The 49,451-nt window shown below is 40.3% G+C and carries 35 protein-coding genes, 2 rRNA genes and 2 pseudogenes; 21 read left to right on the plus strand and 18 right to left on the minus strand.

From position 1 onward, the window contains the following. Positions 1–82: DUF4277 domain-containing protein (locus tag AAC155_RS19910; protein ID WP_223121420.1), on the minus strand; the 82-nt coding region annotated here is incomplete at its 3' end. Between the two features lie 292 nt (positions 83–374). Between AAC155_RS19910 and AAC155_RS19915 the strand changes: the two genes are divergently transcribed. Then, positions 375–506 (plus strand): hypothetical protein, encoded by a 132-nt coding sequence (locus AAC155_RS19915; RefSeq protein ID WP_262405182.1) that lies wholly within the window; start codon positions 375–377, stop codon positions 504–506. A 604-nt stretch (positions 507–1,110) separates the two neighbouring features. Here the strand turns inward: AAC155_RS19915 and AAC155_RS19920 are convergent. The 3 genes and pseudogenes from AAC155_RS19920 to AAC155_RS19930 form a co-directional block, all read right to left on the minus strand. Continuing rightward, a pseudogene (locus AAC155_RS19920) lies at positions 1,111–1,273 on the minus strand (transposase); the annotation flags it as partial. A 127-nt stretch (positions 1,274–1,400) separates the two neighbouring features. Next, positions 1,401–3,431 carry a hypothetical protein gene (locus AAC155_RS19925; RefSeq protein WP_113043856.1) on the minus strand — a complete coding sequence of 677 codons (2,031 nt, stop codon included), beginning with the start codon at positions 3,429–3,431 and terminating at the stop codon, positions 1,401–1,403. Positions 3,432–3,433: 2 nt separating this feature from the next. Continuing rightward, positions 3,434–7,921, minus strand: coding sequence for a hypothetical protein (locus AAC155_RS19930; RefSeq protein WP_113043857.1), 4,488 nt, complete (start codon positions 7,919–7,921; stop codon positions 3,434–3,436). Positions 7,922–8,391: 470 nt separating this feature from the next. Here AAC155_RS19930 and AAC155_RS19935 point away from each other — a divergent pair, with 470 nt between their 5' ends. Both AAC155_RS19935 and AAC155_RS19940 read left to right on the plus strand, forming a co-directional pair. Further along, on the plus strand, positions 8,392–9,759 hold the full coding sequence (locus AAC155_RS19935) for a pyridoxal-phosphate dependent enzyme (RefSeq protein ID WP_113043858.1): 1,368 nt from the start codon (positions 8,392–8,394) through the stop codon (positions 9,757–9,759). Between the two features lie 17 nt (positions 9,760–9,776). Continuing rightward, complete coding sequence (locus AAC155_RS19940; RefSeq protein WP_113043859.1) at positions 9,777–10,931, plus strand: trans-sulfuration enzyme family protein; 1,155 nt, start codon at positions 9,777–9,779, stop codon at positions 10,929–10,931. Between the two features lie 91 nt (positions 10,932–11,022). On the opposite strand, the gene deoD is transcribed toward AAC155_RS19940, so the two are convergent. From deoD to AAC155_RS19960, 4 genes are all read right to left on the minus strand, one after another. Further along, the gene (gene deoD, locus AAC155_RS19945) at positions 11,023–11,739 is read right to left on the minus strand and encodes a purine-nucleoside phosphorylase (protein WP_113043860.1); all 717 of its coding nucleotides are present in this window, start codon (positions 11,737–11,739) and stop codon (positions 11,023–11,025) included. A 78-nt stretch (positions 11,740–11,817) separates the two neighbouring features. Continuing rightward, positions 11,818–13,041, minus strand: a complete 1,224-nt coding sequence (deoB, locus tag AAC155_RS19950; RefSeq protein ID WP_113043861.1) for a phosphopentomutase — start codon at positions 13,039–13,041, stop codon at positions 11,818–11,820. A gap of 199 nt (positions 13,042–13,240) precedes the next feature. Beyond that, complete coding sequence (deoC, locus tag AAC155_RS19955) at positions 13,241–14,020, minus strand: deoxyribose-phosphate aldolase (RefSeq protein ID WP_113043862.1); 780 nt, start codon at positions 14,018–14,020, stop codon at positions 13,241–13,243. 326 nt (positions 14,021–14,346) lie between these two features. Beyond that, positions 14,347–15,612 (minus strand): NupC/NupG family nucleoside CNT transporter, encoded by a 1,266-nt coding sequence (locus tag AAC155_RS19960; protein WP_191214955.1) that lies wholly within the window; start codon positions 15,610–15,612, stop codon positions 14,347–14,349. Positions 15,613–15,950: 338 nt separating this feature from the next. Here AAC155_RS19960 and AAC155_RS19965 point away from each other — a divergent pair, with 338 nt between their 5' ends. Continuing rightward, positions 15,951–16,646, plus strand: a complete 696-nt coding sequence (locus AAC155_RS19965) for a phosphohydrolase (protein ID WP_109791941.1) — start codon at positions 15,951–15,953, stop codon at positions 16,644–16,646. 204 nt (positions 16,647–16,850) lie between these two features. On the opposite strand, the gene AAC155_RS19970 is transcribed toward AAC155_RS19965, so the two are convergent. Further along, positions 16,851–17,624, minus strand: coding sequence for a TatD family hydrolase (locus AAC155_RS19970; RefSeq protein ID WP_113043864.1), 774 nt, complete (start codon positions 17,622–17,624; stop codon positions 16,851–16,853). An 11-nt stretch (positions 17,625–17,635) separates the two neighbouring features. Continuing rightward, positions 17,636–17,773 carry a hypothetical protein gene (locus tag AAC155_RS19975; RefSeq protein ID WP_158536608.1) on the minus strand — a complete coding sequence of 46 codons (138 nt, stop codon included), beginning with the start codon at positions 17,771–17,773 and terminating at the stop codon, positions 17,636–17,638. Between the two features lie 250 nt (positions 17,774–18,023). On the opposite strand from AAC155_RS19975, the pseudogene AAC155_RS19980 reads away from it, so the two are divergent. Next, positions 18,024–18,314, plus strand: a pseudogene (locus AAC155_RS19980) (hypothetical protein); the annotation flags it as partial. A gap of 220 nt (positions 18,315–18,534) precedes the next feature. Further along, positions 18,535–22,989 carry an insecticidal toxin complex protein TcaC gene (gene tcaC, locus AAC155_RS19985; protein WP_113043865.1) on the plus strand — a complete coding sequence of 1,485 codons (4,455 nt, stop codon included), beginning with the start codon at positions 18,535–18,537 and terminating at the stop codon, positions 22,987–22,989. Here the strand turns inward: tcaC and AAC155_RS19990 are convergent. Next, a complete protein-coding gene (locus tag AAC155_RS19990) occupies positions 22,949–23,335 on the minus strand; it encodes a hypothetical protein (RefSeq protein ID WP_146748128.1) in 387 nt (128 codons plus the stop codon). The genes tcaC and AAC155_RS19990 overlap by 41 nt on opposite strands. After that, entirely contained in the window at positions 23,283–24,875 is a 1,593-nt protein-coding gene (locus AAC155_RS19995) for a toxin (protein ID WP_113043866.1), read from the minus strand. Before AAC155_RS19995 ends, AAC155_RS19990 begins: the two co-directional genes overlap by 53 nt. A gap of 719 nt (positions 24,876–25,594) precedes the next feature. On the opposite strand from AAC155_RS19995, the gene AAC155_RS20000 reads away from it, so the two are divergent. Then, entirely contained in the window at positions 25,595–25,813 is a 219-nt protein-coding gene (locus AAC155_RS20000) for a hypothetical protein (RefSeq protein ID WP_113043867.1), read from the plus strand. 140 nt (positions 25,814–25,953) lie between these two features. Here the strand turns inward: AAC155_RS20000 and AAC155_RS20005 are convergent, their stop codons facing one another. Then, on the minus strand, positions 25,954–26,622 hold the full coding sequence (locus AAC155_RS20005) for an epoxyqueuosine reductase QueH (RefSeq protein ID WP_113043868.1): 669 nt from the start codon (positions 26,620–26,622) through the stop codon (positions 25,954–25,956). Between the two features lie 411 nt (positions 26,623–27,033). Here AAC155_RS20005 and AAC155_RS20010 point away from each other — a divergent pair, with 411 nt between their 5' ends. The 14 genes from AAC155_RS20010 to AAC155_RS20075 all read left to right on the plus strand — a co-directional run bounded on the left by AAC155_RS20010 (position 27,034) and on the right by AAC155_RS20075 (position 45,133). Next, complete coding sequence (locus AAC155_RS20010) at positions 27,034–28,227, plus strand: benzoate/H(+) symporter BenE family transporter (protein ID WP_113043869.1); 1,194 nt, start codon at positions 27,034–27,036, stop codon at positions 28,225–28,227. Positions 28,228–28,379: 152 nt separating this feature from the next. Next, a complete protein-coding gene (locus AAC155_RS20015) occupies positions 28,380–29,381 on the plus strand; it encodes a hypothetical protein (protein WP_113043882.1) in 1,002 nt (333 codons plus the stop codon). Further along, positions 29,381–30,526, plus strand: a complete 1,146-nt coding sequence (locus AAC155_RS20020) for a BamA/TamA family outer membrane protein (RefSeq protein WP_113043870.1) — start codon at positions 29,381–29,383, stop codon at positions 30,524–30,526. Before AAC155_RS20015 ends, AAC155_RS20020 begins: the two co-directional genes overlap by 1 nt. After that, on the plus strand, positions 30,523–31,644 hold the full coding sequence (locus AAC155_RS20025) for a DUF4056 domain-containing protein (protein ID WP_113043871.1): 1,122 nt from the start codon (positions 30,523–30,525) through the stop codon (positions 31,642–31,644). The genes AAC155_RS20020 and AAC155_RS20025 overlap by 4 nt, the downstream gene beginning before the upstream one ends. 953 nt (positions 31,645–32,597) lie before the next feature. Beyond that, positions 32,598–33,179, plus strand: a complete 582-nt coding sequence (locus tag AAC155_RS20030) for a fimbrial protein (RefSeq protein ID WP_113043872.1) — start codon at positions 32,598–32,600, stop codon at positions 33,177–33,179. Then, the gene (locus tag AAC155_RS20035) at positions 33,179–33,370 is read left to right on the plus strand and encodes a hypothetical protein (protein WP_229015780.1); all 192 of its coding nucleotides are present in this window, start codon (positions 33,179–33,181) and stop codon (positions 33,368–33,370) included. Before AAC155_RS20030 ends, AAC155_RS20035 begins: the two co-directional genes overlap by 1 nt. A gap of 126 nt (positions 33,371–33,496) precedes the next feature. Then, the gene (locus AAC155_RS20040; protein WP_113043873.1) at positions 33,497–34,195 is read left to right on the plus strand and encodes a fimbrial biogenesis chaperone; all 699 of its coding nucleotides are present in this window, start codon (positions 33,497–33,499) and stop codon (positions 34,193–34,195) included. Positions 34,196–34,220: 25 nt separating this feature from the next. Further along, positions 34,221–36,695 (plus strand): fimbria/pilus outer membrane usher protein, encoded by a 2,475-nt coding sequence (locus AAC155_RS20045; protein WP_113043874.1) that lies wholly within the window; start codon positions 34,221–34,223, stop codon positions 36,693–36,695. An 11-nt stretch (positions 36,696–36,706) separates the two neighbouring features. Then, positions 36,707–37,813, plus strand: coding sequence for a fimbrial protein (locus AAC155_RS20050; protein ID WP_229015779.1), 1,107 nt, complete (start codon positions 36,707–36,709; stop codon positions 37,811–37,813). Positions 37,814–39,084: 1,271 nt separating this feature from the next. Beyond that, positions 39,085–39,873 (plus strand): protein bax, encoded by a 789-nt coding sequence (locus AAC155_RS20055; protein WP_113043875.1) that lies wholly within the window; start codon positions 39,085–39,087, stop codon positions 39,871–39,873. A 377-nt stretch (positions 39,874–40,250) separates the two neighbouring features. Beyond that, positions 40,251–41,672: an MBOAT family O-acyltransferase gene (locus tag AAC155_RS20060; protein WP_113043876.1), complete on the plus strand. Its 1,422-nt coding sequence runs from the start codon at positions 40,251–40,253 to the stop codon at positions 41,670–41,672. After that, entirely contained in the window at positions 41,659–42,795 is a 1,137-nt protein-coding gene (locus AAC155_RS20065) for an SGNH/GDSL hydrolase family protein (protein ID WP_113043877.1), read from the plus strand. Before AAC155_RS20060 ends, AAC155_RS20065 begins: the two co-directional genes overlap by 14 nt. Continuing rightward, the gene (locus AAC155_RS20070; protein ID WP_113043878.1) at positions 42,782–44,002 is read left to right on the plus strand and encodes an SGNH/GDSL hydrolase family protein; all 1,221 of its coding nucleotides are present in this window, start codon (positions 42,782–42,784) and stop codon (positions 44,000–44,002) included. Before AAC155_RS20065 ends, AAC155_RS20070 begins: the two co-directional genes overlap by 14 nt. A 210-nt stretch (positions 44,003–44,212) precedes the next feature. Continuing rightward, positions 44,213–45,133 (plus strand): GNAT family N-acetyltransferase, encoded by a 921-nt coding sequence (locus AAC155_RS20075; RefSeq protein WP_113043879.1) that lies wholly within the window; start codon positions 44,213–44,215, stop codon positions 45,131–45,133. 110 nt (positions 45,134–45,243) lie between these two features. Here the strand turns inward: AAC155_RS20075 and gntU are convergent, their stop codons facing one another. From gntU to AAC155_RS20100, 5 genes are all read right to left on the minus strand, one after another. Further along, positions 45,244–46,581, minus strand: a complete 1,338-nt coding sequence (gene gntU / locus AAC155_RS20080; RefSeq protein WP_113043880.1) for a gluconate transporter — start codon at positions 46,579–46,581, stop codon at positions 45,244–45,246. Beyond that, positions 46,581–47,120 carry a gluconokinase gene (gene gntK / locus AAC155_RS20085; RefSeq protein WP_113043881.1) on the minus strand — a complete coding sequence of 180 codons (540 nt, stop codon included), beginning with the start codon at positions 47,118–47,120 and terminating at the stop codon, positions 46,581–46,583. The genes gntU and gntK overlap by 1 nt, the downstream gene beginning before the upstream one ends. A 167-nt stretch (positions 47,121–47,287) precedes the next feature. Continuing rightward, a complete protein-coding gene (gene gntR, locus AAC155_RS20090; protein WP_112879097.1) occupies positions 47,288–48,283 on the minus strand; it encodes a gluconate operon transcriptional repressor GntR in 996 nt (331 codons plus the stop codon). Between the two features lie 763 nt (positions 48,284–49,046). Then, positions 49,047–49,162 (minus strand): 5S ribosomal RNA (gene rrf / locus AAC155_RS20095). 121 nt (positions 49,163–49,283) lie between these two features. Then, positions 49,284–49,451: ribosomal RNA gene (locus AAC155_RS20100) — 23S ribosomal RNA — on the minus strand; the annotation flags it as partial.

Below are 49,451 nucleotides of genomic sequence, written 5' to 3' on the forward strand. Positions count from 1 at the left end.
GGGGTAAACCGGCTTCATGACAAAAAGCGGCGATAAGGCCAAGATGATCGAGACGTTTAATGGCAGGTATGGGTGTGGACATATTCGCTTTCCGGCAAATAAAAGTAATAGATCAAAATTGGCGATTACCGTCAACCCCACCGATGTCATCAATACAAAAAACCTGTGTAAGATCACATTATTTTTAAATCAGAAATACGGTGCGGAATGACGGTTTGAGCACTGCCCAGGTTCGCTCTTTATGGCAAAGAATAGCAAATAAAATAGCCCTATTGGGATAAGCAGTAAGTGGCTTTTATACCCTATAGATTTCAAGATGCATCGCGACGGCAAGGGAGCGAATCCCCGGGAGCATAGATAACTATGAGACCGGGGTGAGTGAGTGCAGCCAACAAAGAGGCAACTTGAAAGATGACGGGTATATAAATCAGCCAGTAAATAGCCTGACTATATTAAAGATATCTCTTGATGTTTTCTCGGATAAACCCTCCTTTTCCATGGCTTAAATCCTGCCAAATTAACCGTTTTATCTCTTTTTTATTGCATTATTTTTATAGCTTACGTCTTAAAATGACGGTGAGAAAACATCTCACTTTCAGTTCATTAAAAAACTTTCCCTATCGTGCTGATTTCTTTTCAACTTTCCGTTAATGGTTAATAGGTTTCGATTAAATATCATTAACTATTCTGCTAAAAAGTGGTATTTATTATGTTAAATCAACCTGTTATATAAAAATTTAATCTCTCTGTATTCGTGCTTTTAAATGGTTATGGCAGTAAATAGGCCATCTTTAATCACTCTATACCTTTTAAAAATCTGGCATTAATGGAGTATCTGTTTTTCCCCCTTAGCTGACTAATCACCGATAAAAAGGATTTTACGACCGCTAGAAAAGATTTAATGAATGATATTTACGTTTTATAGCCTATATTTATCCTCCCCATTTTCATTAAATTGGCATTCAGTTTTCTCGTTTTTCCTGTATTTTATTTTTCAGGTTTAAAACTAGATTAGCTAATGGTATTAAAATCAAAACCCATTCTTTTAATCATTTTCAAAATCCCGTTAATCCTGTTAAATGTTTTGAATCAGTTCAGGAATATGTAAAAACTAAGGTTTTTCACCTTTAAGTCCTCAATGACGATCATTGCGTGGTTTTTGCTGGTGGTTTTCGCTGATAGTCATCGTGACTTTATGAAGGTAATCTTTGCGGATATTGGCGATACGGGCATGTATGCGCTGGATTTTGCGTTTCTACTTTTGCCAGTTATTCCCCTCCCGCTTTATGTCAGCGGGAGTACCCTTTCGAAGGAAGAGATGGCACCGTGACTTTTAGCATGGCCTCGGTGCCGCCGGTATAATCCTTCCGCTTTTTCAGAGAAAACCTTTTAATTTTCACCTAGTTTTCAATGTATATCTTAGCTATTTTCTCAAATAAAGAGCTTTTACTAACTTCCCTTAACCTTAATATATCGCTGGTAAAAGAACGTAGGAAAATAGATGTAATATTTTGTTCCATCGCATTTATCTGTTTACCCTCTTTATCCATAGTCAGAATATTATAAATTAAGTTCTCTTTTGCAATCGTTTGATGAGGTGAATTGCATGGTGATACAAAATACAATAAGTCATCTCCCCTCGGTTGAAGATAAATATGTTCATACTGACTATTCTGTTTAGGCGCTAAGTAATAGGGCAAAACTGTTTCAATCGGATTACATACCCTATTCACTAAATTTTCATCTTCCAAGGCATATTCAATATTATCTATTTTCTGATTACCGATGATTCTAGGAATTCTATCCGAGTGATATCGACTAAGACATACTTTTTCAACATTATCAAACAAATAAAAAGAATCATTATAAAGTTTTGATATTTTTTTCATAAACTTGCATTTTTCCCCAAGAGCATCTGCATTATTCACCAGTGAATGCTCATTGATGAAAAGCGTTTTATTATGAATATCAACATCAACTATTGAAGCAAGTATTTCCTTATTTTTCTTATATTCTTCTGGAATCCTAATATACACAAGAGTTATCTTTAAATCAGGAAGATCAATATTTTCAATTTTTTTCTCTTTGAAAATTCTCTCTTTTAACCAAAGTTCACTTTTGATCTTTTGAATTTTTATAATTATTTTATTACTTAATCTTTCCAAGCCGGTCTTCTTATCGTTTTCCACAATATCATTATCTAAATTTATACCCTGAATAACTGTTTCACCTTGCTCTTCAAACCTATAGTGTTTTAATTCCGAATAGTAATCCAATTCAGCATCTTCTATTCCCTTTTCTCCAATATGCTTAAATGCATCCCATGTCGTGTTTTTAATTTCACCCTTGACCAATATACTGGTTTTAGCTCCATCATCCAATGAATTGAGAACTAAATAGTTTTTATTTTTATCCAATGCATTAAAATCTTTAGCAGAAGAATAAGTTAATTCTTTTAGTTCAAATACTTCCTTAATCTCTTTTTCCAAAAACATTTTGGATTTACTATCAGCAGAATGCTTTGGCATTCTGGCATCTATTAATACCAGAGGATGTAATAAATTTTTATTAACCGTGATAAAGTCATGAAGGACATAATCAGCTCTAAAGTATCTTTCATTAAAAGAGATCTCAGCATGATTTAATAGTTCTTTTATTTTTTGTATAATCAAGTTTTGAACATAATTTTTACTATTTCGATATCCTTTCATGAATCGCATAAATTTTTTCTCAGAGTGTTCATTGGTATTGATATTATCTGTGACCTGAAAATTATTTTCTTTAGTTCTAAATAACAATTGAATTTCTTCTGTATTGTATGAATCCACTTTTTTTTCAATTCTAAAAACCTTTCTATGTAAATTTACGACTAATTCTTTTTGATAAAAGAAATGAAAATGTGGATAAAAAGTATCAATTATATTACCTCGTTGTTCTGCTGATAAATAAATTCGTGAATTATAAAATTCAGGTTCTATTTCATAATTCTCTGCAAGTTCTTTCAGAAAAATTCTTTTAATATGCAATCCCACAATCGCAGAAAAAACATTGCATAAAAATTTGCTATTTTCTTCAAGTTTATCAATAAACCCTTTTATGTCATATTCCTGGTCGGAAAGATAAAAAAAGTGAACTGCTTTATTACTCCAAAAACTATCGTAAAACACTTTTTCTGATGGATTTAAATTTAGTTTTTTCCTTATGATTTTTTGTATTTCCTTATCTACTTTAGTATAGAAATCTTTGTCTCTTTCTCCTACTTCTTTAACAAAACTCTTTTGACCGTGAGTAATATATAATCCACTACCATCATCTACTTCAAATAGCTTTTCTATATTAACAGAAATACTCCCGTCAATGTCTAAAATATTAGTTTTAGCTACAGGAGAAACGCCAGAACAATCTTTAGCAATATCAGCTAACTTTATCATTATCAACCACCTTGCAATAAGTTTAAAATTTGTTTATTAATACGAACTTCTTTAACTAACTCACTTCCTGAACCTATACGAAAATCCTGATCATAATCTTGCTTTTTGTTTTCATACCCAAAGTATTCTTTAAATAAGTTAAGATAATAAATTTTACTATCTGAAGATATTTCTTGTTCAAGATTTAATGGGTTATTTTCTATACGAGTATTTAAGTATACGAACTTAACCGATTCATATTTATTATCAATATAACTTAAAATAGTTTCAGCTTTTCTTTGCGCATTATTATGCGTTTTTAAAGATTGATATCTTTTATCTAAAGTAGATGACCAATTTTTTGTATCAACACAAATTAAATGCTTATCCACCTCAATATAAAAATCAAACAACTCATAAGCTTTTTTTCCTATTTTTCCACTCAATAATTTAGGATCTATTGGCTGACAATGATGTAATCTAGCCAAAAGTAAGGTAAATAAATACTCACCAATATTCCCTTTGAGCAATGGAATAAAAAAGGGATGTGGAATGCAATCTTTAAACACATTCTTGCTTAGAATTGTAATTTCTTTTAAAAGATGTGTGACATGTTCATCTTTTCTACCACCAACTCGATTACCAATACCTGAAAATATCCATTCCTTAGGATGATATATTGAATAGCCATGTTCAATATCAGTTAACGTTACTATCCCATCTTCAAGATTTTTAATACTTAACTTTAACTGTGGAGCGGTAGATATATCAATATATAATGCATCAACCGCATCCATCATTGCTTGGTATTTTTGAACATGAGGATTTGATTTCAATTTTTTTACACAGTTTGATGGCGATATCAAACTTTCAATAGATCGAAGCTGTTCATTAAATATAATCGCTTCAACATTATCTTTCCTTGCAACTGAGAGAACCTCTGGAACAAAATCTTCAAAAAATTCTTTAAGTAAAGCCGAATTTCGAGCTATTTCTTTCTCAAATGATTTTCTCTCTTCACACGATTTAAAACTACATATCACTCTTTCTTTTTCGCATAGCCGCATAAAATTATGATTTAATAGAGACATACTCTCCAATATCGGACGATTTTTTTTAATTCGAGTAAATTGATTAAACAGAACTATTCCATCCTCTACAGCACTATCTGGAATAAATATCTCTGTGTTCATCTTCGTATCTTTACGCTCAACGCGCCCAATAGCTTGCATTAAATCTTTTAGTTTAGAAATCATATGCTCACGCATTAAAAACTGGTAATCTTCACCACTAGATAAATTGATATCAAAATCTTTTAGAAATTTTTCTTCATCTGAATCAGAACATTGTTTCATTAACAGCAGATAGTTTTGCAACGAGTGAAGTGTCCTATCATTTGTTTTTTCATCTTTAATGATCGCACTCCAGAATGGTACACTCGTTAATACTAAACGTTCAAAATCTTCCTCAAATAAATCCCCACCTTCTTCTGGATAAGTAAGAAAATAATTTAACCCTGTACCAGCACTTTTATAAGAGGAGAGTAATACAACTTTGGTATTTTCATCCTTTATATGGGTGAAGTCTCTAATATTACACTCTTTACGTAATTCCGCATCAAATAAAATTACACGGATCTTAGGTTTATTTGCAAAAGGTAAATACTCAAATATTTTCCATGAATTATGCACTTTTTTGATATTCTTAATTTTTACTTCTGAGCTGGAAAAATATTTTTTCAATTTGCGCTGAAAGCGGTTACTCAATGCCAAACTCATCGTATGCTTGCCTTGATAAGCAGCAAGGAGCATAGAACAAAGCTGACGTTCGAACTCTATCTTTTGATAGTTATTTAAACTCTTTTTAAAGTTTTTATCCAAACCGTAAAGCTCGTCCCTAAGAAAATTAAATTTTATTTTAAAACTCTCATCAAAATCCTTGCAAAAATCAAATAAAGGAAGATCTGAATTAAATACAGCAAAGTCGATAGTTCTCAGTTCTGCGCGTTTATCCCGCAGAGAAGCCAATAACGCAATATCAGTACCACTTCGCTCAATAATTTGAATATCTAAATTATTTGGTTTACCAGAGCAAAATCGCCGTAAGAAATTACGATTATATTGCCCTGAATAGGTTTCAGCAAAACCTGTCGTCGCACTGAGACAAATTACACTATTTCTTGTGTTATAGAGACTACGGAGCAAAGCCACTTCAGGCTGCTCTTTAATAAGATCAAGAGTAAAATTTATATACGTGAGATTACTTAATGCCTCGTCTTGAAACTCTAACTCTTTCATCCGCTCTATAGTAAATACGGTTTTAGACTGAAAATATGTATAAAAGTGAGAAATCAACATTTCTTCCGACGCAGGATGATCAAACATTTGTTTCAGTTCATTCCTGATTTTTCCTGCTTTCTGTATAAACTTATACATCAAAAAGTTTTGACTACTATCCCCCGCCTGCCTAAGTGATTTAGCAAATTGTGAACGACTAGAAATCTTAGCAGCAGCAGCTAATACTACCATTGCAAGTTGATAAGTATCATGAAGAGAAGGATTTTTATCTCGACTATCCGTAGAATAATATAATTGACAACCACCTCCTCTATGCACAAATTCAATTTTCACCTTCTTTAATGATTCTTCATTAAAAAAACGTTTGGGAGAAAAACTAAATACATTCCTTGTAATATTAATGACTTGCTCAATATCATCACTCTTAATTTGAACAAAATCGATATTGCCAGAAAAAAGCTTAAGTAAAGACTCCAAGTTTTGTTCAATAGTACCTTCTAAAGATAGTTCGCAATTCTTTTTCAAATATTCCTTGATATCATGAATAAATTCATTTTTCTCAGAGAAAAAAGGTAAATATGGTATCTTAGCAACATCAATATCTTTCACTTGTTGTAATAGACGGTAAGTTACCGCAAAAACATGAACAAGTTGTACTTTATCATCAATTAAATTCACACTACGCGACTTTGAAAAAACTCGGTAAGCCTCATGTTCTTCATCAATCACTAATGTAAAACTGATATTGTGTTTCCTAAAATAGTTTTTGTCGTCGATCTTGAAAAACTCTGTCTTTAAATATTCAATTTGTTCTGCAACAGGGGATTCTAAAAAAGCACTTAATATACTGTCTGTGAGTTTCTTTTTTCCACCAATTAAGTAATCAAAAGGAATCGATTTTACAATATATTTACCTACCTTATTTATCCGTGGCATTTTAATCGGTCTGTCAAATTTGCTAGTCGTTGCCAGCAGAATACAAGGCGAAACCATCGCTGCCGCCATAGGTATACAATGAAAGATAATTTCTTTACGCAACTGATCAATCTTGTTCTCTGCTCCCATAATAGCAGGCAGATTAACTGCCGACTCTTGTTGATTTAAAGCAGCCTCTGATAACTCATCAAGCACCCTCGTTAAATTAGATTTATACTTTTTCAGCTGAGCTTCATAATCCTGAATAAGATCATAGTCATCACCCTGCCGTTTTTGTATGAAAATTTGCTTTTCAATACTATCTATCATTCTAACAATAACAGCTAAATTATTGGCTTTCGATGCTAGCGGTGATTTTTTCGCTCTTTTTTCCCATGTTAAATAACGTTCTCTATTCTCTATAATCTTTCCATTACAATCTTCAACCCAATTTATAAAGCTCAAATCTCTCAGATCTTCTTGGCTGTAAAGGCCAAGAAACTCAATGCCTTTTTTCTTCGCCTTTTTAATCAGTTTCTTGTCAAAATCAATTTGTGATTTCTGGGGAGTAACAAATAAAAAATTGGTAAAATCACTGTTTTTCACATTAATCGCAACCGATTCAATGTAACGGCTAAGTACTCCATAACTCTTACCAAAACCCGTTCCGTCATTTGAAAATACCAGTGTTGGGTGATTATTTTGATATACGTTATAGAGCTCAGATAATTGAGCTCTCAGTACATTAATGTCATCTTTAAGATGCTGTGGCGCTCTCTTATTCGCTAAGTAATTAGCAAGGCCGGGTTGTTCTGACATATGAGTTATGCCACACGGCTGATATTTTCCATCTAAGAGAATAATCAATTTTTGGCGATATAATTCTTGTATAATGTTTCTTTTTGATCGATTTAATTGCAGAGAAAAGTGAGTAACAACATCATCTACCAACCATCCCGACTCAAGAAGTTGATTAGCTTCTAAAAATGCCTCTTTATCTTTCTTTGTTAGCGTTTTATAAGATACACATAATGTAAAATCGTCTTTAGAAGCTGTTTTGTCCTTCATCGGCAAAGCGACTTTGCGTGCCTTATCTCTACTTCTTTGGTATAGGAATCCCATTTTTGCAAGCTCAAACATAATGGCCGTAGCTGTCGCTTCATCATGTTTAAGATCTTGTCTAATCTCCTCCAAGATTTGAGCATGTTCATCAACAACATTATCTAACTTCTTAAATAACTCCAATTTCTTATAAGCGATATCAAAAAGTTTTTCTTTTAAGGTTTCAGACCACCTCATTCATAAAATCTCTTCTATTTTATTTTTTCACGATCAAACTCTACACAAAATGCATATGATTTTCCAGAGTAAAAAAATCTCATATCTTAATGACAGTAAACAGGAAGATGTTATTTTAAAATCACAACGGAGACTCCAAGAAACAAGATGAAAATAGCCATCATCTTGTTCATGGAATATTTTTGAAACCTGAATACTTCTTAGATTAATAACTAAGTTATCGAAGTATAAATTGTCGATAAAAATCATCGTTTTTATTCTGATTAGCTCCTGACAGTAAATTAAATGATTTTATTTACCTCACACTTTAATAAATCAGGAAATCTAAACGTCTATACTTCTTCACATCTAAAGTAAAACTAATATATTCCTTTTGGCTATATATGGTTGCTATTCATTCTTTCAAACAAATACATATACAGCGTTATCCTCCATAACTATCTGAATACAACGGATTATCTGGATATGATATGACCACATCACGCTCTGTTCTCGATATGATTGGCAATACCCCGTTGCTGGAGTTAACCCATCTAAATACCGGCCCATGTCAATTATTTATTAAGCTGGAGAATCAAAATCCCGGTGGCTCTATTAAAGATCGCGTTGCTCTTTCCATGATCGAGCAGGCAGAAGAACAGGGGCTACTTCAATCTGGTGGTACAATTATCGAAGCGACTGCTGGTAATACCGGCATCGGGTTGGCACTGGTCGCCGCCCTGAAAGGCTATAAATTGATTCTGGTTGTTCCAGATAAGATGAGCCGAGAGAAGGTGTTTCATCTGCGTGCACTAGGTACCGATGTACGTCTTACCCGTTCTGATGTCAGCAAAGGTCATCCAGAGTACTATCAAGATTATGCCCTACGTCTGGCGCAAGAGATCCCCGGTGCTTATTACATCGATCAGTTCAATAATCCAGCTAATTCAGCAGCGCACACTACCACTACCGGACCGGAAATCTGGCAGCAAATGGACCACAATGTCGATGCAGTGGTGATCGGTGTCGGGTCCGGTGGCACGCTTGGCGGCTTGAGCCACTATTTCGCTCAAGTTTCGCCGGAAACTGAATTTGTTCTGGCAGACCCAAATGGTTCTATCCTGGTGGACTATATCGAACACGGCAAATATGGTGAGGCCGGGAGTTGGCAAGTGGAAGGTATTGGCGAAGATTTTGTCCCTCCTCTGGGCAATTTTAGTCGAGTGCGCCACGCATACCGTGTCAGTGATGCAGAAGCTTTCTCCAGTGCCCGTGATCTGTTGCTAAAGGAAGGTGTGCTGGCGGGTTCTTCCAGCGGAACCTTGCTCGCCGCCGCACTGCGCTATTGCCGAGCGCAAACTACCCCCAAACGTGTGGTTACGCTAGCGTGTGACAGTGGAAACAAGTATCTGTCAAAAATGTTTAACGATTATTGGATGCTAGAACAGGGGTTCCAATCGCGTGTGCTACAGCACGATCTCAGCGATTATATTACTTACCGTTATCAGGATGGCGCTACGGTTTTTATATCGCCAGAAGATACGTTAAAAACGGCACATACCCGAATGCGCTTGTATGAGATTTCTCAATTACCCGTGCTGGAAGGAGGGCAAGTCGTTGGCATCATCGACGAGTGGGATTTGATGCACACCGTGCAGGCTGATCCACGCAATTTTAGCCTGCCCGTTAGCCACGCCATGACTCATCAGGTGAAAACGCTGGATAAGAACGCTTCTTTGCAACAATTGATGGCAACTTTCGACGCCGGACATGTGGCGCTGATCGTCAATAATGACCATTTTCTTGGGCTGGTAACTCGCACAGATGTGCTGAACGCATGGCGTCAGCAACTTAATTGATTTTTAGGAATGATTTTATGACCAAGTTCGATACTAAAACTGTTCACGCCGGCTACACACCAGATCACACTGGTGCGGTAATGCCGGCAATTTATGCAACATCAACTTACGCCCAATCAGCCCCCGGTCAACACACGGGTTATGAATATTCCCGCAGTGGTAATCCGACACGTGACGCTCTGGAAAGCGCGATAGCCGAACTGGAAAACGGTAGCCGAGGCTACGCTTTTAGCTCAGGGCTCGCTGCCAGTTCCACGGTGCTAGAACTCTTGGATAAAGATAGCCATTTGGTGGCAGTCGATGATCTGTACGGTGGTACCTACCGGCTACTCGAAAAAGTACGTAGCCGCACCGCCGGTTTGCGTGTCACTTACGTGGAAGCCAATGACATTACTGGCCTTGAAGCAGCTATTCGTCCCGACACAAAAATGATTTGGGTGGAGACCCCCACCAATCCCTTGCTGAAACTGGCAGATCTGACGGCTATCGCACAAATAGCGCAACGCCACAGTATTATTAGTGTGGCAGATAACACTTTCGCCTCACCATATCTCCAGCGCCCACTTGATCTGGGATTTGATATCGTCGTGCACTCCGCCACTAAATATTTAAACGGCCACTCCGATGTGATCGCCGGGCTGGCAGTTGTCGGAAAAAATGCAGAGCTAGCAGAAAAACTTGGTTTTCTGCAAAACTCTGTAGGTGGTGTGCTCGATCCATTTAGTAGTTTCCTGGTACTACGCGGAATGCGGACACTTGCTCTGCGTATGCAACGCCACATTGACAGTGCATCAAAGATCGCTCACTGGCTGGAACAACAGCCTCAGATCGAAACCGTCTTCTATCCCGGCCTCGCTTCCCATCCACAGCATGAACTGGCGAAACGTCAAATGAAGGGCTTTGGCGGTATGATTTCTGTTCACTTAAACGGTGATGATGATTATGCCCGTCGGTTAATTCAAGAGCTAAAACTATTTACCCTGGCAGAAAGTCTGGGCGGGGTGGAGAGTCTGATCAGCCAACCATTTAGTATGACTCACGCGTCTATTCCATTAGAAAAACGCCTTGCTTCTGGGATCACACCACAGTTGGTACGTATTTCTGTGGGTATAGAAGATGCCGAGGATCTTATCGCCGATTTGGCTCAAGCGTTGGAAAAAGCCACTCAATAAAAAAGCAATGCCAGCCAATTTTTTCAACTGGCTGGCATTTAAATAAAAAGCGGCTCTTTTTATGCAATCAACAGCAAATGTGGAACCAGAATTATTTATCACCCAACAGAACGGATTCCAATGCGATTTCAATCATTTCATTGAAAGTCGTCTGGCGTTCCTCGGCGGTCAGTTTTTCATGAGTGCGAATGTGATCAGAAACGGTACAGATAGTCAGTGCTTTTGCGCCATATTCAGCCGCAACACCGTAAAAACCCGCAGCTTCCATTTCTACGCCCAGAATGCCATATTGTTCCATGATATCGAACAGTTGTGGATCAGGAGTATAGAACAGCTCAACCGAGAAAATGTTACCTACGCGCACATTGATGTTTTTTGCTTTAGCCGCATCAACAGCGTTACGGACCAGATCGAAATCAGCAATCGCCGCAAAATCGTGATCTTTAAAACGTATACGGTTAACTTTGGAATCAGTACATGCCCCCATGCCAATAATTACGTCACGCAATTGAACATCTTGACGTACTGAACCACAGGAACCTACACGGATAAGGACTTTAGCACCAAAATCAGTGATCAGCTCTTTCGCATAGATAGAGCAGGATGGGATACCCATACCATGCCCCATCACAGAAATCGGGCGGCCTTTATAAGTACCGGTAAACCCCAACATGCCGCGTACATCGTTTACCTGCCGCGCATTTTCCAGAAAAGTTTCAGCAATATATTTCGCACGTAACGGATCGCCAGGCATCAGAACAACATCTGCAAAATCACCCATCTCAGCATTAATATGGGGAGTAGCCATAATTAAATTCCTTATATTTTTTTATTTACTGGTTATTTTAGTGATATTTGGCTGCCCAAAAGCAGCCAATCAGTAGGTTCAGAACATTGATTTGCCATATTCCATTGGCGACAGTTCGAAATATTTAGCGACTGTCTGTCCAATATCAGCAAAAGTTTCACGGTGACCCAATGAACCAGGTTTCACTTTTGGTCCATAAATCAGCACCGGAATGTGCTCACGAGTGTGGTCAGTACCAGACCACGTTGGATCACAACCGTGGTCGGCGGTCAGGATTAAAATGTCATCATCTTTCACCCGTTTCAGCATTTCAGGCAGACGACGGTCAAACAGTTCTAATGCCGCCGCATAACCCGGAACATCACGACGATGACCATAAGAAGAGTCGAAATCGACAAAGTTAGTGAATACGATAGTGTTATCACCTGCTTTTTCCATTTCCACCAGCGTTGCATCAAACAATGCATCAATGCCGGTCGCTTTCACTTTTTGCGTAATGCCGACGTTTGCATAGATATCGGCAATTTTACCGATAGAAATGACTTCGCCATTTTTCTCATCGACTAATTTTTTCAGCATGGTAGGAGCCGGCGGCTCTACAGCTAAGTCATGACGATTACCGGTACGCTGGAAATTACCCGCCTTGTCTCCAACAAATGGACGCGCAATAACCCGACCAATGTTGTAACCGCCATCAGTCAACTCTTCACGGGCGATTTCACACAGTTCATATAGGCGATCTAAACCGAAGGTCTCTTCGTGGCAAGCGATCTGGAATACCGAGTCAGCAGAGGTATAGAAAATCGGTTTACCCGTTTTCATATGTTCTTCACCCAACTTATCCAGAATAACCGTACCAGAAGAGTGGCAGTTACCGAGATAACCTGGCAAATTTGCACGCTCTACCAGTTTATCCAACAGTGCCTGCGGAAAGCTGTTCTCTTCATCTTTGAAGTAACCCCAGTCAAATAGCACCGGGACACCGGCAATTTCCCAGTGACCTGACGGTGTATCTTTGCCGGAAGAAAGTTCACTGGCGTAAGCGTAAGCACCAATAATGTCTGCGTCTTTATCCAAACCGACAGGGAAAGTTCCACAGGACTCCTCAGTCGCTTTCCCCAAGCCTAAACGGCTTAAGTTCGGCAAATACAGAGGCCCTTTGCGACCGATATCCGCATCACCACGGGCACACGCTTCTGCAATGTGCCCCAAGGTGTTAGATCCTTGATCACCAAATTTTTCGGCATCTTTACTGGCACCAATGCCAAAAGAATCCAATACCATGATGAATGTACGTTTCATAATTTTCTCCTGCGTCAAATCACGCTATACCCGTTATCTTTCAAATTGCCTCTTTGTTGGCTGCACTCACTTACCCCGGTTACATCGTTCGCTATGCTCCCGGGGATTCACTCCCTTGCCGTCGCGATCCATCTTAAAATCCATAGGGTATTAATCATGATTAAAGCCGTTACGCGCCGACTGATGCGGTGAGCGATTATCAATAATGGCTGCTTTGTTTTTGCCCCTGATGACCCAGAGTATTTAGCAAGTTGCCTAACAAGCTAGAAGCCCCAAAACGAAAATGACGGGCATCAACCCATTTGTCACCCATGATATGATCAGCTAATGCCAGATATTGTGCAGCCTCTTCAGCGGTACGCACGCCACCAGCCGGTTTGAAGCCAACCGTTTCACCCACACCCATCTCATGAATCACCTTCATCATGATTTCAGCACTTGCCAATGTCGCGTTAACCGGCACTTTACCTGTAGATGTTTTGATAAAATCGGCACCCGCGTTGATTGAAATTTCAGATGCTTTACGGATCAGAGATGCCTCTTTCAGTTCACCCGTTTCAATAATAACTTTTAGCAGCACATCCGCTTCTGCACAGGCGGCTTTACACGCTTTTACCATCTCAAAACCGACTTGTTCATTACCGGCCATCAATGCACGGTATGGGAAAACCACATCGACCTCATCAGCGCCATAAGCAATAGCCGCTTGGGTTTCAGCTAAAGCGATGTCAATATCGTCATGACCATGTGGGAAGTTTGTCACTGTTGCAATGCGGATTTCAGGTGTGCCCTGTTCACGTAATACTTTACGTGCCAGAGGAATAAAACGAGGGTAGATACAGATAGCCGCAGTATTGCCCGCGAGGCTTTTCGCCTGATGACAAAGTGCCGTCACTTTTTCATCGGTATCATTATCATTGAGTGTCGTTAAATCCATCAAACTCAGCGCACGCTGCGCTGCTGCGGTTAAATCGGTCATAAAACTCTCCAACGTTATTATCGCGGCTAGCTTCTGCTAGATTATCATCAAATAATACACGACAAAAAATATATACCCTATGGATTTCAAGATGCATTGCGGCGGCAAGGGAGTGAATCCCCGGGAGCATAGATAACTATGTGACCGGGGTGAGTGAGTGCAGCCAACAAAGAGGCAACTTGAAAGATGACGGGTATAACTCACGTCCAACAAACAATAGAGTATAAAGAGTATAAAGACGCTGCTTCTTCATCACGAATTAAAGATAAACCGGTAGGACGATAGATTGCAGGCGGGATTATCCCACCTGCCTAATTTCAGCAACGTTACAGAGCCAGGAAGAAGCCTGCGATAGTTGCACTCATTAAGTTGGATAATGTGCCCGCGATAATGGCTTTCATTCCCAAACGAGCAACATCTCCGCGGCGGTTCGGTGCCATACCGCCCAGACCCCCTAGCAGGATAGCAACGGAAGCAAGGTTAGCAAAACCACACAATGCGAAGGAGATAATTGCTTTAGTATGATCTGATAGAACCTGCAAACCCGCCGCCATAACCACATCATCCGGTTTCAAATAGGCACCGAAATTCATAAAAGCAACAAATTCGTTCACAACTATTTTTTGACCGATGAAAGAACCTGCTACCGTTGCTTCATTCCACGGAACACCAATCAGGTAAGCAATTGGCGCGAAGACCCACCCCAACACCAGTTCAAGAGAAAGTTGTGGATAATTAAACCAACCACCGATTCCACCGAGAATACCATTCAACAATGCAATCAGGGCAACAAACGCCAATAACATTGCCCCGACGTTCAATGCCAATTGCATACCAGAAGCAGCACCAGAGGCGGCTGCATCAATAATGTTAGCAGGACGTTCCTCTTCAGCGACCAGTGACATTGCATCAACAGTATCGCGTGGCTTTTCAGTTTCAGGCACCATCAATTTCGCGAACAACAGGCCACCTGGTGCCGCCATAAAGGAAGCCGCAATCAGATATTCCAAAGGAACACCCATTGATGCATAACCCGCCAGTACTGAACCCGCAACGGATGCCAGACCACCACTCATTACCGCAAACAGTTCAGATTGAGTCATAGTCGCAATATAAGGGCGAACAACCAGTGGTGCCTCAGTTTGGCCCACGAAAATATTCGCTGTCGCAGACAAAGATTCTGTACGTGAAGTTCCGAGAATCTTTTGCAGCCCCCCCCCCAAGACTTTGATAACTAGCTGCATAACACCAATGTAGTACAACACTGCAATCAATGAAGAGAAGAAAACAATAATAGGCAGTACACGCAGGGCGAAAACAAATCCCCCACCACCAAACAGTTCAAACATTTTGGGGGAAACTAATCCACCAAAAATAAAATCCATTCCTTGTTGACCAAACTGGATAACACTAGAAACTCCCTCAGACATACCCATTAATATTTTCTTACCTGTGGGAACATAAAGTACAAAAGCACCGATAGCGATCTGAATCAAAAAGGCACCAAGGACAGTACGGAGTTTAATAGCGCGATAATTACTGGAAAAGAGTACTGCGATCAAAATCAGCACTACCATCCCGACCAAGCTCATAAAGAGTTGCATTGGAAGAATCCCTGTTCACTTAATAATAAATTAAATATGCCAGTTGAACGTAAATCGTTCACTGACGATGAGTCGGCGCTGATTATACTCAGTCATCGGAATGAACAAGCTATTGACATCACAAATATCTACTGAAAAAAGCAATAAAAAAATGATAAATGTGATGTGAATCACACAAATTTGCGGAAATAATCTTCAATAGATAATCTAATCTCGGAATGGCAAAATAATCAACAATTAAGAAATAATTATCAGGTAAGCACAGCTAAAGGACAGAAGATAGAAGATAGAAGATAGAAGATATGAAGACATATTATATGAAAATAATGAAAGCCAATATGCTAGAAGAACGCTTGAGAGAATTTTTGAAACATCGACTCGCTCACTCTAATGATAATGCTCATGATATTGGGCATCTGATCCGTGTTGCAAATAACGCGAAAAGAATCATGGAGAAAGAAGGAGGTGAGCCTTTAATTATCATTGCCTCAAGTTACTTACATGACATTGTGTCATTACCAAAGGATCATCCAGAAAAAAAACAGTCTTCAAAACTTGCAGCACAGGAAGCCGTAAAAATTCTATCTATTGAATTTCCAGAGTTCCCAAAAGAACTTTATGATGCGGTAGAACACGCCATTATAACCCATAGCTACAGCGCAAACTTACCTGCCAAAACAATAGAAGCTAAAATACTCCAAGATGCAGACCGATTGGATGCATTAGGGGCTATTGGACTCGCCAGAGTATTTTATATAGCGGGTATGCTCGGTCAGGGGCTTTTTCATCATGATGATCCCTTTGCACTTAATCGCCCCTTGGATGACAAATCCTATACAATCGATCACTTTCAGACAAAGTTATTTAAACTCCCCGAAAAAATGAATACCACAGAGGGTAAGAAGATTGCACAATTGAATGCCCAATATTTGGTTGACTTTTTGAGCAAACTGTCGAGCGAAATTAAAGGTGATTTAATTGATACGGATGAATTTATAAAGGATTTTTTCAAGGAAAATTAATTGCAAATATTATAACCTTGGAGCTTTACCAATAGTCGTTAAAATCACTCTGTAACTGCCTATCCCAATAGAGCTATTTTATTTGCCATTTTGAACCTGGGCAGTGCTCAAAATCCTCACGTACTACGTGTACGCTCCGGTTTTTCCGCGCTGTCCGTGTTCAAACTGTCTGCAACAATTACGCCTATTGAGATAGGCTCTAAATCATATAATTAATCCAAATAACTCAACACTGTTATGATAAAGTTGGCGAGCAATCTCATCAGGAACTTCGCGGCGGAGCTCACATAACGAAGCAAAAACTCCGGCAATTTTTTCCGGCCGGTTAGGTTCTCCCTGAAAACCGAAAAGCGGCATATCTGGAGCATCGGTTTCCAGCACCAGAGACGTTAACGGGAGTTCAGCCATTACGCGACGTGTTTTCTGCGCTCTTTCATAAGTAATGGTTCCCCCTACCCCAAGGTAATATCCCAAACCGATAAAAGCCTCCGCCTGCGATAAGCTACCCGCAAATCCGTGTACTACACCGGTACGGTGAAGGTTGATTCTTCTTAGGATCGCTGCCAGTTGATCATGGCTTTTTCGGGAATGAAGGATAACCGGCAGTTCATACTGTTTTGCTAACCGCAATTGATCGCATAACAACGCTTTCTGTTTTTCAAATTGGGGTTCAGTCATATAGAGATCAAGCCCAATCTCCCCAACCGCCACCAACTTTTCATGTTTCTGTTTCAGAAACGATTCCAAATCCGCAAGATGCGCTTCCTGATGTTGATCGATATAAAGAGGATGTAAACCCAATGCAGCATAAATTGCAGGATAAGTACAAGCCAATTCAGATACCTGTTGCAAATTTGCACTACTAATAGCGGGGACAATAATTCTATCCACACCAACCTGTGCCGCCCGTTGCAGGCTCTGCTGTTCATCATCACGAAACGGAGGGAAATCAAAATGGCAGTGAGTATCAATAAACATGAAACTATCCGTTATTTATCTGTTCTGACGATAGAAAAATTGAGGGCATACTGAATATCAATACCATTTTTGACGGAAACTGTGTAGATATCTATGCCGATAAGGCGAGGAGCCATCACCCGGTAAAAGACCAGAAATGCCCCGATCAATTCAAGTCTGATTATTTTCAGTCTGAAACTGTTACGAGGTTTCTTTACCGCTATGATTAAATTAATTTTTTATTCCTACATTAATAAAAATTAAGCTTAACATAATAAGCTTTCACGCTATAAAGTCATTCCTCCATCAGTTAACACTCTTACCAAATAGTGAAAATGATTCTAAATACCTAAGATAGATATTGATTGCGGGTAATCCAGATCAAGCCGCCGCTTCAATAGTTGTACCACTAAAACTCACTTATTACTCACACTATCATGTTTTAAATAGTGGCAAACTCAGGTCACCGTTTCCCGTGATGAAATGATCCGCTATTTCGATCAATTAAATGCTAAAGATATGACGGCTGAAAATGCAGCTTCACTTATCGCCACATTGCATGAGATGGATAAAGGTACGATAGCGCAAGTGAATACCTTGCTATTAGGAGAAAATAACTGGCCGAAAAGTTTTACATCACTTTGGCAACGTCTGACCTGGTTACGTGTCGGACAAAGTTTGAATGTCGGTAGTACCACTCTGAGCAACCTAGATAGCCGTTTTCTGCCTTTTGAAGGTCGAAAAGCAACAACCGGTACACTGGAGCTCAATATTTTCCATGCCGGTAAAGAAAGAACGCAACGTGGGCTAGTTGCCAATCTGAGTGACATCATTGTGCATCTGAATTACATCATTCGAGACGCATAAATTTTTTTTCTTTGTCGATCACAGGTCCCTCCCTATTAGGGGCCTGTTATTAAGGAGTACTTTTATGCAGGATTCACCAGAAGTATCGATTACAACGCTGTCACTTCCCAAAGGTGGCGGAGCTATCAATGGCATGGGAGAAGCGCTAAGTGCTGCCGGCCCTGATGGAATGGCCACTCTATCTCTGCCGTTGCCCCTTTCGACTGGCAGAGGGACTGCGCCTGGATTATCGCTGCTTTACAGCAGTAGTGCAGGTAACGGGCCTTTCGGTATCGGCTGGCAATGTGGCGTCATGACTATTAGCCGACGCACCCAACATGGCATTCCACAATACGGTAATGACGACACGTTCTTATCTCCACAAGGCGAAGTCATGAATATTGCCCTAAATAACCAAGGGCAACCAATCCGTCAAGACGTTAAGACGCTGCAAGGCGTGACCTTGCCAATCTCCTATACCGTGACCCGCTATCAAGCCCGCCAGATCGTGGATTTCAGCAGAATCGAATACTGGCAACCGGCCTCCGGTCAAGAAGGACGCGCTTTCTGGCTGATATCGTCACCGGACGGCCAACTGCACATCTTAGGGAAAACCGCACAGGCTTGTCTGGCAAATCCGCAAAATGATCAACAAATCGCCCAGTGGTTGCTGGAAGAAACCGTGACACCAACCGGTGAACATGTCAGTTATCAATACCGAGCCGAAGATGAAACCCATTGTGACGACAATGAAAAAACCGCTCACCCCAATGCTACCGCACAGCGCTATCTGGTACAGGTGAACTACGGTAACATCAAACCGCAAACCAGCCTGTTCGTACTGGATAACACACCTCCGACACCGGAAGAGTGGCTGTTTCATCTGGTCTTTGACCACGGTGAACGCGATACGTCACTTCATACCGTGCCGAAATGGGATGCAGGTACAGCACAATGGCCTGTACGCCAGGATATCTTCTCTCGCTATGAATACGGTTTTGAAGTACGTACTCGCCGCTTATGCCAACAAGTACTGATGTTTCACCGTACCGCGCTCATGGCCGGAGAAGCCGGTACCAGTGACGCCCCGGAACTGGTTGGACGCTTAATACTGGATTACGATAGAAATGCCAGCGTCACCACATTGATTGCCGCCCGCCAATTGAGTCACGAACCGGATGGCAGCCCAATCACTCTGCCACCATTAGAGTTGGCCTGGCAGCGGTTCAACCTAGAGAAGATGCCAACATGGCAACGTTTTGATGCACTAGATAATTTTAACTCGCAGCAACGTTATCAATTGGTTGATCTGCGAGGAGAAGGGTTGCCGGGTATGCTGTACCAAGATCGCGGTGCTTGGTGGTATAAAGCGCCGCAACGTCAGGAAGACGGGGATAGTAATGCCGTCACTTACGACAAAATCGCCCCACTGCCTACCCTACCCAGTTTGCAGGATAATGCCTCATTGATGGATATCAACGGAGACGGCCAACTGGATTGGGTAATCACCGCCTCCGGTATTCGCGGATACCATAGCCAGCAACCCGATGGAAAATGGACGCACTTTACGCCAATCAATGCCTTGCCAGTAGAATATTTTCACCCAAGCATCCAGTTCGCTGACCTTACCGGGGCAGGCTTATCCGATTTAGTGTTGATCGGGCCGAAAAGCGTGCGTCTGTACGCCAACCAGCGAAACGGCTGGCGTAAAGGACAAGATGTCCCCCAATCCACAGGTATCACTCTGCCAGTTACTGGAACCGACGCCCGCAAACTGGTGGCTTTCAGCGATATGCTCGGTTCCGGTCAACAGCACCTAGTGGAAATCAGGGCTAATCGCGTCACTTGTTGGCCTAATCTGGGACATGGCCGTTTCGGTCAACCACTGACCCTGCCAGGATTTAACCAGCCCGAAACTAGCTTCAATCCCGAACGGCTGTTTTTGGCGGATATCGACGGCTCCGGCACCACTGACATTATCTATGCGCAATCCGGCTCTTTGCTCATTTATCTCAACCAAAGTGGTAATCAATTTGATGCCCCGCTGACGTTAGCTTTGCCAGAAGGCGTACAATTTGACAATACTTGCCAACTCCAAGTCGCTGATATTCAAGGGCTAGGGATAGCCAGTCTGATCCTGACAGTGCCACATATGGCACCACATCACTGGCGTTGCGATTTGTCGCTAACCAAACCTTGGTTGCTAAATGTGATGAACAATAACCGGGGTGCACATCACACTCTACATTATCGTAGCTCCGCGCAATTCTGGTTGGATGAGAAATTACAACTCACCAAAGCAGGCAAATCTCCAGCTTGTTACCTGCCGTTTCCAATGCATCTGCTGTGGCATACCGAAATTCAGGATGAAATCAGCGGTAACCGGCTCACGAGTGCAGTCAGCTACAGCCACGGTGTTTGGGATGGTAAAGAGCGGGAATTCAGAGGATTTGGTTGCGTCAAACAGACAGATACCACAACATTTTCTCACGGCACCGCCCCCGAACAGGCGGCACCGTCATTGAGCATTAGCTGGTTTGCCACCGGGATAGATGACGTAGACAGCCAATTAGCCACAGAATATTGGCAGGCAGATACTCAGGCTTATAGCGGATTTGAAACCCGTTATACCGTCTGGGATAACGCTAACCAGACAGACCAAGCATTCACCCCCAATGAGACACAACGTAACTGGCTAACGCGGGCACTTAAAGGCCAACTGCTACGCACCGAGCTCTACGGTCTGGACGGAACGGATAATCAAACGGTGCCTTATACCGTCAGTGAATCACGCTATCAGGTACGCTCTATTCCCGTAGAGAAAGAAACCGAATTATCTGCCTGGGTTACCACCATTGAAAATCGCAGCTACCACTATGAACGTATCATCAGTGATCCACAGCTCAGCCAAAGTATCTGGCTGCAACACGATATCTTTGGTCAATCACTGCAAAGTGTCGATATTGCCTGGCCGCGCCGCGAAAAACCGGCAGAAAACCCCTACCCGCCAACCCTGCCGGAAACACTATTCGACAGTAGCTATGATGATCAGCAACAACAATTACGTCTGGTGAGGCAAAAAAATAGCTGGCATCACCTGACTGATGGAGAAAACTGGCGATTAGGTTTACCAAATGCACAACGCCGTGATGTTTATACTTATGACCGGACCAAAATTCCGGCCGAAGGGATCTCTCTTGAAGTCTTGCTGAAAGCCGATGGCCTGCTAGCAGATGAAAAAGCAGCCGTTTATCTGGGGCAACAACAGACGTTTTACACCGCCGGTCAATCGGAAGTCACACTAGAAAAGCCCACGTTACAGGCGCTGGTAGCGTTTCAAGAAACCGCCATGATGGACGATACCTCATTACAGGCGTATGAAGGGGTGATTGAAGAACAGGGGTTGAATACCACACTGACACAGGCCGGTTATCAGCAAGTCGCGCGGTTATTTAATACCGGATCAGAAAGCCCAGTATGGGTGGCACGGCAAGGCTATACCGATTACGGTGATGCCACCCAGTTCTGGCGGCCTCAGACTCAGCGTAACTCGTTACTGACAGGGAAAACCACTCTGACCTGGGATACCCATCATTGCGTAATAATTCAGACTCAGGATGCCGCTGGATTAACGACGCAAGCCCGTTACGATTATCGTTTCCTTACGCCGGTACAACTGACAGATATTAATGATAATCAACATATTGTGACACTGGACGCGCTAGGTCGCGTGACCACCAGCCGGTTCTGGGGTACGGAGGCAGGACAAGCCACAGGCTATTCTAATCAGCCCTTTACACCACCGGATTCCGTAGATAAAGCGCTAGCGTTAACAGGAGTACTCCCCGTTGCCCAATGTTTAGTCTATGCCGTTGATAGCTGGATGCCGTTGTTATCTTTGTCTCAGCTTTCTCAGTCACCAGAAGAGGCAGAAGCGCTATGGGCGCAACTGCGTGCCGCTCATATGGTTACCGAAGATGGGAAAGTGTGCGCGCTAGGCGGGAAACGGGGAATAGGCCAGCAGAACCTCACGATTCAACTCATCTCGCTATTGGCAAGTATTCCCCGTTTACCTCCACATGTACTGGGGATCACCACTGATCGCTACGATAACGATCCGCAACAACAGCACCAACAGACCGTGAGTTTTAGTGACGGTTTTGGCCGGTTACTCCAGAGTTCAGTCCGTCATGAGCCCGGTGATGCCTGGCAACGTAAAGAGGACGGTGGGCTAGTTGTGGATGCAAATGGCGCTCTGGTCAGTGCCGCTACAGATACCCGATGGGCCGTTTCCGGTCGCACAGAATATGACGATAAAGGCCAACCGGTACGTACTTATCAACCCTATTTTCTGAATAACTGGCGCTACGTTAGTGATGACAGCGCACGAGATGACCTGTTTGCCGATACCCACCTTTATGATCCACTGGGACGGGAATACAAGGTCATCACCGCTAAGAAATATTTGCGAGAAAAACAGTACACTCCGTGGTTTATCGTCAGTGAGGATGAAAACGATACCGCATCAAGAACCCCATAGTTTTACCTATTTTTATCTGTTGCCCCGCGGTATATTGCGGGGCAGTATCTATCAACTTTGAAAATTTAGCATTTCCGATAAGTTCCACCGTTTTGATAATGCAAATCACCTTTAAAGGAAACCCACATATATACCCGTCATCTTTCAAGTTGCCTCTTTGTTGGCTGCACTCACTCACCCCGGTCACATAGTTATCTATGCTCCCGGGGATTCGTTCCCTTGCCGTCGCGATGCATCTTGCAATCCATAGGGTATATACTTGCAGAATTAAAAATGAAATATCAACGTCAATGTTATTTCTTAATAAAAGCCGGAACAGGATCAGGTGTCGGGACAGAACTATCACAATTATAATGCTCTCCTGTCAGCCCTATTTTTTTGCAAGCTGTAGACAAAACATCATTAGGTGTTGCCCACTCATCTTTCCAGTTACTACCGTCATAACGTTCATTCTTAAATAGATCCCACATTATCAGACCCGTTTTACCATATTTGATCGTACCATCTAATATGCTGTTAAGAGCGCTCTTCGTCAGCGGTAAATTACCGGTTGCGGGTCTACCAACTTCAAATCCAACGGTAATCGGCGGCAAAACCAATAATTTTTGCGGTTGAACTGATGCCTGAGCGTAATTACGTGCCCCTTTCAGTTTGATATGAAAGGTAACAACTTCATTGCCCGATTTAAGCCAATTAATATATTGACCATAATAATACTTAACCTGTCCAGGAAGGTCACAAGGAATATATGTTTCACCCCCGCCGATAACTCCACAATCTGTTTCACTTAAATCATAGGTCATTACACCAATATAGCTGAGTCGGTTGATCAGATTGGGATAACTCAGAGCGGTATTATAAATCAAACCATAGAGATTTCCTCCCCACCAGGCACCACCATAAATATCACTATTCCTCGCATTGGTTCCCCAGTTAGCGGACATATTCGGGATACCTCCCGTTGCAGGACCTGCGGTACTTAGCTTAAGTGATGGCTTAACTGCATTAATCGAAGTGTAAAAAGACTTTAAAATAGCGGCGAATTTATCCACGGTTGCAGGCATTGCGCGGGGAATTTTTTCTGCACCAGGAACAATATTCATTGATGCATCATAAACATAACCGCCTAATCCCTTTGCTATTAAAGTTGATGTAATAAGATTCTCACTGTTATTAGAGGGAACCTTGATTGAGTCAGGTGTTAATTTCCAGCTTTTTGCATTAATATCAGCGTGCCAAAACTCTTCATAATCCACATCAATCCCGGCTACACCTAAATCAGCCGCCAAATTAACAATATTTCTATATGCCTTATCTGCGGCTTTACCCGTAATAGTACTGTCAAATCGAGGAACTTTAGTCAGTGGATTGGGAAAAATATCATAAACTGCACCGGGTTCATTACCACAAGCATTTTTTTTGCCAGCAGTTATATCATAAATTTTCGGATAACAACTAAAATTCCATCCACCTATAGCAATATAAGTACTCACTCCATGAGATTTTAAATCAGCAATAACTCTTTTTAATGCCACAAAATCAGCCCTGGCATTTTCAGCTTCTTTGATGCTAATACTTTGACCAGAAGTACAGGTATAACCAAACAATCCTGAACATTTCAGGCTATTTTTTTCATAATTAACAAAACCAGGCTGGACGAAAGACAATACCAACGTATTAAAGTTACTCTTGTTCTTAGAGATATCTCTACTTAATTTTTTAAAATTATCAAGGCTGGCATAATATTCTTGAGTATCCACCTGTGCAGCAGGCCCACTCAGATAATATGCAGATATTTTAGGGTTGGCGGCAATAACATTTCCTGATGTGAAAAAACATAATATAGAACTCGCTAATAAATATCGGTTTAATTTGTATTTAGACATATATCTATCTCCACTTGGTTAACATTACTTTTCCGATTACAGCCAATGAGTTATCATGACGCCTCATTGCCTTTTCATCATGAACGGTATAAGTTTTTCCCTAATAGAGCGTTAATATGCTCAGTCTGTTATTATAGACTGTGATGTAGTTACTGAACTGTTATATCCGTTATCTTTCAAGTTGCCTCTTTGTTGGCTGCACTCCCTTGCCGTCGCGATTCATCTTGAAATCCATAGGGTATATATCAGCATTAATTATTTCAATGCACCAATTTCATAATAGTATAGTTTTCACCATTGTCCACAAAAGAGATAGAAATTAGTTGTAATAATATTTCTCTCTAATCTATCTAAATAAAAAACAATAGGGTATATGTGATAATTCCTCTAGATTATACCTATGTTAATTAATTACCGCTTGTGCAAACCTGCCTATGAATGAACAGTGAATACGAACACCAGAGTATACATGTCAATAGAAAACCCACCGCTTTAAATAAACGCCCTCTGTTATCAGGCAAATTATGCCCAAAAACTTCAACGATTCTTCAACGAATTATAAAAAACTATAAAAAAGCATTATCTTAAATTGCTGAATTAATGATCAGGCCCGTATACTCACTGTGCGTTAAAACAAATCTGGAATAGCAAGTAGCTTACTGAGTCGCGCAAAATGTATTCCAGCAAGTGAAACAAAGTTAAAACACAGGAAAATTATCATGACACGTTTAGGCTTATCTATAACTGTATTATCACTGTTATTCTCTGGCGCGGTATTGGCTGCACCTAGCACACCCGCCCCCCAATCTTCGAATACCAAGGCGACGTCTTCCCATATGGAAAATACCAAAGCAGAGAAGAAATCTGGCAAAACCGCCCCCAAACAACGCTCACACCAGAAGGCAAAAAGCAAAGAAGCCAAGAAGAAGGCTCACTGAGTTTTCCGGCCTAAAACTACTATTTATGTCCGCAATTATGTCCGCAATTATGTCCGCAATCGTTATGACACAAGTTTAGTCGTATCATAACTGTAAATTCAGGGGGGAAATCCCCCCCTCAACAGGCTATCGTGAAAAGCTTAACAAGCCCCTTCAGTATCTTCATCACCATAATATTTAACACCAATCCTGATGATATCCCGTCCCTGAGATTTACGGTGTTTATTCGTGTCACGCAATGAATAGATACAACCACAATATTCCTGCTGATAAAATCTTTCCTGTTTACTAATTTCAATCATCCGAGCTGAACCACCTTGTTTACGCCAGTTGTAATCCCAGTATTGAATCCCCGGATACTGACTTGCCGCTCGTTTTCCACAATCATTTATCTGCTGCATGTTTTTCCAGCGGGAAATGCCCAACGAGCTTGAAATAACGCTGAAATTATTTTCATAAGCATACAAAGCCGTACGCTCAAAACGCATATCAAAGCACATGGTGCAGCGAACACCTCTTTCTGGCTCCAATTCCATGCCTTTAGCACGTTCAAACCAGTTATCGCTGTCATAATCCGCATCCACAAATGGCACATTGTGTTGCTCCGCAAAACGAATGTTCTCTTCTTTGCGAATTAAATATTCCCGTTTGGGATGAATATTTGGATTATAGAAAAAGACGGTGTAATCAATTCCAGAGGCACGTAGCGCTTCCATCACTTCACCAGAACAAGGAGCACAACAAGAGTGTAATAATAATCGTTCCGCATTATCCGGTAACGTTAAAACAGGGCGAACATAGTTTTCCATTTAGCAGGCTCCATATATACCCGTCATCTTTCAAGTTGCCTCTTTGTTGGCTGCACTCGCTCACCCCGGTCACATAGTTACCTATGCTCCCGGGGATTCACTCCCTTGCCGTCGCGATCCATCTTGAAATCCTAGGGTATAATTATAAGAATTAATTATAGAATATAGTTATTTTTAGCTTCAAATTTTTCGAATGAAATTTATCATGACTGACTTGTCGTTATGATCTTTGCCTTTACGATCCTTACCTTTGTGATCATCGTAAATTACTTGAAACTCTGACAGGTTCTACCGTTATATTGTCGTCATCAAAGTTTGTACGATACCGATAAATCCGTTTTACGCTGATAGTTAATAAATTATAGCCAAATTCAGATGCTTTTAACCAAAATAATTTAAATGGAGACCACGATGCGCCATACAATTTCTCTGAGTGACCTCTCTTTTCCGGCAATCATCGCCGGATTTGTCGCTGTTTTAGTCGGATATACCAGTTCAGCGGCAATTATCTTTCAGGCTGCGGAAGCGGCGGGCGCCACCCCCATGCAGATCGGTGGTTGGCTAAGTATGCTAGGACTTGGAATGGGCATCAGCTCCCTGGGGCTATCGCTTTATTACCGCACCCCTGTCCTTACCGCATGGTCAACACCGGGTGCCGCGCTACTGGTGACAACGCTACCAGGAACATCAATCAACGAAGCCATTGGTATCTTTATTTTTGCTTCAGCGCTGATCTTGCTGTGCGGTATTACTGGCCTGTTTGCCCGGTTGATGAACTATATTCCACAGGCACTTTCCGCAGCCATGCTGACCGGTATTCTGTTACGCTTTGGTTTGGATGCCTTTTCCTCATTTTCAGTCAACTTCGTACTGACTGCCGGAATGTGTTTGACTTATCTTCTGGCACGCAGATATTTATCCCGCTATGCCATCATCTTAACACTATTATCAGGGCTGATTATCGCCGCTTTACAGGGAGATATTCACTTTGAACAACAATCCACAGTCGCGTTTGTTGCCCCTGAATTTATTGCACCCAGTTTCACATTCTCTTCGTTATTGAGTGTCGGTATCCCATTTTTTATCGTTACAATGGCATCTCAAAATGCACCCGGCATTGCCACACTAAAAGCCGCAGGGTATCCGGTTTCTGTTTCATCACTGATAAGCTGGACTGCGCTCATCTCACTGATCTTATCACCTTTTGGTGGTTTTTCCGTCTGTATTGCCGCCATTACTGCCGCAATTTGTATGAGCCCGGAAATCCACGCTGACCCACATCGCCGTTATATGGCCGCTGCCGTAGCGGGTGTGTTTTACCTGATAGCGGGCCTGTTCGGTGGTTCAATCAGTATGTTATTCAGCGCGCTACCGGCGGCGCTTATTCATATTATTGCCGGATTAGCATTGCTTGGAACAATTTCTGGCAGCCTGCTACAAGCGCTACAGAATGAAAAGCAACGAGACGCAGCAATAATCACATTTTTGATCACCGCTTCCGGTGTGACGTTACTTGGCGTAGGTGCTGCATTCTGGGGGTTAATAGGTGGAGTAATAACCATGATCCTTTTATCTTTGCCTGAGAAAAACAAAATAGTTCATTAGATGAACAGTAAAATTATACTTTTCAGCACTTTATGATACTTATTATCAATAAAACTTATGATAGTTTGCCGAGTCTGTTGCGCTTTGAATATTACGATGGGACATATCTAACAACCTTAAATCTTATTACCCGCAAAACCGAGCTTTCTATTATGAAATTTTTTGATATAGAATTTTCTGATATTAGCAAGTTAGCTGTTATTTCATTCTGTCTGGCAATCCCTTATAGCTATGCAGATGACCGCCCAATTCTTTCTCTCTCGGTTAGCCAGTCCGGTGGAAGCCAAACGACTGCTGATGGCAGTTTATCCAGAAAACCAAATAAGCAAGAATCACGGATACTCCCAATTTGGGGTGACGAGGCCAGAGCTAAAGGTTATGACCTACCGGAGCCTTTTGGCGCCAGTTACGGTTATATGAATATGCGACAGAATGTCATTGTAGATGATATTAAAATCATTATACCGGACACCCCAGGCTTTGAAGATGTACTGGATATAAACACAGGAAAAACCAGAGGAAAGAATGAATCACATATGCTCAAGCTGGATACTTGGGTTCTGCCTTTTCTGAATGTTTATGGCGTTTATGGCTGGACAAAAGGCTCATCGAAAACCAACATTGAGGGAATCAGTTTTTTTGGTCAGACTATTCAGGAAATGAAAGATATTCCCTTCGCACTAGATTTTAAAGGTAAAACCTATGGTGGCGGTTTTACTCTGGCAGGGGGCTACGATCAATTTTTCGGTACGCTTGATACCAACTATACCTACACTAATCTGGATATTCTGGATGGTAAAATTAGCGCTCTGGTCGTCACTCCACGAATTGGTTATGAATTTGTATTCCAGCCAATCATTCCAGGGCAAGGAAATACCAAATTGCAAGTATGGACCGGTGGTATGTACCAGAAAATTACTCAGGAATTTGAAGGCAATATTAGTAATCTGGATTTACCCCCCATGTTTGACAAATTGGTAAGTGCATTCGATGATTATGAGAATATGAAATTCAAAGTAAAACAGCATGTTGCATCTCGCTGGAATAATACCGTCGGCGCAAGGCTGGAAGTCACACGCAATTTCAATATGCTGACTGAAGTTGGCTTTAACAAACGTAACAGCGTCTATATCTCAAGTGAGTTCCGTTTTTAATGAATATCCGCTGTACTTTACATGGGCTGGCTCTAGTCAGCCTTTTTATTTCTAATTTCTCATATGGCGAAGCACTACTCAGCAGGGAAAAAATCGATGGCTGGCTAGAAAAATTAGGTGGCAGTAATACCTATGACAGCAGTAAAGCGATTGACTGGGGCATTTTACCCGGCCCTTTCTATACTCCAGAGTTAGGTGCTGGTCTCGGTGTTGCTGTCATTGGTCTCTATCGGCCAGATGATAATGATCATACCAGCCAAATCTCTTCTCTTTCCCTGAATGGATTTGCCTCTTCAACAGGCGCCTTTGGCTTCACATTTGATAACTACAATTTCTTTGCTGATGATCAATGGCGTTTTTTCCTTTCCGGTACATTGAACAACGTTCCCACCTATTATTGGGGAACGGGATATCAAGCAGGTAAGGTAGATGATCGCAAAGAAAAATATCACTCACAGGAACTGCACCTGCAACCCAGAGTGCTCTATCGAGTTGCTGATTCTACCTATTTAGGCGCCGGCTGGGATTTTTCATCATTACACGCTAAAGACCCTGATAACGGCGCTAAAAAACTTTTTGCAGCAGAAAACGATGGCCGGTCCATATTGAGTTCGGGCGTCAGTGCCTATTTCAGCTACGACACACGGGATTTTCTGCCTAACGCTCATCAAGGATACGTTCTTGATATGACCTATACCCATTTTTCCCCGGCATTAGGCAGTGATCGCCGGTTTAATACCGTTGATATGCAATACAGCACCTATTATCAATTAGATGAAAAATCTGTACTGGCATTCGATAGTTATGGTCGTTTCACTGACGGCCAAGTACCCTGGAATATGCTGTCAATGCTAGGTAATAGTAATCGGATGCGCGGATATTATGAAGGTAGATACCGGGACAAAAATGTTATCAGCACCCAATTGGAATATCGGCGCAAATTGGACTGGCGGCACGGATTTGTCTTGTGGGCAGGGGCGGGCACCCTAAGCCATTATGCAAAAGATATTGGCTCAGAAAACTGGTTACCCACCGTTGGTGCTGGCTATCGTTTTGAATTCAAACCTAAAATGAATGTCAGACTGGACTTTGGTATCGGTAAAAAAAGCAATGGATTTTATTTTCAGGTGGGAGAGGCGTTTTGAAATTGCGTTTATGGATTACTGCTTTAACGTTAGTTGCAGGATGCCAGGGAACTTTTTCTTCAATCGTACCAGTACAACCTGACTTAAATAGTGAAACAACCGCCGAAGCCACTCGTGCATGGCCGGTTCTTGCTCCGATTCCCTCTCCCGAAGGATTAAGAGCTTGCTGTGCTTTTGGCTACAATTTAAAAACTGAATTACTGACCATTCCAGTACCTTTTTACCACATAAGTAATGTGCTGGATGCCGATAATCTTGGGGCACATAATTATAACAACAGTTTTTTTGGTACCGTTGCTTCATTAACAGGGCTCAGTAATGAAAAAGTGGGGATGATATATACCCGCCGGGGCGGATTCATTGATATTTCCCATGTACGGGATACCGCTGATAATGCGGTTTTTCTGTTCAGTCAAATCTGGCCTCGTCTTGGAGAAGAGTGGCAAATAGAACTCAGCAGCGAATTAGCATTACGCCGTATCCAATTCTATCAATTCACACCACCAGCATCGATAGAACAACGTTATACCTTAACTGCTTATCTAGCCGCAAAATTGGCTTTTGAACTTGCTGCATGGCATGAAATCGCCCAATGGTACGGTTATCAGTCTGTACCGGGATTTTCTGAAAAAGTATCTGCGTTCTCTCCTGAAGATCTCTACTCTAATCTATTAGGCGCTCGTCTTTCCCTCTCGTTGATACTGGCAGGGCAAGTACCGTCAATGAAACAATACCGCCTATCAATGCAAGCCATTCTGCCATCTGCGCTACGTGAACTGGAAGCCTTATCCCCTGATGAAACGCGGAAAATGTTTGAACAGGTTGATGGTATCTGGTGGGACAGCAAACGCCGTATACCTGATAAGCACTTAATACTTCAACGTGATTTCCATACTCACAGCGATCGTACCCCTAATATGGTGCCTACAGAACAACAAGTTCCACTCAGGCTTACCCTGCCACAACAATATACTGGCTACAGATTATCTGAATTGGCCGAATTACAATTGTGGCCTAGTCGCCAGATGAAAGATCTTCCTGTACCAGAAAGCTACTGGATTGCACTTGATTTTCCACAATTGGCAGAAAAAGCGAAAGAACAGCAAGAGAATCATTGATGCATATATTTTCTATGAATCAATGAATATACCCGTTATCTTTCAAGTTGCCTCTTTGTTGGCTACACTCGCTCACCCCGGTCACATAGTTTGCTATGCTCCCGGGGATTCACTCCCTTGCCGTCGCGATGCATCTTGAAATCCGTAGGGTATATAACATTATGAGTTAAAATATATGGGAAATTTTAGATTACTATTTCTCAAACAATAATCCCATTTTAATATCATCAATTATAATTTACTATTTCCATAATGTTACATCATAATATAAACTCAACATCATCCATAATAAAATCAAACTATGCCGACCATACTTAAATTAAGCTATAAAGAGAAAGCCTACATCAATAAGGCATTATTTCACAGGATAAAAAATCGTATTGAAATATTTACAAAGATAAAAAATCAATAAACAACTGATATAAAATAATTAATATTACATAACATCTAAAAAAACAAATCAAAAAATCATAAAAATATTAACCACCCCAACAACCAAAAAAGAAACAAAATCTCAAAAAGATCACAAAAATAAGGATATAATTCTTTATTATACTCTTAATATGTGTATTGCACTTACTTTTATCGAAAAATTAGACTTTCACTCTTAATTTAACTCAAATAACAAAAATCCCTTCTTAAGTAGGTTTAATCGTCTATAATATACATTTCCAAGTTATAAATATGTATAAACAATATCAGCTTTATCTAAGTAGATAAAATAATAACTTACATTATCAACAATTAGATTTATTCAACCAAAACTCAAGTTACTAAACTATTTTCAACTATATGATATATTGATTTTTATTTTAAATTTACAACATTAAATAAATTTAATAGATAAACACTCATATTGTTTTTTAATTTTTCTGATGTATTTGGGGATTCAGGGCCCCTATCTTCACCCCTGATAAAGTCAATTAAGATGTCCCTACTCCTGGAGAGGAAAAATGAATAAACTAGCGTTATCGACCACCGCCGCGCTTATTTTTGCTACAGGTTCTGCTGTTGCAGCCAATGAAGCCGCTGGCGGTATATTACATTTCTCTGGCGCAGTCACTGATGCCACTTGTACTATTAACAGTGGTGCTTCAGCTAATCTGTCGATTATATTGGAACCTATCTCAGTCACTCAAGCCGGACAAAAAGAAGGCTTAATTGATTATGGCAAGAAAGCATTTTCACTAGAATTTTCTAACTGCCAGTCCAAAGCCGTTGGTTTTGATCCAGCAACCTCTATGTTGAAAATCCAGTTCTCATCATCACATACTATTTCTAACGATGCTAAGTACCTGGTTAACCAAGAACTCAATGCAAATGGTAAGCCGAAAAACGTAGGTATCGCTATTGTTAAACACACCGAAGAAAATAACCCTATTATGCTGAATAAAGCGTTTGATACAGGAATCAAAGGCTCAGAGACAACACCTGAAATTGTCGATTTCTATGCGAAATACTACAAAGTAGGCACTGATGCTGCTGAGCCAGGTAAAGTAGTAACGATGGTTACTTATCACGTTACTTATTTATAATGATTTATACCCTATGGATTTCAAGATGCATCGCGGCGGCAAGGGAGCGAATCCCCGGGAGCATAGATAACTATGTGACCGGGGTGAGTGAGTGCAGCCAACAAAGAGGTAACTTGAAAGATGACGGGTATATACCCTATGGATTTCAAGATGCATCGCGGCGGCAAGGGAGCGAATCCCCGGGAGCATAGATAACTATGAGACCGGGGTGAGTGAGTGCAGCCAACAAAGAGGCAACTTGAAAGATGACGGGTATACTACAATAAACAAAGCCTATTTAGATAAATAGGCTTATTTAATTTGGCAAAAATAACGTTATGAAAAAATTATTTTTAACTATATTATTAGGGATAACGACTTTATCTGCTCATGCCAACATCGTTATTAACACAACACGTGTTATTTATCCAGCCAGTAATAAAGAGGTATCAGTTCAATTATTAAATGCAGGGGCTCAACCCTCTCTGGTACAATCCTGGATAGATGATGGCGATCCTAATTCAACACCTGAAACAGCTAAAGTCCCCTTTTTACTCATCCCTCCAGTCGTCAAAATTGATGGCAATAACGGGCAACAATTAAGAATTAAATACATCAACAGCAATCTACCCACGGATCGTGAATCGCTATTTTATTTAAATATTCTGGATATTCCACCCACAGCAGAAAACATTGGCGATAAAAACGTTATGCAGATTGCTATTCGTACCCGGATCAAATTTTTCTATCGGCCAGAAAAGCTTTCTATCTTACCGAAACAGATCCAACAACATATTGGATTAAAACGTGAGGGTAGCCAACTAAAATTGGAGAATTCATCACCCTATTTCATGAATATCGTCGGCCTTAAATCTTCTGACATTCAACCTAACTTACTAAATGAAGGAACAATTATAAAACCGTTCTCTTCTCATTCATTCAGTACCAATGAAAAAGTAAAAGTTGGAGATAAATTAACTCTGGCTATTGTTGATGATTTTGGTGCTATAAATAAATTAACTTTACCACTTCAATAGTGATATTACTGGCATAGCATAGAACATGATAAGACAAAAAATTAGTCCGTTAGCTCTGATAATAGGTCCCCTTCTGTATACAGATTGTTTATGCTATGCCACAACATTTAATACTGATTTTCTGGTTGGTGAATCTGCGAAAGCGGATTTATCCCGATTTTATACCACTTCAGAGCTACCCGCTGGCCGTTACGGTATTGACATATATCTGAATAATGACTGGAAAGGAAGATTTGATATTAATATCCAGAACGATGGCAAAGATATTTACTTACTCAATGAAGATCTTCCTAGGTTAGGTATAAAAATTGATAAAAACCAATTACCAGAATCAAATTTATCCAAAGATGAAATTCTTCTTACTAAAATAATACATGAAGGAACCGCTAATCTCGATGTTCCTAAACTCAGCCTGCATCTGGTCGTCCCGCAAGCATATATCAAAAACGAGCTAAAAGGCTATATCGATCCTGCGTCCTGGGACAGAGGTATCCCCGGAGCTATGCTGTCCTACAATGCCAACTATTACCATACCCAAAATAGGAATAAACAAAACCGTAACCGTGAAAATGAAGATAATGCTTACGTGTCACTTAATAGCGGTTTGAATCTATTTGGCTGGCAATTACGTGATCAATCCTCTTATCACTACACACATTCAAATGGTGATAAATGGAGTAACAATACCCGTTATCTGCAACGAGGAATTTCATCAATTAATTCAGAATTTCGCATTGGTGATAGCTATACATCAAGCGATTTATTCGACTCTTTCCGCTTCCGAGGTATCAATTTGAAAACAGATATGCGTATGTACCCAGATGCCTGGCAAGGGTTTTCCCCTATCGTCCGGGGAGTTGCGCAGACTAACGCTCTGGTAAAAATCACCCAAAATAATATCGTTATTTATCAAGGTAATGTACCACCCGGGCCGTTTGCTATTGATGCTATTTTACCAACAGGTTCAGGTGGTGATTTGCTAGTTGAAGTGACGGAAGCAGACGGACGTACTAACAGTTTTACCGTCCCCTTTTCATCCGTTCCTAATATGATGAAAGAAGGTCTTGGCAAATATGATATCAGTGCAGGTAAAACACATATTGCCAACAGTCGTTATAAACCAAACTTTTTTCAAGCCAGCTACCAATATGGTTTTAATAATGTCCTGACCGGTTATACAGGCACCATTATCAGCAAAGATTATTACTCACTACTGTTAGGGAGTGGCTTTAATCTACCCATTGGCGCTGTATCAATTGACGTTTCGCAGTCCAGCGCCAAATTTGATAATAGCCCAACCATGAAAGGCCAAAGCTACAAATTAGCTTATAGCCGCTATATCCCACAAACAAAAACAAATTTTTCGCTGGCGGCTTATCGTTATTCAACTAAAAATTATCTCACCCTAATCGATGCGCTTGATCTGCATGACTGGATAAGCAACGGATATAACCAACAATACTATTCTCATCAAAAAAATACCTTTAATATCAATTTGAACCAGAATCTTGGCAGTCGTGCAGGTTCACTTTTTCTTTCGGGAACATTCCGTGATTATTGGGGAACCCAGAATAAAAGTAGAGAATATCAAATGGGGTATTCCAACAGTCTGGGAAAAATCAATTATTCCCTGACAGCAAGCCGTGTCCGATACAATATCAATGAAACAGAAAGTAAAGAGGAACAGCGCTACTATCTGATGCTGTCTGTTCCTTTTGAGTTGTTTGGCTACCCTGCCTATTTGACCAATAATGTCTCAATCAATGAAAGTCACTATGACAACAGTAACTTAGGATTAAGCGGCAGCGCAGGCCCAAACAACCGTTTAAATTACCACTTCAACATTTCAGATCAGAAAAGTGGTTCGACAACAACCAGTGCAAATTTGACCTATAAAACATCCGTTTCCACATTGAGTAGTTCTTATAGCCAATCCAAGGAGTACCGCCAAATGGGGCTTGGCGCAACCGGCAGTTTAGTTGCTTATCGAAGCGGAATTCTGGCTGCTAATCAAGTTGGGGAAACTTTCGCCATCATTGACGCACCGGGCACAGCAAACGCTTCTGTGAATGGTGATAAAAGCATGGTGACAAACAACAGCGGTAAGTTGCTGATACCTTATCTTTCTCCTTATCGTAAAAATGCCATCATGCTAGATACCAGTGAAGTACCAGAAGATGCGGCTGAACTTATCGGTAACATCAGAGATGTTGCGCCATATTCCGGTGCGATTACCCATATCGGATTTAAAACAGACCAGCGGAAGGCTTTTGTCTTCTACGCCGCTCAGGCTGATGGTAAACCTTTACCTTTCGGTACTGAAATTGTCGATTCAGAAGGTAACAGCTTAGGATACGTTGGTCAGGGTAGTATGGTTTTCCTACGTGTAGAAAAATTACCACAGCAAATTTATGTCCACATCGGTCAACTAGGCGAAAAGAGCTGCATAATAAATAATCCACAACCTGAAATGGGTTCAACCGCCAATATTTGCCGTTAAAGGAGAAAATAATGAAATTTAAGCCATTGTATCTTAAACCATTGTACCTTAAACCATTGTATCTGGCGGCCATAATCAGTCTGAGCAGTAGCATAGCCTATGCAGATTGCCAACCCAAATATGCAATACCGGCACCGGCAATCCTAGTTGATATGACAGATCATCTCACTCTGAACAGTAATGCAACCTGGATACTCAACACCCAATATTCTGGCTATTTTACATGCACAAGAAATTCACTATGGAAACAAAACTCTGTCGCTAACGGTTCGCCTTTTACTAAAAACAAAGTTGTTTTAGGATTCAATGGTGGCAAAAATTATGCCGAAGTAACTATCACGAATCTTTCTCCTAGCAACAATATTAATCTGGGAAACAGTAACGACACATACCCTGCCAGCAAATTGCAAGCCCAATTTACACTTAATGTAAAGCTACTGAGTGGCAGACCCGGTGGTAGTAATATTCACGTCTTTTCCGGCAATTCCGCAACATTAAAAACTGCTGTAATTGCGATGGATACCACCAACTTAGGACTCCTTGATGCCATTCTCCGTTTCGCTACCGATTTCCTGACCTTTATTCTTACCTGGGAGTGGCCGACACATTCTGAAGATATATATTATCAACCCATCACAATGATTTTTAATCACAGAGATACAACTTGTCACTTCTTAAATGCGGGATTGACAGTGAATCTACCAAAAGTCAACCGCATTAGATTGCTTAACGGAACAGATAAAGGAGAAACACCTTTTACCCTTAACTTTGAATGCAAATATCTCCAAAACGGTAAAACTTCACGCTCAGTTAAAGCTTACCTGAGCAGTAATAATCTGCTACCAAATGACAATCGAACTTTAATTGACAGCAAAGCAGGTGCCGCTAAAGGTGTTGGCATCCGTGTTTCTCAGACAAGTGATTCAACGCCGATAACTTTCAGTGCTTCGCAATCCTCATCCCACGGCGCAACACGACTATTCAGCAAAAACTCCGGTAATGTCATCGATAAACACTTTACCATCGACCTTAATGCCTACTACCACGTTTATGATCCCCAAAACATCATAGCAGGGGAACTGAAAGCAACTTCTGTACTGAACTTTGAATACAATTAATCAAGAGGCAAAGGAGATGTCTCTTATTTCCCTCATTCGAATTAAAATTTTATGTTTCAATAAGTAATAATTTGTAATAAAGTGTTTCTATCGAAAAATTCATTTACATTTATAACCTACCCTGAATTGATGTAACACAATGATAATCCTAACATTAAGTAATCATTCAAACTCGCTTAATTTATCAATAAAATAGTGTAATTCTATGAAAAATAGAAAAAACATACTTTCACTTATCAATAAAATTAAAAAAAAACAATATCAAGATAATATTTCCAAACCTTGTTAAATAATAAATAAAAATAACAATCAACCAGAAACAAAAATATATATTAAGGATAAAAAAATACAAAAAACCACATAAGCAGAAAAATAAAACATATGAAAAAAATTCAATCACCATTAATTAAAAATGAAATAAATTTATTAAAAATCAATGACATAAAAATAAATCACAAATAAAAACCTTAGGGGAAAATATAATCACACGTAATATAAAAATGTGAGAAATAATTTAACCTAGCACGAGAAAAATATAAATTTAATTCTCCAAAAACACCTTTAATATAAAAATAGAAAGATAAATATTTATATTATCAACAAATAAATTATTAAATTTTCTTTATTCTTATATACACCTCCATTATTATATTCTTACAATATCACCCGCAGTAAATATTTGTAACACATTGTTACTTATTTTAACTTAACATTTAGAACCATATCGAATATCCTGCACCGCACCAATAACAATGGATCTATTATAAAATTAGCTCAAGCCTGACAGATACGACTTAGTTTTAGCTCACAGAGGAAAGAGACCATATCGGTAACGGGTTACCTTTTTATGAAAATGATACTTATTCTTATAACGGCAATATTAATATCAATTAGTTTATTACTCGCTGCGGTGTTCTTACGATTGGCAGTACTATAATTAACAGTACTATATAAAACTAAGTTCAATCACTTCCGATATTATACTAGCTGGTTTACAAATCACTTTTCTTTTGATAAAGCGACTTACAGGCACAAAATTAACTCAAAAATCATGATCATATCTGATGAATAATTCAACCTAGGCAGGCAATATTTTGTACACAAACAGCACATAACCATATATAAATTAATAAAAAACCACAGAACAAATTAGCAAAATAATAATTTTCATTCCAGAAAATATATTTATGAATCACTAATAACTCTGGCTATGCTGGATTTATTTTGCTAACATCAGCTTGTTTTTTATTCAGAGCAAACGAGGAAAAGCAATGCCCTCTCAAACGATGAGGACGACTGCCATCTTCGCTTTCTTTATCTCACTATTGTTTTCCGCTTTTAGTCATGCTTCAACTAGCACAGCTAAAAGCATAGAGTATTCTCACAATGGCATGCAAAGCAATTTGCCAGATTTGCGAAAATACCCTTCGGGCACCCTACGTAAGAAAGCGTTTTTAAATGTTGTTGTCCCTGTGATTGATCAACACAATCAACAAATTATGCAGGAACGGAAATGGCTACTGGAACACCAAAATGCCAAGCATTGGTCTATACAGAACATCAAGCGCCTGCAACAAATTTGTAAAAACTACAACGTGAGCTGTAGCAGCTCGCCTAAAAAAGTTAACTGGAACAAGCTACTAAGTCGTGTTGACATCATCCCAACCCATTTTGTTGCCACTCAGGCCGCAACAGAATCTGGTTGGGGAACATCTAAGCTTGCACAACAGAACAACAACTTATTTGGTATGCGTTGCGGTAATAACTGTAAGAAAACCCAAGGTAAGATAAAAGGTTATTCCACCTATCCAACTATCAATGATTCGGTCAAAGCCTATATGAGAAATATGAACACCCATAACGCTTATGAATCATTACGTGCTTCACGCGCCAAGCAGAGAAGCCTTCAGGAATCACTAAATACCAGCAAATTGATTGATAATCTTGAAGGATATTCACAATTGGGTTCAACTTACAACAACTACCTGCACAAAGTATTTAACAGCAATAAAGGGCTTATTACTCAGGCGCAGAAGTTAGCTAAAAACGATCACGAGTAAGTGCCAATCTCAATAGGCGTAATTGTTGCTTGTTGCAAGCTATTTTTATCAATGAACCGTGAACACGGACAGCGCGGAAAAACCGGAACGTACATGTACATGTAGTACGTGAGGATGACTCGCTTCGCTCGCCTTACGGGCCGCACTAAAGTGCGTTCAAAAGCGCATGCTTTTGTCTGAGCGCTGCCCGGGTTCGCTCTTTATGGCAAAGAAGGGCACATAAAATAGCCTTATTGGGACAAGCAGTCACTATGGAATGGATGATTTTCTTATATCCACCCATTTGTTCTTTTCATTGACAGAATGTTTAGATTAAATACTATAGTATCCCTCGATATTAACCTGTATTGAGATAAAATGATTGACCAGAGTTTAATATGAATTTCTTTTCTTTTGAGTTTCTTGGTTCCTTTGTTGCTTTCTTTCTCTTGTATTGGATGCTACAAAAACATGCGAAAACACAAAACTACCTGCTGATAATCGCAAGTTATCTGTTTGTCTTTTCCTTTAATCCGCTTTTCACCGGCATCCTATTTGGCTATACGCTATTTATTTATCTTTTAACAAACATAGCCAGCAAATTTCTATCCAACCGCATCACGTTTACTATCCTGACAATAGGTATTCTGGGGTGTTTCACTCTATTCAAATATTATTCTTTCTTTCAAGAAAGTCTCCAACAAGCGTTTGTCAAATTTGGCTTGTCCATAGATTTACCCGTACTAACACTACTCGTCCCTTTGGGTTTATCTTTTTATGCATTTCATTCCGTCAGCTATGTCGTTGCTGTCGTAAGAAAAGAAATACCCAAAGCATCATTTCCTGATGTCGCTTTATATCTATGCTTTTTTCCGAGTATTGTTGCCGGACCAATAAACCGAGCTAAAGATTTCCTGCCTCAAATCCAGATATCATCAAGAGTGATCATTGAACCATCAAGAGCCATATTATTAATTACATTGGCAATAACCAAACTATTTTTGTTCAGCTCTTATTTATCCGAAAATTATGTTAATCCGGTTTTTGATGATCCCGTCAGCTACAATGCAGGGCAAATCTTGGTTAGTATCTATGCCTATGCCTGGCATATCTATTTTAATTTTTCTGGTTATACCAATCTTGTTACTGGATTAGCATTACTCCTTGGATTCAGAGTACCTGAAAACTTCAATGCCCCTTATCTGGCTGAAAACTTACAAGCCTTCTGGCGCCGTTGGCATATCAGTTTATCTGAATTTATCCGTGATTATATCTATATTCCTCTTGGTGGTAATAAGAAAGGATTTGTACGTAAAAATCTCAATTTTTTTGTTGCTATGGTAATCTCTGGGTTATGGCATGGAGCCGGAATTAATTTCATTATCTGGGGAGCTATTCATGGATTGGGATTAATAATCCTAAATGTTAAATATCAGTTATTTCCCCCAATAGACAAAAAGAATCAAAATATTCCCCAAAATCCAGTCATTTCATTTTTATCCAGAATCATCACTTTCCACTTTGTCTGTCTGGCATGGGTTTTCTTCCGTTGTCCTACTCTAGATGATGCAATAATTCTATTAAATCAATTGATATCATCAAATTTATTTCACTCGATAATAGCCAATAGTGGGTTGTTACTGATGTTCTGGGGACTCTTTATTATTTATCCGTGGCTGATTAATCTAAAAATAATGGTTGAGAAAATGTATTCTCAGATTTCATGGATATGCTACCCAATACCATTAGCGATTATTCTGACTTTGGTATTTATGATTTCACCACAAGGAATACCAGGATTCATTTATGCCAATTTCTGAATTCAAATCTAATTTAAAAACGGCCGGGCAAGTTATTTTTATCGTAATATTAACTAGCCTACTGTTAATCTGGCTAAATCATCGTTCACTGGATAGATTCTGGCAACAAGAATATCACCAGCAAAGTCTTTGGGCGACTTTGCAAGGCCATCCGCTCTGGGATTTCGGTGATAACCTGGAACAAGGTGTACTCGCTGCGGGGGAAGCTTTCATGTCACATACTACCAGCAATAACAGTAGCAACCATCAGCAAACTCTCCAAGAAACTGATATCACACTGCCTGCGGATTTTCAAATTGGACTCAAGCTCCTGAGTGGTTATCCCTCTCCTGTTACAAATCTGCCTGCAATTTTCCCTGAGTTATTACAGAAATCTCCCCATACTCATCCTGTTAATTCACCAATACCCCATAATTTAAGAAATAATGTTTCCCCCAGCACAGTTATCGCTAAAACCAACGTAACACTGACAGCCAAAGATAAAGTGCTGTTTGCTGGAGATTCAATGATGCAAGGTATCGCTCCCCATCTGAAACGTCGGCTCTACCGGGATTACAGTATTTCAAGTATTAATCTCAGCAAACAAAGTACTGGGCTTGCTTATCCCAGTTTTTTTAATTGGCCGGAAACTATCAATAAAACACTGGAAGCCAACCGTGATATCAAGCTAGTTGTTATTTTTTTGGGGCCAAATGATCCCTGGGATATGCCACCAAGACATGGAAACATCTACCTGAAATTCGCCAGCCCTGATTGGGAAAACCTCTATCGCCAGCGTATCGAAATGGTCCTTACCGCAGCACGTAACCACGGTGCTGATATTATCTGGGTTGCTCCTCCCAATATGCGACAGAAAAAACTTTCTGCCAGCATGAAATATCTGAGATCCTTATATCAATCGGAAGTAACGAAAGCTGGAGAAATCTATGTTTCTGTTAATGATATTTTCAAATATCATGCAAATGATTATTCCGATTATGTCGGCGACAATAGTAACAAAATTAAACTCAGAAGCGGTGATGGTATACACTTTAGCTTGAAAGGCCAGCAAGCTATCTCAGATAACATATTTTCATTGATTAAATTTATTCAGGAACCCGCTAAACAAAATGAAAATAATTAAACAACTTCGTCGGCGATACCAATCTGCTGGCATTAGTCTGGTCATCACACTCTCTTTAAGTTTGATATCGTGCCATAAACAAAAACCATTGCCGTTGCCAACACAACAGTCTGCAAAAGAGAGCCAACAGCTAATAGACTTTGGTGAACCGAATTTAGCTTTACTGGCGGATAAACTCCACAACAGCCGCCATAATCAACTGCATTTTGTTCAGATAGGAGATTCCCATACTGCCGCAGACTTTTTTACCGGCAAGCTTCGCTCTTTATTGCAACAACGTTTTGGCGATGCAGGGATTGGTTTTGTTAGCCCAATTAATGTACCTGGTCAACGTAACGCTATGGTCAGTATGACCGATGATAAGCAGCAATGGAAACTCACCACCAGCCGCAAAGATAATCGGCCTGATTTTCCTATCGGCGGTGCAATTGCAGAACCCAATAGCCAAATAAGTCAATTAATTCTAAGACTGTTTGCACCATCCCATGACCGCTATCAACTCAAAACGTTATACCAAGCATCGGGTGATGCTCAGATTCTGGTACAATCTGCAACCAAACGAATACTAAAATTACCGGCAACCCATGATCACTGGCAATTTTCTACTGAAGAATCAGTTACATTCCCAGTTAATATTATGGCGATACAAAATAATCAGTTAAAATTAGGCGGCTGGTTTATCAAACGTAAACAACCAGGTATTATGTTATCTGCCTTGGGTATTAATGGTGCAACCATTAATATGATGGATAAATGGCAGCCAAAATGGATTGATACATTAGTTCAAATGCATCCTGATATGGTGATCCTCGCCTATGGCACAAATGAGGCATTTAATCATTCGCTGGATTTATCAAACTATCGCCAGCAACTGGAAACTAAGATAAAGCAGATTCGTAATCAGTTACCACAAACAGTTATCCTTATCATTGGGCCGGGTGATTCTTTGAAAAACAACCAATTTACAAGTTGTATAGCACAACAACCAACAATGTTGGATAATATCATCCATACTCAACAAAAAGTCGCTCAAGATCAGCACACACTATTCTGGAACTGGCGTGCATATATGGGTGGAAAATGCTCAATTAGGAGCTGGGCGCAACAAGATCTTGCTCGTCCTGATTATGTTCACCTTTCAGCCGCAGGTTATGAACGCAGTGCTGAAGCTTTATACCAACAGTTAATAGATGTTCTCGGTCAATAAGCAACAATAAGGCTTGATTGGGAATAGTACTAAATACTTATCTTGTTTTTAGTGCAGAAAAATTAAACTTATAATCTTAGATTTACAATATGTATGAGCTCACAAGAAACCCATTTAATAAAGACAAACTATCTTTTTTGTTGTATTTAATGCGTTGAAAATAAGTTTATACCATGTGTAAAACATAGCGTTAAAAAGAGTATTTAAAATATGATTTTTCCCAAAAAGTATCCTCTCAGCTCTATAAAAAGGCTCATCTCCGGCTGGAAAGAATGTAGTTTCGAACGTTACCAACAAGCGTATTCTCTCTATGGTGGTGGAATATCTACTCATCCAGATATTGTACGTTTTTTAAATGAAAAATTTGGCAATAGTTTTATCTTTTACGTCAAAGAAAATCCACAAATAGAAAACGTTATCGAAGGGGCATACTTTACATGTAAAGATCATCATCTGGCAGCAAGTCACCAAAAGGACTACTATTTTTTCAGTTACGATGAAATTCTCTTCCCTATCGCCAAACATCTAAAAACTATCATCCCTGGGAAGTCAAAAACCATATCGCCTCTGCACAAAGAAAACTTCGTCAACATCTACTATGGCCGATTAAACAAGCGAACAATATGCCTTGCTAAAGAAGATTTTTCTTATAAAACAAGAAGAAATCGGAGTAATGAAATTAATAAATTTAAGCGTGCAGGCGGAGAAATACATCAAATTGATGATTTCACCTGCCAGGAATTTGTTGATATTTACACCACACTGTACGAAAAACGGTGGGAAAAAAAACACAGTGAAGAAGAAAAAGGAAAATTAACCGAACTATATACCGAACTCAAACAACATCTGTACGGATGTGTATTAACTATCAATGGAACCCCAGCAGCCTACGATTTAGTTATAAAATCAGACAGCCCTCAATGGGTTTCATTCGATGCAGTAAACGGTGGATACGATCCTGAATACGCTAATCTCAGCCTTGGAAGCATTGTCATGTGGTTAAATATTCAAAATGCTTCAACGCTCTGTCAGCAAAATCAAAAAACGATGCGCTATTCTATTGGCAAACCTACTTTCTCCTATAAAGATCGCTGGTGCAATCGCCATCCATTAGCGAGAACGCTGTTCTAGCTTTATTAATCATCTGCATAGTTGGCTTATCATCCGCCTTCTATAGAAGGCGGCATTATTTAACGCCGAGAAAAGCACTTTAAATTTTAGCTATTAAGATGGCAAAAAAGTTACATCACAGCAAAAAAAATCATCCCTACAACGGCACCTGTTATTCCAAGAATAGTTTCCATAATTGACCAAGTTTTCAGTGTTTGAGATTCTGTTGCACCAGTAAATTTACCAAATAACCAAAAGCCTGAGTCATTAACATGGCTCAATACCAAAGAACCACCCGCAATACAAATTGAAAGAGCTGCAAGCTGGGCACTAGAATATTCCAGAAGATCAACAACGGGCAAAATCAGACCAACAGTTGTCAAACAGGCAACAGTTGCAGAACCTTGAATAACGCGTACTGTACCAGCAAGGATGAAACACGCTAATGCAATAGGCAGCCCTGCCCCAATCAATGCGTTTCCCAAAGCAGGACCAACACCAGAATCCACTAATACTTGTTTGAATACACCACCAGCCCCAGTCACCAATAAAATAATTCCAGCCGGTTGAATAGCCGAAGAGCAAATATCCATCACTTTTTCTTTACTCATCCCACGGCGAATTGCCAAACCATAAATAGCAATCAAACAAGCAATCAAAATCGCAGAAAATGGATGACCGATAAATTCAAGCCACTGATACAACTCAGAACCCTGTTCAACAAAATTCTCACCAATAGCCTTTAACCCAACCAAAGCCAAAGGGAATAGAACCAGTGACAAACTCAAACCAAAAGATGGCATCTTACCTTGACCAAGGCTTGGCTCACTTATATCCACGGGCAAATCCAGAGTGACATACTTACTGATAAAATTACCGAAGATTGGCCCCGCCAGTAACATCCCAGGAATCGCTGCACTGATACCGATCAAGATCATCCAGCCAAAATCAGCATTCATCTGTGAAGCCAACAACATCGGTGCTGGACCAGGTAACAAAAATGCTGCGGCGGCTGCGACACCAGCAAACAGAGGAATAACCAGCTTCACTACATTACCGCCAGTACGACGCGCGACTGCGAACGCCACACCAATTAATAAAACAATAGCTACATCAAAGAACAATGGCAAAGCACAAACCAGGCCAGCGATCCCCAATGAATAATGAGCATTCTTTTCACCAAAACTATTTAGTAGTTTAATCGCAATCTGATCCAGTGCGCCTGTTTCATGCAGAACTTTACCAAACATCGCCCCCAGTGCGACAACAATAGCCAGAAAACCTAACGTTCCTCCCATTCCTTCTTGCATTGTTTCAGCAATTTTATCCAGTGGCATACCAGAAAAAACACCCGCTCCCATAGAAACCAGTATTAACGCAACAAAAGCGTGGATTCTGGCCTTCATCACCAAAAACAACAGTAAAAAAACAGAACCCACCGCTGTCAGCACTAAGGTTAAAGTACTCATTATTTTCCCCCTGAAATGACATTATTAATTATTCTTATCGAGTGATTTATCACTTCATCAAGAGATGATCTAATGTCAACCAGATAAACATCCTGTTCATCACTCCCCGGCTCTTCTAATACCTCAAACTGAGATACCAACATTTGAGATTTAAAAAAATGATCTTTACGTGCCTTCAATCGACTTTCAATTAAATCAAAGTCGCCTTTCATATAAAGAAATGACAGATTCTTATTATTACCACGCAGTATATCCCGGTAATGTTTTTTTAAAGCAGAGCAAACAATCAGGGAAACCGGGTTTGTGCGTTGCATAGCAAAAATTGCATGATTCAGTGATTTCAACCAAGGTTCACGATCTTCATCATTCAGTGCATAGCCTTCAGCCATCTTATTAATGTTAGATCTTGGGTGTAAAAAATCACCATCTAAAAAAGCAGAATCCAATTTATAGGCCACAGCACTGGCAACAGCAGATTTACCACTACCGGATACCCCCATAAGCACAAAAACATGATTCGAATGTTGGGTATCGCTCATATAAACTCCTCAGCGTAGATATTTTATCCACAAATGTTACCGGTAACTGTTATCGGTAACATTATCAGAAGTAGAGACGAAATTCGCAACAACACGGAATATTCAGGAAATATAAATGTGATATTTATCACAAATGAGTTCAAAAAAACGCAAATCCAGCAGACCGATTAGATACTCTCTCCCAGAGATAACTGAAAGCCGATATCAATCATTTTTTGCGGTAAATGTTCGCCCTTCAGCCGAGCCATTAATAATTCGGCAGCCCTCCGCCCCAATAAGTCACGAGACGTCAATACACTGGCAAGTTTTGGTGTCATCACCTGACCAACATCATGACCATGAAAGCCAGCTATCGCAATATCATGTGGTACAGCTATCCCTTGACGTTGGCACTCGAAAATTGCTCCGATTGCGAGGTCATCGTTAGTGCAGAATAGACCATCAACATCAGGATATTTTGTTCGTGCTTCATTCAGTAACTGTCCCCCTAATGTGTAAGAAGAGCTGTCTGGTGTCATTATCTTACCTGGCTTTAACCCGGCGCTTTTCATTGCAGCTTCATAGCCCTCCAGACGAATAATTGTCCTTTCATCTTGTCTCGCACCAAGATAAATCACCCGCTGGCAACCACGCTCAATCATTGCCATTACCATCTGCCGAGCTGCTTCAAAGTTGTCAATACCAACTGCCATATCAAAACAAGGAGAAACACAATCCATCAGTTCAACGACAGGGATACCAGCCGTTCCCAACATCTTTAAAGTTCGTGGAGTATGAGTACGTTCTGAAAGAATCAAACCATCAATATTATAGGAAAGTAAAGAAATCAAACGCTCTTCTTCTTTTTCTGAGCGATAGCCATAGTGGGCCAACATAGTTTGATAACCATAACTATCCGTCACATATTCGATACCACGAATAACCTCCGCAAAAACTTGGTTAGTCAAAGAAGGCAATAAAATACCAATAGCATGACTAGTGGAATTAGAGAGAATATCCGGTACTTTATTTGGGATATAGCCTAACTCATCTAAAGCATCCGCTATTTTCTTTCGCAATTGCTCAGAAACTTGATCAGGATTACGCAAGAAACGACTTACCGTCATTTTAGTTATACCAACACGATCAGCAACATCTTGTAAAATAGGACGTTTTTTCTTCATATTTCAACGCAATATAGAATGAGTAAAGTTTAGAATAATAAACGTAGTGTTATGATATATTTATACACTATAAGGATACATTTTTTTAAAATTTAGTCTGGCTGTGAAACTGTAATCCCAATTTATTTAGTGTATCGTAAAATCTTATCCTTTAGAGTGGAGATATAAGACATATTTTTTTGTGACCAGGAGGATTTCGCCGCTGATATATTACCGAATGATTTAGAGCAATGGGCCACCACAACCAGCAAGAACCACACCATGACAATGAATAAGAACTTGAAAATTGCCAAACTTATCAAAATCAGAAGCAGAGACATTAAGCCAGCTTAGGAGAAATGTCCAGGCGAAATTAAGGTTTAATCATTCAATGCTGGCTCAAACTTGATATGAACTACGTCGTCAGCTTAAGTACAAGTAGGCATTCAATTAGGAAAAAACTCTCGTTAACTTATGCCAATTAAGAAAAAGCTGAGGCTCTCTCTAATTTACTGTCCGGAATTAGTTGACCACTACAGGTTAAGATGGCTTATTAAAGCCGAGTGGTTTTTTAGGAACATCTGGCGCGGAACTCATCGAGGCGCGGGCATCCTTGCCTATAGTGACGCCGGATAGATTTAAGCAAGCCCAAAATTCATCAAAATGCGGGTTGCAAAAACGAGGGTGGTCATAGATTTAATCTTTCATATGGAAAAATAAAATGATACAGACCCTGATATGCAAAAATCCCCAGCGTTCGCTGAGGGTTTCTACGGTATTTAAAGCCTGGCAGTTCCCTACTCTCACATGGGGAGACCCCACACTACCATCGGCGCTACGGCGTTTCACTGCTGAGTTCGGCATGGGGTCAGGTGGGACCGCCGCGCTATCGCCGCCAGGCATATTCGGTTTATTCCAGGCGGCGCGTCTCTTCTTCCGCAACCACCCGAATCAATCTGTTCAACAAGCTGAAAATTTATCTCTCTACGCCCTGCCGACACCAAAACACCTTCGGCGTTGTAAGGTTAAGCCTCTCGGTTCATTAGTACTGGTCAGCTCAACGCATCGCTGCGCTTACACACCCAGCCTATCCACGTCTTCGTCTTAAACGTTCCTTCCGTGACCTCAAGTCAAGGGAAGACTCATCTCAAGGCAAGTTTCCCGCTTAGATGCTTTCAGCGGTTATCTC

The sequence above is a fragment of the Photorhabdus sp. HUG-39 genome (assembly GCF_963878365.1).
In the GTDB taxonomy this organism is placed as follows: domain Bacteria; phylum Pseudomonadota; class Gammaproteobacteria; order Enterobacterales; family Enterobacteriaceae; genus Photorhabdus; species Photorhabdus kayaii.

What these genes read in the sequence shown, in the direction of transcription:
- AAC155_RS19925 (WP_113043856.1), bottom strand. Translation starts at nt 3,431, where the DNA reads ATGATAAAGTTAGCTGATATTGCTAAAGATTGTTCTGGCGTTTCTCCT.
- AAC155_RS19930 (WP_113043857.1), bottom strand. Translation starts at nt 7,921, where the DNA reads ATGAGGTGGTCTGAAACCTTAAAAGAAAAACTTTTTGATATCGCTTAT.
- AAC155_RS19935 (WP_113043858.1), top strand. Translation starts at nt 8,392, where the DNA reads ATGACCACATCACGCTCTGTTCTCGATATGATTGGCAATACCCCGTTG.
- AAC155_RS19940 (WP_113043859.1), top strand. Translation starts at nt 9,777, where the DNA reads ATGACCAAGTTCGATACTAAAACTGTTCACGCCGGCTACACACCAGAT.
- deoD (WP_113043860.1), bottom strand. Translation starts at nt 11,739, where the DNA reads ATGGCTACTCCCCATATTAATGCTGAGATGGGTGATTTTGCAGATGTT.
- deoB (WP_113043861.1), bottom strand. Translation starts at nt 13,041, where the DNA reads ATGAAACGTACATTCATCATGGTATTGGATTCTTTTGGCATTGGTGCC.
- deoC (WP_113043862.1), bottom strand. Translation starts at nt 14,020, where the DNA reads ATGACCGATTTAACCGCAGCAGCGCAGCGTGCGCTGAGTTTGATGGAT.
- AAC155_RS19960 (WP_191214955.1), bottom strand. Translation starts at nt 15,612, where the DNA reads ATGAGCTTGGTCGGGATGGTAGTGCTGATTTTGATCGCAGTACTCTTT.
- AAC155_RS19965 (WP_109791941.1), top strand. Translation starts at nt 15,951, where the DNA reads ATGAAAGCCAATATGCTAGAAGAACGCTTGAGAGAATTTTTGAAACAT.
- AAC155_RS19970 (WP_113043864.1), bottom strand. Translation starts at nt 17,624, where the DNA reads ATGTTTATTGATACTCACTGCCATTTTGATTTCCCTCCGTTTCGTGAT.
- tcaC (WP_113043865.1), top strand. Translation starts at nt 18,535, where the DNA reads ATGCAGGATTCACCAGAAGTATCGATTACAACGCTGTCACTTCCCAAA.
- AAC155_RS19995 (WP_113043866.1), bottom strand. Translation starts at nt 24,875, where the DNA reads ATGTCTAAATACAAATTAAACCGATATTTATTAGCGAGTTCTATATTA.
- AAC155_RS20000 (WP_113043867.1), top strand. Translation starts at nt 25,595, where the DNA reads ATGACACGTTTAGGCTTATCTATAACTGTATTATCACTGTTATTCTCT.
- AAC155_RS20005 (WP_113043868.1), bottom strand. Translation starts at nt 26,622, where the DNA reads ATGGAAAACTATGTTCGCCCTGTTTTAACGTTACCGGATAATGCGGAA.
- AAC155_RS20010 (WP_113043869.1), top strand. Translation starts at nt 27,034, where the DNA reads ATGCGCCATACAATTTCTCTGAGTGACCTCTCTTTTCCGGCAATCATC.
- AAC155_RS20015 (WP_113043882.1), top strand. Translation starts at nt 28,380, where the DNA reads ATGAAATTTTTTGATATAGAATTTTCTGATATTAGCAAGTTAGCTGTT.
- AAC155_RS20020 (WP_113043870.1), top strand. Translation starts at nt 29,381, where the DNA reads ATGAATATCCGCTGTACTTTACATGGGCTGGCTCTAGTCAGCCTTTTT.
- AAC155_RS20030 (WP_113043872.1), top strand. Translation starts at nt 32,598, where the DNA reads ATGAATAAACTAGCGTTATCGACCACCGCCGCGCTTATTTTTGCTACA.
- AAC155_RS20035 (WP_229015780.1), top strand. Translation starts at nt 33,179, where the DNA reads ATGATTTATACCCTATGGATTTCAAGATGCATCGCGGCGGCAAGGGAG.
- AAC155_RS20040 (WP_113043873.1), top strand. Translation starts at nt 33,497, where the DNA reads ATGAAAAAATTATTTTTAACTATATTATTAGGGATAACGACTTTATCT.
- AAC155_RS20045 (WP_113043874.1), top strand. Translation starts at nt 34,221, where the DNA reads ATGATAAGACAAAAAATTAGTCCGTTAGCTCTGATAATAGGTCCCCTT.
- AAC155_RS20050 (WP_229015779.1), top strand. Translation starts at nt 36,707, where the DNA reads ATGAAATTTAAGCCATTGTATCTTAAACCATTGTACCTTAAACCATTG.
- AAC155_RS20055 (WP_113043875.1), top strand. Translation starts at nt 39,085, where the DNA reads ATGCCCTCTCAAACGATGAGGACGACTGCCATCTTCGCTTTCTTTATC.
- AAC155_RS20060 (WP_113043876.1), top strand. Translation starts at nt 40,251, where the DNA reads ATGAATTTCTTTTCTTTTGAGTTTCTTGGTTCCTTTGTTGCTTTCTTT.
- AAC155_RS20065 (WP_113043877.1), top strand. Translation starts at nt 41,659, where the DNA reads ATGCCAATTTCTGAATTCAAATCTAATTTAAAAACGGCCGGGCAAGTT.
- AAC155_RS20070 (WP_113043878.1), top strand. Translation starts at nt 42,782, where the DNA reads ATGAAAATAATTAAACAACTTCGTCGGCGATACCAATCTGCTGGCATT.
- AAC155_RS20075 (WP_113043879.1), top strand. Translation starts at nt 44,213, where the DNA reads ATGATTTTTCCCAAAAAGTATCCTCTCAGCTCTATAAAAAGGCTCATC.
- gntU (WP_113043880.1), bottom strand. Translation starts at nt 46,581, where the DNA reads ATGAGTACTTTAACCTTAGTGCTGACAGCGGTGGGTTCTGTTTTTTTA.
- gntK (WP_113043881.1), bottom strand. Translation starts at nt 47,120, where the DNA reads ATGAGCGATACCCAACATTCGAATCATGTTTTTGTGCTTATGGGGGTA.
- gntR (WP_112879097.1), bottom strand. Translation starts at nt 48,283, where the DNA reads ATGAAGAAAAAACGTCCTATTTTACAAGATGTTGCTGATCGTGTTGGT.